General features: G+C 70.8%; 48 protein-coding genes and 1 pseudogene (1 of these 49 cut by a window edge). 25 read left to right on the forward strand and 24 right to left on the reverse strand.

Annotation, left to right across the window (positions count from 1 at the left end):
- Positions 1 to 54: 54 nt before the first annotated feature.
- Both ABUW04_RS29885 and ABUW04_RS29890 read right to left on the reverse strand, forming a co-directional pair.
- Entirely contained in the window at positions 55 to 1,449 is a 1,395-nt protein-coding gene (locus ABUW04_RS29885; RefSeq protein ID WP_380567634.1) for a class II fumarate hydratase, read from the reverse strand.
- Between the two features lie 245 nt (positions 1,450 to 1,694).
- Positions 1,695 to 3,347 carry a fumarate hydratase gene (locus ABUW04_RS29890; protein WP_380567563.1) on the reverse strand — a complete coding sequence of 551 codons (1,653 nt, stop codon included), beginning with the start codon at positions 3,345 to 3,347 and terminating at the stop codon, positions 1,695 to 1,697.
- A gap of 138 nt (positions 3,348 to 3,485) precedes the next feature.
- Here ABUW04_RS29890 and ABUW04_RS29895 point away from each other — a divergent pair, with 138 nt between their 5' ends.
- Together ABUW04_RS29895 and ABUW04_RS29900 are read left to right on the forward strand one after the other, a co-directional pair.
- On the forward strand, positions 3,486 to 4,220 hold the full coding sequence (locus tag ABUW04_RS29895) for a DUF1707 SHOCT-like domain-containing protein (RefSeq protein WP_380567564.1): 735 nt from the start codon (positions 3,486 to 3,488) through the stop codon (positions 4,218 to 4,220).
- Between the two features lie 127 nt (positions 4,221 to 4,347).
- On the forward strand, positions 4,348 to 4,704 hold the full coding sequence (locus ABUW04_RS29900) for a WhiB family transcriptional regulator (RefSeq protein ID WP_030257810.1): 357 nt from the start codon (positions 4,348 to 4,350) through the stop codon (positions 4,702 to 4,704).
- A 25-nt stretch (positions 4,705 to 4,729) separates the two neighbouring features.
- Here the strand turns inward: ABUW04_RS29900 and glpX are convergent, their stop codons facing one another.
- Positions 4,730 to 5,776 carry a class II fructose-bisphosphatase gene (gene glpX / locus ABUW04_RS29905; RefSeq protein WP_030257808.1) on the reverse strand — a complete coding sequence of 349 codons (1,047 nt, stop codon included), beginning with the start codon at positions 5,774 to 5,776 and terminating at the stop codon, positions 4,730 to 4,732.
- Between the two features lie 194 nt (positions 5,777 to 5,970).
- Here glpX and ABUW04_RS29910 point away from each other — a divergent pair, with 194 nt between their 5' ends.
- A complete protein-coding gene (locus ABUW04_RS29910; protein WP_232242343.1) occupies positions 5,971 to 6,540 on the forward strand; it encodes a DUF4245 domain-containing protein in 570 nt (189 codons plus the stop codon).
- A gap of 56 nt (positions 6,541 to 6,596) precedes the next feature.
- On the opposite strand, the gene ABUW04_RS29915 is transcribed toward ABUW04_RS29910, so the two are convergent.
- From ABUW04_RS29915 to xseA, 3 genes are all read right to left on the reverse strand, one after another.
- The gene (locus ABUW04_RS29915; protein WP_380567565.1) at positions 6,597 to 7,196 is read right to left on the reverse strand and encodes a malonic semialdehyde reductase; all 600 of its coding nucleotides are present in this window, start codon (positions 7,194 to 7,196) and stop codon (positions 6,597 to 6,599) included.
- Between the two features lie 137 nt (positions 7,197 to 7,333).
- On the reverse strand, positions 7,334 to 7,576 hold the full coding sequence (locus ABUW04_RS29920) for an exodeoxyribonuclease VII small subunit (RefSeq protein WP_030257802.1): 243 nt from the start codon (positions 7,574 to 7,576) through the stop codon (positions 7,334 to 7,336).
- 63 nt (positions 7,577 to 7,639) lie between these two features.
- Positions 7,640 to 8,851: an exodeoxyribonuclease VII large subunit gene (gene xseA / locus ABUW04_RS29925; RefSeq protein ID WP_030257799.1), complete on the reverse strand. Its 1,212-nt coding sequence runs from the start codon at positions 8,849 to 8,851 to the stop codon at positions 7,640 to 7,642.
- 104 nt (positions 8,852 to 8,955) lie between these two features.
- Here xseA and ABUW04_RS29930 point away from each other — a divergent pair, with 104 nt between their 5' ends.
- Positions 8,956 to 9,927 carry a 4-hydroxy-3-methylbut-2-enyl diphosphate reductase gene (locus tag ABUW04_RS29930; RefSeq protein WP_030257798.1) on the forward strand — a complete coding sequence of 324 codons (972 nt, stop codon included), beginning with the start codon at positions 8,956 to 8,958 and terminating at the stop codon, positions 9,925 to 9,927.
- A gap of 92 nt (positions 9,928 to 10,019) precedes the next feature.
- On the forward strand, positions 10,020 to 10,760 hold the full coding sequence (gene ppgK, locus ABUW04_RS29935; RefSeq protein WP_030257795.1) for a polyphosphate--glucose phosphotransferase: 741 nt from the start codon (positions 10,020 to 10,022) through the stop codon (positions 10,758 to 10,760).
- A gap of 79 nt (positions 10,761 to 10,839) precedes the next feature.
- Here the strand turns inward: ppgK and ABUW04_RS29940 are convergent, their stop codons facing one another.
- Positions 10,840 to 11,403: a DUF6542 domain-containing protein gene (locus tag ABUW04_RS29940; RefSeq protein ID WP_084714761.1), complete on the reverse strand. Its 564-nt coding sequence runs from the start codon at positions 11,401 to 11,403 to the stop codon at positions 10,840 to 10,842.
- A gap of 183 nt (positions 11,404 to 11,586) precedes the next feature.
- Here ABUW04_RS29940 and ychF point away from each other — a divergent pair, with 183 nt between their 5' ends.
- Positions 11,587 to 12,660 carry a redox-regulated ATPase YchF gene (gene ychF / locus ABUW04_RS29945; RefSeq protein WP_380567567.1) on the forward strand — a complete coding sequence of 358 codons (1,074 nt, stop codon included), beginning with the start codon at positions 11,587 to 11,589 and terminating at the stop codon, positions 12,658 to 12,660.
- A gap of 138 nt (positions 12,661 to 12,798) precedes the next feature.
- Here ychF and ABUW04_RS29950 read toward each other — a convergent pair whose 3' ends face one another.
- Entirely contained in the window at positions 12,799 to 13,818 is a 1,020-nt protein-coding gene (locus ABUW04_RS29950) for a GNAT family N-acetyltransferase (RefSeq protein ID WP_380567569.1), read from the reverse strand.
- Positions 13,819 to 14,048: 230 nt separating this feature from the next.
- Between ABUW04_RS29950 and ABUW04_RS29955 the strand changes: the two genes are divergently transcribed.
- Both ABUW04_RS29955 and ABUW04_RS29960 read left to right on the forward strand, forming a co-directional pair.
- Positions 14,049 to 14,321, forward strand: a complete 273-nt coding sequence (locus ABUW04_RS29955; protein ID WP_030257780.1) for a type II toxin-antitoxin system Phd/YefM family antitoxin — start codon at positions 14,049 to 14,051, stop codon at positions 14,319 to 14,321.
- The gene (locus ABUW04_RS29960) at positions 14,318 to 14,581 is read left to right on the forward strand and encodes a Txe/YoeB family addiction module toxin (RefSeq protein ID WP_030257777.1); all 264 of its coding nucleotides are present in this window, start codon (positions 14,318 to 14,320) and stop codon (positions 14,579 to 14,581) included. The genes ABUW04_RS29955 and ABUW04_RS29960 overlap by 4 nt, the downstream gene beginning before the upstream one ends.
- Here ABUW04_RS29960 and ABUW04_RS29965 read toward each other — a convergent pair.
- Positions 14,553 to 14,690 (reverse strand): annotated as a pseudogene (locus ABUW04_RS29965) (Txe/YoeB family addiction module toxin); the annotation flags it as partial. The gene ABUW04_RS29960 and the pseudogene ABUW04_RS29965 sit on opposite strands and share 29 nt — an antisense overlap.
- Before the next feature lie 19 nt (positions 14,691 to 14,709).
- Complete coding sequence (locus tag ABUW04_RS29970; RefSeq protein WP_380567570.1) at positions 14,710 to 15,153, reverse strand: MarR family winged helix-turn-helix transcriptional regulator; 444 nt, start codon at positions 15,151 to 15,153, stop codon at positions 14,710 to 14,712.
- Positions 15,154 to 15,235: 82 nt separating this feature from the next.
- Between ABUW04_RS29970 and ABUW04_RS29975 the strand changes: the two genes are divergently transcribed.
- Entirely contained in the window at positions 15,236 to 16,057 is an 822-nt protein-coding gene (locus ABUW04_RS29975) for an SDR family NAD(P)-dependent oxidoreductase (RefSeq protein ID WP_380567572.1), read from the forward strand.
- Between the two features lie 102 nt (positions 16,058 to 16,159).
- Here the strand turns inward: ABUW04_RS29975 and ABUW04_RS29980 are convergent, their stop codons facing one another.
- Positions 16,160 to 16,345, reverse strand: coding sequence for an antitoxin (locus ABUW04_RS29980; protein WP_030257769.1), 186 nt, complete (start codon positions 16,343 to 16,345; stop codon positions 16,160 to 16,162).
- A 182-nt stretch (positions 16,346 to 16,527) separates the two neighbouring features.
- Here ABUW04_RS29980 and ABUW04_RS29985 point away from each other — a divergent pair, with 182 nt between their 5' ends.
- Positions 16,528 to 16,896, forward strand: a complete 369-nt coding sequence (locus tag ABUW04_RS29985) for a VOC family protein (RefSeq protein WP_030257766.1) — start codon at positions 16,528 to 16,530, stop codon at positions 16,894 to 16,896.
- 21 nt (positions 16,897 to 16,917) lie between these two features.
- On the opposite strand, the gene ABUW04_RS29990 is transcribed toward ABUW04_RS29985, so the two are convergent.
- On the reverse strand, positions 16,918 to 18,054 hold the full coding sequence (locus ABUW04_RS29990) for a hypothetical protein (RefSeq protein ID WP_380567574.1): 1,137 nt from the start codon (positions 18,052 to 18,054) through the stop codon (positions 16,918 to 16,920).
- A gap of 235 nt (positions 18,055 to 18,289) precedes the next feature.
- Between ABUW04_RS29990 and ABUW04_RS29995 the strand changes: the two genes are divergently transcribed.
- The 4 genes from ABUW04_RS29995 (at position 18,290) to ABUW04_RS30010 (ending at position 26,196) form a co-directional block, all read left to right on the forward strand.
- A complete protein-coding gene (locus ABUW04_RS29995; protein WP_380567575.1) occupies positions 18,290 to 19,984 on the forward strand; it encodes a purine-cytosine permease family protein in 1,695 nt (564 codons plus the stop codon).
- A gap of 63 nt (positions 19,985 to 20,047) precedes the next feature.
- Positions 20,048 to 20,455 carry a (deoxy)nucleoside triphosphate pyrophosphohydrolase gene (locus ABUW04_RS30000; RefSeq protein ID WP_380567576.1) on the forward strand — a complete coding sequence of 136 codons (408 nt, stop codon included), beginning with the start codon at positions 20,048 to 20,050 and terminating at the stop codon, positions 20,453 to 20,455.
- Between the two features lie 163 nt (positions 20,456 to 20,618).
- Complete coding sequence (locus ABUW04_RS30005; protein WP_380567578.1) at positions 20,619 to 23,276, forward strand: SpoIIE family protein phosphatase; 2,658 nt, start codon at positions 20,619 to 20,621, stop codon at positions 23,274 to 23,276.
- A 391-nt stretch (positions 23,277 to 23,667) separates the two neighbouring features.
- Positions 23,668 to 26,196 carry a SpoIIE family protein phosphatase gene (locus ABUW04_RS30010; protein WP_380567580.1) on the forward strand — a complete coding sequence of 843 codons (2,529 nt, stop codon included), beginning with the start codon at positions 23,668 to 23,670 and terminating at the stop codon, positions 26,194 to 26,196.
- A 74-nt stretch (positions 26,197 to 26,270) separates the two neighbouring features.
- On the opposite strand, the gene ABUW04_RS30015 is transcribed toward ABUW04_RS30010, so the two are convergent.
- Genes ABUW04_RS30015 through ABUW04_RS30030 form a run of 4 tightly spaced genes read right to left on the reverse strand, consistent with a single transcriptional unit; the run spans position 26,271 to position 30,257 of the window.
- Positions 26,271 to 27,038: a succinate dehydrogenase/fumarate reductase iron-sulfur subunit gene (locus tag ABUW04_RS30015; protein ID WP_380567582.1), complete on the reverse strand. Its 768-nt coding sequence runs from the start codon at positions 27,036 to 27,038 to the stop codon at positions 26,271 to 26,273.
- On the reverse strand, positions 27,035 to 29,011 hold the full coding sequence (locus ABUW04_RS30020) for a fumarate reductase/succinate dehydrogenase flavoprotein subunit (RefSeq protein WP_380567584.1): 1,977 nt from the start codon (positions 29,009 to 29,011) through the stop codon (positions 27,035 to 27,037). Before ABUW04_RS30020 ends, ABUW04_RS30015 begins: the two co-directional genes overlap by 4 nt.
- A 16-nt stretch (positions 29,012 to 29,027) precedes the next feature.
- Positions 29,028 to 29,897 carry a hypothetical protein gene (locus tag ABUW04_RS30025; protein WP_380521451.1) on the reverse strand — a complete coding sequence of 290 codons (870 nt, stop codon included), beginning with the start codon at positions 29,895 to 29,897 and terminating at the stop codon, positions 29,028 to 29,030.
- A gap of 42 nt (positions 29,898 to 29,939) precedes the next feature.
- Positions 29,940 to 30,257, reverse strand: a complete 318-nt coding sequence (locus ABUW04_RS30030; protein ID WP_051725660.1) for a hypothetical protein — start codon at positions 30,255 to 30,257, stop codon at positions 29,940 to 29,942.
- Between the two features lie 335 nt (positions 30,258 to 30,592).
- Between ABUW04_RS30030 and ABUW04_RS30035 the strand changes: the two genes are divergently transcribed.
- From ABUW04_RS30035 to ABUW04_RS30065, 7 genes are all read left to right on the forward strand, one after another.
- Positions 30,593 to 32,335: an ABC transporter family substrate-binding protein gene (locus ABUW04_RS30035; protein ID WP_380567585.1), complete on the forward strand. Its 1,743-nt coding sequence runs from the start codon at positions 30,593 to 30,595 to the stop codon at positions 32,333 to 32,335.
- Positions 32,336 to 32,547: 212 nt separating this feature from the next.
- Positions 32,548 to 34,413 carry a translational GTPase TypA gene (typA, locus tag ABUW04_RS30040; RefSeq protein WP_030257747.1) on the forward strand — a complete coding sequence of 622 codons (1,866 nt, stop codon included), beginning with the start codon at positions 32,548 to 32,550 and terminating at the stop codon, positions 34,411 to 34,413.
- Positions 34,414 to 34,867: 454 nt separating this feature from the next.
- Positions 34,868 to 36,502 carry a peptide ABC transporter substrate-binding protein gene (locus tag ABUW04_RS30045; RefSeq protein WP_380567587.1) on the forward strand — a complete coding sequence of 545 codons (1,635 nt, stop codon included), beginning with the start codon at positions 34,868 to 34,870 and terminating at the stop codon, positions 36,500 to 36,502.
- 97 nt (positions 36,503 to 36,599) lie between these two features.
- Positions 36,600 to 37,523 (forward strand): ABC transporter permease, encoded by a 924-nt coding sequence (locus tag ABUW04_RS30050; RefSeq protein ID WP_030257744.1) that lies wholly within the window; start codon positions 36,600 to 36,602, stop codon positions 37,521 to 37,523.
- Positions 37,516 to 38,544, forward strand: coding sequence for an ABC transporter permease (locus tag ABUW04_RS30055; protein ID WP_084714755.1), 1,029 nt, complete (start codon positions 37,516 to 37,518; stop codon positions 38,542 to 38,544). Before ABUW04_RS30050 ends, ABUW04_RS30055 begins: the two co-directional genes overlap by 8 nt.
- Before the next feature lie 13 nt (positions 38,545 to 38,557).
- On the forward strand, positions 38,558 to 39,604 hold the full coding sequence (locus ABUW04_RS30060; protein WP_380567589.1) for an ABC transporter ATP-binding protein: 1,047 nt from the start codon (positions 38,558 to 38,560) through the stop codon (positions 39,602 to 39,604).
- Positions 39,597 to 40,694, forward strand: a complete 1,098-nt coding sequence (locus ABUW04_RS30065; RefSeq protein WP_030257736.1) for an ABC transporter ATP-binding protein — start codon at positions 39,597 to 39,599, stop codon at positions 40,692 to 40,694. Before ABUW04_RS30060 ends, ABUW04_RS30065 begins: the two co-directional genes overlap by 8 nt.
- 81 nt (positions 40,695 to 40,775) lie before the next feature.
- Here ABUW04_RS30065 and ABUW04_RS30070 read toward each other — a convergent pair whose 3' ends face one another.
- The 8 genes from ABUW04_RS30070 to ABUW04_RS30105 form a co-directional block, all read right to left on the reverse strand.
- Positions 40,776 to 42,488, reverse strand: coding sequence for an ABC transporter family substrate-binding protein (locus tag ABUW04_RS30070; RefSeq protein ID WP_380567590.1), 1,713 nt, complete (start codon positions 42,486 to 42,488; stop codon positions 40,776 to 40,778).
- 118 nt (positions 42,489 to 42,606) lie between these two features.
- Entirely contained in the window at positions 42,607 to 44,799 is a 2,193-nt protein-coding gene (locus tag ABUW04_RS30075) for an ABC transporter ATP-binding protein (RefSeq protein WP_380567591.1), read from the reverse strand.
- Positions 44,796 to 45,818 (reverse strand): ABC transporter permease, encoded by a 1,023-nt coding sequence (locus ABUW04_RS30080; protein ID WP_084714751.1) that lies wholly within the window; start codon positions 45,816 to 45,818, stop codon positions 44,796 to 44,798. The genes ABUW04_RS30075 and ABUW04_RS30080 overlap by 4 nt, the downstream gene beginning before the upstream one ends.
- A 71-nt stretch (positions 45,819 to 45,889) precedes the next feature.
- Entirely contained in the window at positions 45,890 to 46,870 is a 981-nt protein-coding gene (locus tag ABUW04_RS30085; protein ID WP_157623866.1) for an ABC transporter permease, read from the reverse strand.
- Positions 46,871 to 47,465: 595 nt separating this feature from the next.
- Positions 47,466 to 49,820: a hypothetical protein gene (locus tag ABUW04_RS30090; protein ID WP_380567593.1), complete on the reverse strand. Its 2,355-nt coding sequence runs from the start codon at positions 49,818 to 49,820 to the stop codon at positions 47,466 to 47,468.
- Between the two features lie 270 nt (positions 49,821 to 50,090).
- Entirely contained in the window at positions 50,091 to 50,549 is a 459-nt protein-coding gene (locus ABUW04_RS30095; RefSeq protein ID WP_380567595.1) for a DUF6113 family protein, read from the reverse strand.
- A complete protein-coding gene (gene mshB, locus ABUW04_RS30100) occupies positions 50,546 to 51,529 on the reverse strand; it encodes an N-acetyl-1-D-myo-inositol-2-amino-2-deoxy-alpha-D-glucopyranoside deacetylase (RefSeq protein ID WP_380567597.1) in 984 nt (327 codons plus the stop codon). Before mshB ends, ABUW04_RS30095 begins: the two co-directional genes overlap by 4 nt.
- Positions 51,530 to 51,611: 82 nt before the next feature.
- Entirely contained in the window at positions 51,612 to 51,806 is a 195-nt protein-coding gene (locus ABUW04_RS30105; protein ID WP_030257722.1) for a hypothetical protein, read from the reverse strand.
- A 284-nt stretch (positions 51,807 to 52,090) separates the two neighbouring features.
- On the opposite strand from ABUW04_RS30105, the gene ABUW04_RS30110 reads away from it, so the two are divergent.
- The 4 genes from ABUW04_RS30110 to ABUW04_RS30125 form a co-directional block, all read left to right on the forward strand.
- Positions 52,091 to 54,289, forward strand: a complete 2,199-nt coding sequence (locus ABUW04_RS30110; protein WP_380567599.1) for a S9 family peptidase — start codon at positions 52,091 to 52,093, stop codon at positions 54,287 to 54,289.
- Between the two features lie 154 nt (positions 54,290 to 54,443).
- Positions 54,444 to 55,436 (forward strand): ABC transporter ATP-binding protein, encoded by a 993-nt coding sequence (locus tag ABUW04_RS30115; RefSeq protein ID WP_380567601.1) that lies wholly within the window; start codon positions 54,444 to 54,446, stop codon positions 55,434 to 55,436.
- Positions 55,433 to 56,155, forward strand: coding sequence for an ABC transporter permease (locus ABUW04_RS30120; RefSeq protein WP_380567603.1), 723 nt, complete (start codon positions 55,433 to 55,435; stop codon positions 56,153 to 56,155). Before ABUW04_RS30115 ends, ABUW04_RS30120 begins: the two co-directional genes overlap by 4 nt.
- Before the next feature lie 73 nt (positions 56,156 to 56,228).
- Positions 56,229 to 56,829, forward strand: the 5' portion of a protein-coding gene (locus ABUW04_RS30125; protein WP_380567605.1) for a sensor histidine kinase. It continues 620 nt past the right edge of the window; only the first 601 of its 1,221 coding nucleotides appear in the window; its start codon is at positions 56,229 to 56,231; the stop codon falls past the right edge of the window.

Consider the following 56,829-nt stretch of genomic DNA (forward strand, 5'->3'; position numbering starts at 1 on the left):
CCCCCCCCCGCCGCCCCCCCACGGCCCGGCCCTGACCGCTTCCCCCACGCGCGGTCAGGGCCGGGTCATGCCCAGCACGTCCAGGGCCGTGTCCAGCTGCTGCTCCGTCAGCTCGCCGCGTTCGACGTAGCCGCGCTCCAGCACCACCTGACGGATCGTCTTCCGCTCGGTCAGCGACTGCTTGGCGACCTTCGCCGCCTCCTCGTAGCCGATGTAGCGGTTCAGCGGGGTGACCACCGAGGGCGAGGACTCGGCCAGCTCGCGCATCCGCCCCACGTTGGCGGTGATGCCGTCCACCGTGCGGTCGGCCAGCAGCCGGGCGACGTTGGCCAGCAGCCGGACCGACTCCAGCAGGTTCCTGGCGATCACCGGCAGCATCACATTGAGCTCGAAGTTGCCCGCGGCGCCGGCCGTGGCCACCGTCGCGTCATTGCCGACCACCTGCGCGGCGACCATCACCACGGCCTCGGGGATCACCGGGTTGACCTTGCCCGGCATGATCGACGAGCCGGGCTGGAGGTCGGGCAGGTTGATCTCGCCCAGCCCGGTGCGCGGTCCCGAGCCCATCCAGCGCAGATCGTTGGCGATCTTCGTGAAGCCGACCGCGACGGTGCGCAGCTGGCCGCTCAGCTCCACCAGGCCGTCCCGTGCGCCCTGTGCCTCGAAGTGGTTCCGCGCCTCGGTCAGCGGCAGCCCGGTGGCCCGGGCGACCTCGGCGATCACCGCGGCCGAGAAGCCGGGCGGGGTGTTGATCCCGGTGCCCACGGCCGTCCCGCCCAGCGGCAGCTCGGCCACCCGGGGCAGCGTCGCCCGCAGCCGCTCGACGCCGTACCTGACCTGGGCGGCGTACCCGCCGAACTCCTGCCCCAGGGTCACCGGGGTGGCGTCCATCAGATGGGTCCGTCCGGACTTCACCGCGGCCGCGAACTCCACCGCCTTGCGCTCCAGCGCCTCGGCCAGGTGCTCCAGGGCGGGGACCAGGTCATGGGTGACGGCGGCGGTGGCCGCGATGTGGATCGAGCTGGGGAAGACGTCGTTGGACGACTGGCTGGCGTTGACGTGGTCGTTGGGGTGCACCGGCGCCCCCAGCCGCTCGGCGGCCAGCGCGGCGATCACCTCGTTGGCGTTCATGTTGGACGAGGTCCCGGAACCGGTCTGGAACACGTCGATGGGGAACTCCCCGTCCCAGCGCCCCGACGCCACCTCCTCGGCCGCTGCGGCGACGGCCTCGGCCACGTCGCCGTCCAGCACCCCGAGCTCACCGTTGACCCGGGCCGCCGCCGCCTTGATCCGCGCCAGCGCCTCGATGTGCGCCCGCTCCAGCCGCTGCCCGGAGACGGGGAAGTTCTCCACCGCCCGCTGGGTCTGCGCCCCCCACTTGGCGTCCTTGGGAACCCGCACCTCGCCCATCGAGTCGTGCTCGATCCGGTAGCCGTCGGTTGCATCCATGTTCATGGTCATGACCTCCGTCTACCCACAGCGACGGGGGCGGAGCTGGTGTTCCCCGGCCCCACCCCCGTCCGGAGGAACCAGGTCCTGTCTGGAGTTCCGGCGCGGCGTCCCGACGCCCGGCACGCGCCCTCGCCGCACCGGCCAAAGGCCCAGGTAGCTCCGCTACAAGGGCCTTCGTCCGGCACGCCGAGGACACGCACCGAACGCCGCTCCTTCCTCCACGCCGGAACTCCAGACAGGACCTAGCGCACCGGAATGCTGGTGATCAGCGGCTGCGCCGCCGCCCCCGGGTCGGTGAAGAAGTCGTTGCCCTTGTCGTCGACGACCACGAAGGCCGGGAAGTCGACGACCTCGATCCGCCAGACCGCCTCCATGCCGAGCTCGGCGTACTCCAGCACCTCGACCTTCTTGATGCAGTCCAGGGCGAGCCGGGCGGCAGGGCCGCCGATGGAGCCGAGGTAGAAGCCGCCGTGCTTGGCGCAGGCGTCGGTGACCTGCTGGGAGCGGTTGCCCTTGGCCAGCATGACCATGGAGCCGCCGGCCGCCTGGAACTGGTCGACGTAGGAGTCCATCCGGCCCGCCGTGGTCGGGCCGAAGGAGCCGGAGGCGTAGCCCTCGGGGGTCTTGGCCGGGCCGGCGTAGTAGACCGGGTGGTCCTTGAGGTACTGCGGCATGCCCTCGCCCGCGTCCAGCCGCTCCTTGATCTTGGCGTGGGCGATGTCGCGCGCGACGACCAGCGTGCCGGTCAGCGACAGCCGGGTCTTCACCGGGTGCCTGCTCAGCTCGCTGCGGATCTCGCTCATCGGCTGGTTGAGGTCGATCCGCACCACCGCGTCGTCCAGGTGCTCGTCGGTGGTCTCCGGGAGGTACTTGGCCGGGTCGGTCTCCAACTGCTCCAGGAAGACGCCCTCGGCGGTGATCTTGCCCAGCGCCTGGCGGTCGGCCGAGCAGGAGACGGCCATCGCGACCGGCAGCGAGGCCCCGTGCCGGGGCAGCCGGATCACCCGGACGTCGTGGCAGAAGTACTTGCCGCCGAACTGGGCGCCGATGCCGATCTTCTGGGTCAGCTCCTGCACCCGCGCCTCCAGCTCCAGGTCGCGGAAACCGTGGCCGGTGGGGGAGCCCTCGGTGGGGAGGGTGTCCAGGTAGTGGGCCGAGGCGTACTTGGCCGTCTTCAGGGCGAACTCGGCGCTGGTGCCGCCGACCACGATCGCCAGGTGGTACGGCGGGCAGGCGGCCGTCCCCAGCGAGCGGATCTTCTGCTCCAGGAAAGCCATCATCGACGACTCGTTGAGGATCGCCTTGGTCTCCTGGTAGAGGTACGACTTGTTGGCGCTGCCGCCGCCCTTGGCCATGAAGAGGAACTTGTAGGCGTCGCCGTCGGTCGCGTACAGCTCGACCTGCGCCGGGAGGTTGCTGCCGGTGTTCTTCTCGTCCCACATGGTCAGCGGGGCCATCTGCGAGTAGCGCAGGTTGAGCTTGGTGTAGGCGTCGTAGATGCCGCGGGAGAGCGCCGCCTCGTCGCCGCCCTCGGTGAGGACGTTCTGGCCGCGCTTGCCCATCACGATCGCGGTGCCGGTGTCCTGGCACATCGGCAGCACGCCGCCGGCCGCGATGTTGGCGTTCTTCAGCAGGTCCAGGGCGACGAAGCGGTCGTTGGGGCTGGCCTCGGGGTCGTCCAGGATGCGGCGCAGCTGGGCCAGGTGCGCCGGGCGCAGCAGGTGCGAGATGTCGTGCATCGCCTCGGTCGCGAGCAGCCGCAGCGCCTCGGGCTCGACCTGCAGGAAGCGCCGCCCGTTCGCCTCGAAGGTGGAGACACCCTCGCTGGTGAGCAGCCGGTACGGGGTGGGGTCCGTGCCGAGCGGCAGCAGGTCGGTGTAGGCGAAGTCCGGCATCGTGGGTCCTCATTCTTCGGCGATCGGAGCTCGGCGGCGGGCTCCGAGCTCCGGCAGCCGTGGCGGAGCCCTCCCCAGGGTACTGATCGGGGCTGCCGGGGCTGTCATGGAGGGTGGCAGGGTGACTATCCTCACCCTGTGGACAACTCACCCGTGCCGAAGCCCGTTCCGGATCCGTTGAAGAAGCCCTACGCCGACCCGGCGGCGGCCGAACTGCGTGCTTCCGACGCCGACCGCGAACGTGTCGCCGAGGCGCTGCGCGAGGCGTACGCGGAGGGCCGGTTGACCGCGGAGGAGCACGGCGAGCGGGTGGACGCCGTGTACGCGGCGAAGACCCTGGGCGAGCTGGTGCCGCTGACCCGGGACCTGCCCTCGCACCACGCCACCCAGCAGGGGATGCCGACGGCCGGCGCGGCCTCCACCGCCGCGCGGCCGGCGCCGCAGTCCGGCCGGCCCCCGCTGCCGTCCCGCTCCGAGCCTGAGTCCATGGTGGCGATCTTCGGCGGGGCCGAGCGCAAGGGCCGCTTCCGGGCCGGGCGGATGCTCAAGGCCGTGGCGATCTTCGGCGGGGTGGAGATCGACCTGACCGAGGCGGTGTTCGACGCACCGGAGCTGGAGATCCACTGCACGGCGGTCTTCGGCGGCGTGGAGATCAAGGTCCCGGAGCATGTGACCCTGCGCGGCGGCGGTGCCGGGATCTTCGGCGGCTTCGACGTGAAGCAGCAGGAGAGCCCCGATCCGCACGGCCCGGTGGTGACCATCAAGGGTGCCGCGGTGTTCGGCGGGGTCGAGGCGAAGCGCCGCAAGCCGAACAAGCTCGCGGCGAAAGCACGGGAGAAGGCGCGCAAGTTCCTGGACGCCGGCGAGGGCTGACGAACCGGGCGTCGGATTGTGTGCGCAATGCATGAATCGGTCGGCGGCGGGGTAGTTCTGGCCTCACACACCGAGCATTCGCCGCTGTCGTCAGGAGTGCGTCGTGCTTCATCCGATACAGGCCCGTATGGACGACCCCCGTGCGCATGTTGCACACGTCCCGGCACAACGCGGACCGGCGGATGACAGCCCATGGCATTCCAACGCGGCCTGCCGCCGCGACGAGGCGGGCCTGTTCTTCGCCCCCTCGAAGGAGCCGACGGCGGCCCGGCTGGCGCGCGAGGAGCAGGCGAAGCGGGTCTGCGCCCGCTGCCCGGTGCTGCTGGAGTGCCGGGAGCACGCGCTGCTGCAGCCCGAGCCCTACGGCGTCTGGGGCGGCCTGACCGCCGCCGAGCGCCGGGTGGTGCTCGCCCGGCGCCGCCGCCGGGAGCAGGAGCTCCGGGAGGCGGCGCGGGTCGGCAGCCAGATCGCCGCCGCGGGCTGAGCGCCCGTCAGTTCTGGGCTACCGCCTAGCGGGCACGGTCGAAGTCGATCGCGCTGTAGGCACGCAGCTTGGACAGCTTGTGGGTGCTGTCGATCTGTCGGATGGTCCCGCTCTTGGACCGCATCACCAGTGAACTGGTGGTCGCCGTCTCCGACTTGTAGTGCACGCCGCGCAGCAGCTCGCCGTCGGTGATCCCGGTGGCGACGAAGAACACGTTGTCGCCGCTGACCAGGTCGTCGGTGTGCAGCACCCGGTCCAGGTCGTGTCCGGCGTCCAGCGCCTTGCGGCGCTCCGCCTCGTCCTTGGGCCACAGCCGGCCCTGGATCACACCGCCCAGACACTTTATGGCGCAGGCCGCGATGATGCCCTCGGGCGTCCCGCCGATGCCCAGCAGCAGGTCGACGCCGGTGCCCTCGCGGACGGCCATGACGGCGCCGGCCACGTCGCCGTCCGAGATGAACTTGATCCGGGCGCCGGTGGCCCGGATCTCGGCCGCCAGCTGTTCGTGCCGCGGGCGGTCCAGCAGCACCACCGTGACGTCCTCGGGCGCGGAGCCCTTGGCCCTGGCCACCGCGCGGACGTTGTGCTCGACCGGGGCGGTGATGTCGACCAGTCCGGCCGCGTCCGGGCCGGCGACCAGCTTGTCCATGTAGAAGACCGCACTGGGGTCGTACATGGTGCCCCGGTCGGCGACGGCGAGCACCGCGACCGCGTTGGGCATGCCCTTGGCGGTGAGGGTGGTGCCGTCCACCGGGTCCACGGCGACGTCGCACTCGGCACCGGTGCCGTCGCCGATCCGCTCGCCATTGAAGAGCATGGGCGCGTCGTCCTTCTCGCCCTCGCCGATCACGACGACGCCGTTCATGGAGACGGTCTGGACCAGGGTGCGCATGGCGCGAACGGCGGCGCCGTCGGCGCCGTTCTTGTCGCCACGTCCTACCCAGCGGCCGGCCGCCATGGCGGCGGCCTCGGTCACGCGGACGAGTTCGAGGGCGAGGTTGCGATCGGGCGCCTCGGGGGCGACCTCCAGGGATGAGGGAAGAGCGTGGTTGTGGTGCTGGTTTTCGGTCATCGGTTGCGTACCTCTCTTGTACGACGACGGCCGGATGAGGGTGCTGCGAGCCTATCCGTGACCTGCGCGGATGTCTGTGGCCTGGGGCACCCCGACCAGGCGGCACACGGCATCGGCCCCGGTCGGGGCCCGGAATGCGGCGGTTCGGCACCCCGGTGCGGACACCCCCGCGGGGCATGGGCCACCATGGAGGCGTGGCAACTGAGAGCGCGCCGGCGCAGACCGGGACAGCACCCACCAAGACCCAGAAGCGGCCGGGCATGGCCGGGAAGTCCGTGCGCGACATGATCCTGTCGCTGCTCGCGGTGATGGCGGCGGGCTTCGTGATCTACTACTTCGTCCCGCACAGCGGCGGCGACGGGGTGCACCCGGTGCAGTACCAGGCCGCACTGGACTCGGCCGAGCGCGCGGCCCCGTACCAGGTGCTGGCGCCGACCGGGCTGCCCTCCGGCTGGAACGCCACGGCCGTCGAGTACGACGGCGCCGACCCGCAGAACGCCGAGTGGACGCTCGGCTTCATCGACCCGGCCAAGCAGTACGTCGCGGTGCGCCAGAGCAACGGCCCGGCGGCCGCATTCCTCGCGGACGCGACGACCAACGGCGTGAAGCAGACCGCCACCAGCACGGTCGACGGCCAGGTCTGGAGCCACTACCAGGGTGACCGCTACCGGGCCCTGGTGCTGCAGACCGACAAGGTGACCACGGTGGTGACCGGCACCGAGTCCTTCGCCGGCCTGGAGAAGTTCGCCGCGACGCTGAAGTAGCACGACGCACGAATGCCCCGGCCGTGAACACGGCCGGGGCATTCGCACACCCGGTGTCAGACGGTGGTGACGGCCTCGTCGAAGGTCAGGCGCGGGTTGCGCGGGTACCAGGCGTCGGCACCGGGCTTACCAATGTTGATGACGGCCAGCACGGAGTGGTCGCCGTCCGGGAAGAAGTCCTTGTTGATCCCCGCGGCGTCGAAGCCGGTCATCGGGCCGGCGGCCAGGCCCGCGGCGCGGATGCCGACGACGAAGTAGCCGACCTGGAGGGCGGCGTTGAAGGAGCTGGAGGCCTCGCGGACCGGACGCTCGGTGAAGAAGAGGTCCTTGGCCTGCGGGAAGGCCGGGAACTGGGCCGGCAGCTCCTCGTGGAACTCGTGGTCGGCGGCGACGACGGCGACCAGCGGCGCGGTGGCGGTCTTGGCCTTGTTGCCGTCGGCCATGTGGCCGACCAGGCGCTCACGGGCCTCGGCGGAGCGGACCAGGACGATGCGCAGCGGCTGCTGGTTGAACGCGGTCGGGCCGAACTTCACCAGGTCGTAGATCGCCTGGATCTGCTCGTCGCTGACCGGCTCGTCAGTGAAGGTGTTGGCGGTGCGGGCCTCGCGGAACAGCAGATCCTGGGCGGCGGCGTCGAGTACCAGAGCGTCAGACATGATTCACCTTTGCGATGTGTACCTGTGGAGGGACGGCAGGTGCGCCGCCGTCACGGGTACCAACATAGGTGAACTTTCAACTATTTCCCAAGGGGACCCCAGCCCGCGTGACGTGGATCACCCCAGGTCGGCAGCGCTCAGTCCGTCTCGGACTGCTCCTCGCCCTCGGCCAGTGCGGCGTCCAGCCGGGCCTTTGCGCCGTCCAGCCAGCGCTCGCAGGTCTTCGCCAACTGCTCCCCGCGCTCCCACAGGGCCAGCGACTCCTCCAGCGACGTCCCCCCGGTCTCCAGCGTCCGGACGACCTCCAGCAGGGCGTCCCGCGCCTGCTCGTAGCCCAGGGTGTCGTCCACCGCTGCCTCACCCGCCGACTTCTTTGCCATGCCCCCAGCGTAGGGGCCGCCACCGACATTTCGGCCCGACGCCCGCAGCAGTCCGGCGCGGGCTCAGCCCTGATCCACCGTCACCGCGAACTCGCCCTCGGCGACCCGGGCCCGCAGCCGCTCGCCGGAGGCGACCTGTGCCGGGTCGCGCACCACCGCGCCGCCCTCCCGCTGCAGCACCGCGTACCCGCGCTGCAGCGTCGCCGCGGGGGAGAGGGCGACCACCCGGGCCAGGGTGTGCTCCAGCTCGGAGACGGCCCGGTCCAGCCGGTGGCCCAGGGTCCGCCGGGAACGGTCCAGCAGGGTGCTCAGCTCGGCGGCCCGCTCGTCCACCATCCGGTGGGGCGCAGCCAGCACCGGCCGGCTGCGCACCGAGGCCAGCCCGCTGCGCTCCCGCTCCAGCCGGGCCTGGATGCCGTACCTGGCCCGGTCGCGCAGCCCGTGCACCCGGGACAGCTCCTCCCGCACGTCGGGGACGACCCGCTTGGCGGCGTCGGTGGGGGTGGAGGCCCGCAGGTCGGCGACGAAGTCCAGCAGCGGCTGGTCCGGCTCGTGGCCGATGGCGCTGACCACCGGGGTCCGGGCCGCCGCGACGGCGCGGACCAGCTGCTCGTCGGAGAACGGCAGCAGGTCCTCCACGCTGCCGCCGCCCCGGGCGACGATGATCACGTCCACGTCCGGATGCTCGTCCAGCTCCTTGACGGCCGCGATCACCTCGGGGACCGCGTGCACGCCCTGCACCGGGACGTTGCGGACCTCGAAGCGGACCGCGGGCCAGCGCCGCCGCGCGTTCTGCAGCACGTCGCGCTCGGCGGCGGACGCGCGCCCGGTCACCAGGCCGATGCACTGCGGCAGGAACGGCAGCGGCTTCTTGCGCTCGGCGGCGAACAGCCCCTCCGCGCCCAGCGTGCGCTTCAGCAGTTCCAGCCGCGCCAGCAGGTCGCCCAGACCGACCAGGCGGATCTCGGCGGCGCGCAGCGAAAGCGTGCCGCGCGGCCCGTACCACTCGGGCTTGGCGTGCACGACCACCCGCGAACCCTCGGTCACCAGTTCCGCCACCGGGTCGAAGACGGCCCGGTAGCAGGTCACCGAGAGCGAGACGTCCTCGGAGGGGTCACGCAGCGTCAGGAAGACCACCCCGGCGCCGGGACGCCGGCTCAGCTGGGTGATCTGACCCTCCACCCAGACCGCGCCGAGACGGTTGATCCAGCCGCCGATGAGCTGGGACACCTTCGCCACCGGGATGGGGGTGTCCGCCGAAGTGTCCAAGGCCATGAGTCGAGACTATCGGCAGGGTCCGACAGTGCCGAGAGCCACGACCGGCCCCGGCCGTCCGGTCGCCCAGGGGGCCGGCGCCCCCTGCCGGTAGGCTGGGCACCATGCCTGCTACCGCATCCCGCCGTGTCCTGCTCGCCGCCCCGCGGGGCTACTGCGCCGGTGTCGACCGTGCCGTCATCGCCGTGGAGAAGGCTCTGGAGCAGTACGGGGCCCCCATCTACGTCCGCAACGAGATCGTCCACAACAAGTACGTCGTGCAGACGCTGGAGAAGAAGGGCGTCATCTTCGTCGGCGCCACCGAGGAGGTCCCCGAGGGCAACATCGTGGTCTTCTCGGCCCACGGCGTGGCCCCCTCGGTCCACGACGAGGCCCAGCGCGGCAAGCTGGCCACCATCGACGCCACCTGCCCGCTGGTCACCAAGGTGCACAAGGAGGCCCTCCGCTACGCGGAGGAGGACTACGACATCCTGCTGATCGGCCACGAGGGCCACGAGGAGGTCATCGGGACGATGGGCGAGGCGCCCGAGCGGACCCACCTGGTGGACGGTCCCGGCGACGTCGACAAGGTGCAGGTCAGGGACGAGTCCAAGGTGGTGTGGCTGTCGCAGACCACGCTCTCGGTGGACGAGGCGATGGCCACCGTCGGCGCGCTGAAGACCCGCTTCCCGCTGCTGACCAGCCCGCCCAGCGACGACATCTGCTACGCCACGCAGAACCGGCAGGTCGTGATCAAGCAGATCGCGGCCGAGTCCGACCTGGTCGTCGTGGTCGGTTCGCGCAACTCCTCCAACTCGGTGCGGCTGGTCGAGGTCTCCCTGGAGGCCGGCGCCAAGGCCGCCCACCTGGTCGACTTCGCCGACGAGATCGACGAGGCCTGGCTGGAGGGCGTCAGCACCATCGGCGTCACCAGCGGCGCCTCGGTCCCGGAGATCCTGGTCGACGGCGTGCTGGAGTGGCTGGCCGCGCGGGGCTTCGGCGACGTCGAGGTGGTCCGCACCGCGGACGAGCACATTCAGTTCTCCCTGCCCAAGGAGCTCCGCCGGGACCTCCGCGCGGAGGCCGCAGGCAAGTAGGGCCCGCACTGATTCACGTACGTGAGGCGGCTTGGCGGGGTAGGTCCTACGTTGGCGTTATCGGGTTCAACGACGAACAGGGGATTCTCGACGTGAACGTCTTCGGTGTGGACATCGGCGGCTCGGGCATCAAGGGGGCGCCCGCCGACCTGGATCGGGGCGCCCTCGCCCAGGAACGGCACAAAGTGCTCACCCCGCACCCGTCCGAGCCGAAAGCGGTGGTCGGTGCGGTTCAGGAAGTGGTCCGCCACTTCGACTGGCAGGGCCCGGTCGGTCTGACCTTCCCCGGCGTGGTGGTGGACGGGCACACCCGTACCGCCGCCAATGTCGACAAGGGCTGGATCGACCTGGACGCCAGGGCGCTGTTCTCGGAGGCCCTCGGCCTGCCGGTGGCCGTGGTCAACGACGCCGACGCGGCCGGCATGGCCGAGGTCGCCTACGGCGCGGGCAAGGACCGCAAGGGCGTGGTGCTGCTGCTCACCCTGGGCACCGGCATCGGCAGCGCGCTGTTCATCGACGGCGCGCTGGTGCCCAACACCGAGCTGGGCCACCTGGAGCTGCACGGCAAGGACGCGGAGAAGCACGCCTCCTCGGCGGCCAAGGAGGAGCACGACTGGAGCTGGGCGCACTGGGCGGAGCGGCTCGACGACTACTTCGCCATGGTGGAGCAGCTGTTCTCACCGCAGCTGATCATCATCGGCGGTGGGGTGAGCCGCAAGGCCGACAAGTTCCTGCCCCTGCTCAAGCCGCTGCGCGCGGAGATCGTGCCGGCGCAGCTGCAGAACGATGCGGGGATCGTCGGGGCAGCGATGGCCGCCTCGAAGCTGGGCTGACCGGTCCGTTCCCCGTGCCCCCAGGGGCGCGGGGAACTGCGCGATCAGCCACTTACGGTCCGCAGCCGAGAACAGTACGTCAGCCCCGGCGGCGGGCCCGGCCGAGGGCGATATGGCGGGCCAACGCGATCACCGCAGAGATCGCGGTGCCGGTGAACAGCCACCCCGCCTGCAGGGCCAGCCCGGTGGCCAGGCTGACGATCCGTCCGACGAACCCGCCGGGCCCACCGCCCAGCACCAACAGCGTGATCGCGAACGCGATCGGCCCGCTGATCGGGGCGACCGCCAGATCCGCAGGACGCACCCGCACCGCGACCTGGAAGCAGGCGGCGACATAGGCGAGCCCCATCACGATGCCGGAGCCGCCGAACAGCCAGAAGTCCAGCGCCCCGCCCAGGAAGGTCGCACCGAGGGTGACCACGGCGCCGCCCACCGCGGTCAGCCGGTGCGGCGTCCGCGGTCCGGCACCCGCCCGCTGCGCGGGCCGCGCGGCGGGCCGGCGGGCGCCGCCGCCCCGCTGTTCCGGGGTACGCGGCCCGGGGCCGGCCTCGGGGTCGTGGGAGCGTGCCGGTCCGGGCACGGCGGCGGCCCGCCCGGGGACTGCTGCGCTCCCGGGGCGGTCGGTGGTGCGTGCGTCAGACATGCGTCGGTACTCCACGAGTCCAACGTACGGTCGGATGAACGCCACTCCCTGTGACGGACACGCCGGTGCCGCGTCACCGTCACCCACTGTGCCTAACGTCCCCGCGAACCTCCGTAGACTGGGGCACCGACCCCTTGTCCTCTCGTCGCCTCCGGGCTGCCTCCTCCACCAGGATCTCGCCACATGTCGCTTTCGATCGGAATCGTGGGCCTGCCGAACGTCGGCAAGTCCACGCTCTTCAACGCCCTGACCAAGAACGACGTGCTGGCGGCCAACTACCCGTTCGCGACGATCGAGCCCAATGTCGGCGTCGTCGGCGTCCCGGACCCGCGCCTCGCGGTGCTGGCGAAGATCTTCGGATCGCAGCGGATCCTCCCGGCGACGGTGGACTTCGTGGACATCGCCGGCATCGTCCGCGGCGCCAGCGTCGGCGAGGGCCTGGGCAACAAGTTCCTGGCGAACATCCGCGAGTCCGACGCGATCTGCCAGGTCATCCGGGCCTTCGAGGACCCGGACGTGGTCCACGTCGACGGCAAGGTCTCGCCCAAGGACGACATCGAGACCATCAACACCGAGCTGATCCTGGCGGACCTGCAGTCCATTGAGAAGGTGCTGCCGCGGCTGCAGAAGGAGTCCCGCCTCAAGAAGGAGTCGGCGACCCTGTTCAAGGCCGCCGAGGCGGCCCAGGCGGTGCTGAACTCCGGGAAGACCCTCTTCGAGTCCGGCTTCGACCGCGACTCGGTCCGCGAGCTGCACCTGCTGACCGTCAAGCCCTTCCTCTACGTCTTCAACGTGGACGAGGACGAGCTGACCGACGAGGACTTCAAGGAGGCCCAGCGCGCCCTGGTGGCCCCCGCCGAGGCCATCTTCCTCAACGCCAAGATCGAGTCCGAGCTGATCGGCATGGACGAGGACGAGGCCCTGGAACTGCTCCAGTCCATGGGCCAGGAGGAGGCCGGCATGGCCACCCTCGGCCGGGTCGGCTTCGAGACCCTGGGCCTGCAGACCTACCTCACCGCGGGTCCCAAGGAGGTCCGCGCCTGGACCATCAAGAAGGGCGCCACCGCCCCGGAGGCCGCGGGCGTCATCCACACCGACTTCCAGAAGGGCTTCATCAAGGCCGAGATCGTCTCCTACGACGACCTGGTCGAGTGCGGCTCCATCCCCGAGGCCCGCGCCAAGGGCAAGTCCCGCATCGAGGGCAAGGACTACGTCATGCAAGACGGCGACGTCGTCGAGTTCCGCTTCAACGTGTAGCGCCCGCTCTGTCACGGGTTGGTGCAGTTCGCCGATCTGCAGGTGGGGCGGGGTTTGCGCATATGCCAACGGCCCCGTTCCACCACCCATGCTGGATATGTGCTGGATAAGATGACGCCCGGTCGGACCCGGGCATCATCATCGTGGGGTACGGTCCTGCCGCAGTCGGGTCTCCAGGGCGTCCAGCCCGGCCTCGACCACGACCACGGTGCGGACGGTGGTGTAGCCGAGCCGGAGGTTCACCTCGATCATGTGGGTGTTCTCGGCCCCGGTCGAGGTGCTGATCCACACCATCTGCGGGCGTTCCGCCACGAGCCGGCGCATCATCGCTGCCTTGGCGAACCGCCCGAGCCCCCTGCCTCGGTGCTCCGGCAAGACGGCGGTGTACTGCTGCCATCCGTCGCCCGGCTGGTTCGGATGGCGCACCAACTCCGTCAGCCCGACGACCTGTCCGCCTTCGTCGCAGGCGGCCGCGACGAAGTACTCGAAGCCTCGCGCGGCCCAGTCCCGCTCCTCCTCGCGCACCAGCTTGGCGTCCCACCGGGGAGTGGAGTAGCTCGATGTGCCCACGGGTGCGTCGTGGATGGCGCCGCGCGCCCGGGCGAAGGAGTCCACCAGCGATGCCGGCGCCGCTGCGAGCCACTGCTCCAAGTGGTAGCCGCTCGGCGCCTGGACCTCCCACAGCCCGGGATCGACGTCGGCGATCATCAGCCGCTGCAGCACCCGGCGGTGCACCTGGCGGAATCCCAGCGCGTAGGCCCACTTCTCCCCGTCGCCGCCCTCGGTCACCCCGTGGCAGACCACCAGGGTCCGCCCGCGACGGCGGAGCTCGGGCAGGGCTTCGCGCAACAGCGCCGTGCCGATGCCCCGGCGGCGCGACGCCGGATCGACCGTGATGCGCACGGAGGCGATGTGACCGTTCTCGGCCTCGGGCAGGTGCACGTCCGCCACCCCGGCCAGGCGGCCGCTCCGGTGCGCGGTCCAGAACAGTGACGGCCCCGGACCCGTGACCGGCTCCAGCAGGTCCGCGACGACCGCCTCGCGGGACGGCACGGGGGCGTCGGGGCGGTCGACCGCTATGGACGCCAGAGTCAGCTCGTGAAAGCCGGCGAACTCGGCTTCGGACGCCTCAACCGGAACGAACCGCCTGATTTCCATTGCGGACCTGCTTCCTCATGCTGGTGGGTACTCGACGTTTCGAGCTGGGCCGGTCAAGCCGGGCCTCCCGCAAGGGCAGCGGCTGCAGAGGCAATAGCGACCATTCGATCATGATGGCCACTGCGCCGATCGCTGAGGTCGGCCGGGGTGTGGTGCGTGATCTACATTCGGTACGAGATTTAGGTACGAGAGTGGTACCGTAAACAAGTACAATACTGGAGGTGGCGTGCATGACGATCAGTGCCAGCGAGGCCCGTTCTCGGCTGTTCCCCCTCATACAGCAGGTCAATGACGACCATGCGCCGGTGCGGATTTCATCCAAGGCGGGCGACGTCGTGCTCATGTCTGCCGAGGATTTCGACTCGTGGCAGGAGACGATCTATCTCCTGCGGTCGCCAGCCAACGCCCGGCGCCTCATGGAGGCCGTCGCCCGGGACAAGGCGGGGTACACGGTCGTCACCAAGACGATGGCTGAGTTGGAAGCTCTGGCTGGTGATGCGTGAGGAGCGTCCACTTCGACCCGGGCGCCTGGGAGGACTTCCTCTTCTGGCTCGGTGCGGACAGAAAGAAGGCCAAGCGGATCACACGCCTGATCGGGGAGATCCAGCGGGATCCGTTCACCGGCGCGGGTAAGCCTGAACCGCTCAAGGGGGATCTGTCCGGCTACTGGTCGCGCCGAATCGACGATGAACACCGGCTTGTATACCGGGCTGACGACAAAGAAGTGAAGATCCTCAAGGCCCGCTACCACTACAGCGACTGATTTCCCGGTCCGTGACGAGGTGGACGAGTCGGTGCTCGTCGTCGATCCGGCGTGACCACGCGCCGGGCAAGTGCTACTTCAGCGGTTCGGGCTTACCGATCCCGACGAACACGCGGCAGTGCCGGGGCTCAGTGCTCCGGGGTGGCGTTGGCTGCGAGGCGGGCGAGGGTGTGCTCGAACCGGGTCAGGTCCTCGTCGGTGAGGCCGTCGCGGAGGCGGTGGTTGAAGCCGAAGGCGACCTCGCGGAGCCGGAGGAAGAGCTCCTCGCCGGCCGGGGTGAGTTCGACCGCGTGGACGCGGCGGTTCTCCGGGTTGCGGGCGCGGGTGACCAGGCCGGACTTCTCCATGCCGTTGAGGTGGTGGGTGAGGGTGGCCCCCTGGATGCCCATGGACGCGGCGAGTTCGCGCTGGTTGCCGGTCTGCCGGCTCTTGACCGCGATCAGCACCTGCCAGATCGCCATCGAGCCCCCGGCGGCGGCCATCTCCTCGTCGAAGGCGCGGCTGACCGCCTTCGCGGTCGCTGCCAGCCGGAGGCCGACGGGTGTGCGGAAGGGGATCGGCGGGGTGCTCATGGGCCGACTTTAGCATTGACTTCTAACCGTTAGATATCTAATGATGAGGTATCTAACGGACCGCGAGGAGCGGAGTACTGCCATGACCGGTACCAGTACCAGCAGCAGCACCGGAACCAGTTCGACCGGTCGCCCTCTCGACGGCGCGGTCGCGTTGGTCGCCGGGGCCAGCAAGGGCATCGGCGCGGCCACCGCGCTGGCGTTCGCGCGGGCCGGGGCCGCCGTCGTGCTCGGGGCGCGGGACGGCGACGCGATCGAGGCGCTGGCCAAGGAGATCCGCGCCGAGGGCGGCCGGGCGCTCGCCGTGCGCACGGATGTCGGCGACGCCGAGTCGAGCGCCGACCTGGTGCGGCAGGCGGTGGACGCCTACGGGAGGCTCGACGCCGCCTTCAACAACGCCACCGACGGACCGCGCCCGGCCCCGCTGGCCGAGATCGACCCGGACGACTTCGACCGCGGCATCCGGACCAACATCCGCGGCACCTTCCTGGGCATGAAGTACCAGATCCCGGCCATGCTCGCGGCCGGCGGCGGCGCGGTGGTCAACATGGCGTCGACGGCCGGCACCCACGGCGTCTCCGGGCTGGCCGCCTACAGCGCGGCCAAGGCCGGGATCATCGGGCTGACCAAGGTCGCCGCGCTCGACTACGCCGACCAGGGCGTACGCGTCAATGCGGTGGCGCCGGGCCCGATCCTGACCCACCACCTGGAGGCGGCCGGCCCCGAGGCCCGGCGCGGAGCCGCGATGGCGGTGCCGATGGGCCGCATCGGCCGCGTCGACGAGGTGGCCGCGACCGTGGTCTGGCTCTGTTCCGAGCAGGCCTCGTTCATCACCGGCACCCTGATCCCGATCGACGGCGGCCAGCTGGCGGGCAACCGGATCCGGCGCCCGATGGGCAGCTGAGCCGGGAACCGATCGGAGCGCGCGCCACCGCCCGTCCGGCTGGGATGCCGGGCGGGCGGTGGGGCGGACGGGATCAGCAGTGGCCAGGGGTGGCCAACGCGGTCAGGAGCCGTCGGTCGGGGGTGTCTCGCCGATCTGCTTCTTGGCCTGGTCCTGGACCATGTCGACCTGGCTCTGGAACTTGTTGCCGGTCTTCTGGTCGATCATGTCGCCGGCCTTGTCGACGGCCTGATTCGCCTGGGCTTCGTGACCCTTGAGCGCACCCTTGATCTTGTCGAGCACGGACATGACGGTCCTCCTCACGGATTACTGACCCCACCAGCATCAGCGCCCGGCGCGCAGTCCGCATCTCCAGCGCCCGGCGCCCCTGGCTGCCGGAAAATCGCGGTGCCGTCCGGCCGGTCCGTCGCTAGCCTCGACGGGACTGCGCCCCGGCGGGGCGGGTCGGCCCTCGGACCCGGAGGTAAGCGATGCCCACAGCACGTTTCAAGGACCTGTGCCTGGACGCCAACGACGCCCCCGCGCTGGCCGACTGGTGGTGCACGGCGATGGGGTACCGGCGCCGTTGGGACGGGCCCGACGACGGCGGCTCCATCCCGATCGAAGACCCGTCCGGCGCGGGTCCGCTGATCTGGGTCAATCCGGTGCCCGAGGCCAAGTCGCTGAAGAACCGGATGCACCTGGACGTCGTCGGCAGCACCGACGAGCTGGTCGCCCTCGGCGCCACCCTGGTCCGCCCGATCGGCGGCGACATCGAGTGGGACGTCCTGGCCGACCCGGAGGGCAACGAGTTCTGCTGCTTCGCCAAGGACACCGCGCCGGAGCCGGAAGGCGCCTAGAGGGGCGTCGGCGTCCGACGTTCAGAGATCCGCGCCGTAGGAGTCGTAGCGGCGTCCCTCCGCGGCGGCGAGCTTCATCCCGGAGCCGCGCTGGAAGGGGGAGATGCCGCCGGGGCTCCAGGGGCCGACCGAGCCGGCCCGGACCGCCAGCGGGTCCTTCTCCGGCAGGCCCAGGTCGCGCCGGACCCGTTCGACCGGCAGGTCCGCCAGGTCGAACCAGTCGATGCCGAGCAGATCGGTCCCGGTGACCGCGCCCCGGCGCATCGCGTCGCCGAGGCGCAGGGCCACCCCCTCGCGGGAGAGGTGGCCCGCGTCGGCCTCGAACAGCCCGGCGGCGCGTGCCAGCAGCCCGGTCTCGAACAGGCCGAGCACCATCGCCAGCAGCGAGAAGCCGCGCGGGTCCGGGATACCCCGGCCGATCAGGCCGAAGACCTCCAACTCGGACTCCAGGGTGGTGCCGTAGTCGGCCACCACGTGCACCCAGTCGTGCTGGGCCAGGTACGGGGGTGCGCTGTCCGGCAGGCCCGGGTGGACGAACCCCCTGGCCCGGTAGAAGCGGTGCACCCCCAGCCCCAGCGAGCCCTCGGGGCAGTGGGCCAGCGCGGCCCAGCGGGCGGCGAGCTCCGGGTCGTCCGCCACCTGCTGCCAGGGCTCGGTGAGGGCGCTGCGGGCGTGCAGTTGGGTGGAGCGGTCGGCGTCCCAGCCGGCGGTGTAGCCGTTGCGCTCGAAGTCGGTCAGGGCCAGGCCCAGTGCGCCCTCGGCGTAGTCCTTGGCGACCTCGCGCATCCCGTCGTCCACCCCCATCGCCTGGGCGTACCCGCCGATCGCCACGCACACGTCCTCCGGCGGCGGGTTCAGCACCAGCTCGCCGAGCAGCATCAGCTGCAGCACCCGGGTGCGGAAGATCTCGTTGCGCGCGGCCAGGGCCTCGGCCAGGCCGCGGGCGTCGAGCGGTTCGACCGTGTCGGGGTCGACCTCGAAGCCGGTCATCGACCGGGACACCGCCCGCAGCAGCAGTTTCTGAAGCTCGGTCAGTCCGCCCGCGCCCGACAGGGCGCCCTTGAGGCCGCGGATGATGCGCACCGTCTCGGCGCGGTCGGGCGGGCGCAGGTCGACCTGGTCGGCGCGGGGGAGCGGGACGGGCTGGGGCTCGGACATCGGTGGCTCCTTCCTGTGCTTCCATTGCGCCATCTCCGGGGCGGCGCCCGCAGGTGTGTACGCGCACAGCTCAATCCGGTTCCGCGCCGGGAGCCCTTTCCCGGACGTTCATGACCGGTTCCTGTCACGTACTGGAAACGCCTTGTGCACTCCCCGCTTTACACGCGTTACCTAGCGTGTCGGCCACAGCAGTACCCGAGCGACACCACGACGCCGACACTCACCAGGAGCCGTGATGACCGACACCGCAGCAACCGCCACCGAGCCTGACGCTCCCCGCAGGTCCTACGCCAAGTCCGCCGCCGACGAGTCGCTGGAGGACTACTCGCTCCGCTACGCGCCGCACTCCTTCCGCCGCTGGTCGCCGCTGGCGGTGGCGACCACCGCCCTCGGCGGCATCGCCTACCTCGCGGACTACGCCATCGGCGCCGGCATCGTCATGTCGTACGGGTTCACCAACGCCCTGGCCGCGATCCTGGCCGCGGCCGCCGTCATCTTCCTCACCGGGATCCCCATCGCCCGCGCCTGCGCCGCCAACGGCGTGGACATGGACCTGCTGACCCGGGGCTCCGGTTTCGGCTACTTCGGCTCCACGCTGACCTCGCTCGTCTACGCCAGCTTCACCTTCATCTTCTTCGCCCTTGAGGGCTCCATCATGGCGCAGGCCTTCCACCAGGTGCTGCACATCCCGATGCCCATCGGCTACCTGCTGACCACGCTGATCGTCATCCCGATCGTGTTCAAGGGGATGGCCTGGATCGCCAGGATGCAGGCCTGGACCCAGCCGCTGTGGATCGTCGGCCTGATCCTGCCGTTCGTGATCCTGGCCGTCCACAGCCCGCACACCTTCTCGGCGTTCACCCACTTCGGCGGGGTCCACGGGGTCGGTTCCGGGTTCACGGTCATGGGCTTCGGCCTGGGCACCGGTATCGCCCTGTCGCTGATCGCGCAGATCGGCGAACAGGCCGACTACCTGCGCTTCATGCCGCAGAAGACCGCCGCCAACTCGCGCCGCTGGAACTTCGCCGTGCTCGCGGCCGGCCCGGGCTGGGTGGTCATCGGCGCGGCCAAACAGCTCGGCGGCGCGCTGCTGGCCTTCAGCGCGCTGGGCGTGGTCGGCAACACCAAGGCGCTGGAGCCCATCGCGCCGTACGTGGAGGCGTTGCGGCCCTGGTTCGGTGCGGCCGCCCTGCCGCTCGCCGGGCTGTTCGTGATCGTCTCCCAGGTGAAGATCAACTCGACCAACGCCTACTCGGGGTCGCTGTCCTGGTCCAACTTCTTCTCCCGGCTGACCCACCGTCACCCGGGCCGGGTCTGGTACATCTTCCTCAACTGCGGCATCTCGCTGCTGCTGATGGAGCTGAACATGTTCAGCGCCCTGAACACCCTGCTCGGCTTCTACTCCAACGTCGCCATCGCCTGGATCGGCGCGGTCACCGCCGACCTGGTGATCAACAAGCCGCTCGGCCTGAGCCCCAAGTACATCGAGTTCAAGCGCGCCTACCTGTACGCGGTGAACCCGGTCGGCTTCGGCGCCATGTGCATCGCCGCCGCCGTCTCCATCGTCGCCTTCTACGGCCAACTCGGCAGCTATGCCAAGGCGTTCTCGCCGTTCATCGCGCTGGTCCTGGCGATGGCCTGCAGTCCGCTGATCGCCTGGGCCACCGGGGGCCGCTACTACCTGGCCCGGGCCAACCCGGACGCGCTGGCGGCGGAGCGGAGCGTGGAGCCGGGGGCGGTCGTCGAGACCCGTACCTGCGTGGTCTGCGAGGGCGCCTACGAGCTGCCGGACACCGCGGACTGCCCGCACCACGAGGGCACCATCTGCTCGCTCTGCTGCAGTCTGGACGCCGACTGCCACGACAGCTGCACCAGGGCGGCCCGGGCCGAGGGACCGGTGCTGCTGGGGATGCCGACCGTGCAGTCCTGATCGTGCAGTCCTGACGGTGCCGTCCCGACCCTGCTGTCCTGGGCGGCCGTAGAGTTCTGCCCCATGACCACCAGGGAGACGCGGATCGTCGTCGGCGGGGCGCTGCTGCACCGGGGCCGGGTGCTCGCGGCCAGGCGCAGCGCGCCCGCCGAGACCGCCGGGCGCTGGGAGTTCCCCGGCGGCAAGACCGAGCCGGGGGAGACCCCGGCCCAGGCGCTGGTGCGCGAGCTGCGCGAGGAGCTCGGGATCGAGGCCAGGGCGCTGGAGCGGATCCCCGGCGCCTGGCCGGTCCGGGCCGGCCTGGAGCTGCACATCTGGACCGCCGAGCTGCTGGCCGGCACCCCCGCCCCGCTGCAGGACCACTCCGAGCTCCGCTGGCTCTCCGCCGCCGAGCTGGACCAGGTGGACTGGCTGGACCAGGACCGCTTCGCCCTCCCCGAGGTGTCCCTGAGGCTGACCGGCGCCGCCTGACCGGCGCCGCCTGACCGCGGCCGGCTGACCGCGACGGCGCCAGGGCGGCGCCACGACGGCGCCATGTGACCCGAACGGCGGGGTACGCAGAGGTTTGAAAGGGTATGCCCGTATTCGGTCACCATCGAGGAGTGGCCCGCGACCCTACCCGGACGGGGACCACGTGAGGGAGCCACGGCGCAGGCCCAGCAGCGCAGCAGCCCATGCCCGACTGCGCCGCCGGGCCGTCGCCGCACGGTCGGAGGCCCCGTACGCGTCCCCCCGGTCCACCCGGACGGACCAGCCGGAGACCCCCACCCAGCTGCGCGCCCGCCCGGCGGCCCCCTACCCGACGGCCGCCGACCCCGCGGTCCCGAACGGCCCGCGCGGTGGCAGCGTGCTGGACATGGTCCGGGTGGCCATCGTGATGATGGACACCTCCGGCCGGTTCGTGCTGTGGAGCCCTGCGGCCGAGGAACTCCTCGGCTGGCCCAGCGAGACCCTGGTCGGACGCGGTCTGGAGGCACTGCTGGGGGGCGATCCGGAACTGCTGCGGCGCGGCCGCGAGGTGATCGCGGCGGTGGTCCGCGACGGCGGCTGGCGCGGCCCCGCGATGGTCCGCAACAGCGACAACGAGAAGGTGGCCCTGGATGCGCGGCTCTCGCTGCTGGTGGACGGGGAGGGCGTCCCCTTCGTGCTGGCGCGGCTCGCCGACGCGGGCAAGCTCGGTTCGGTCGAGCGCGACCTCGCGCTCCAGGACGCCCTGTTCGAACAGTCGCCGCTGGGCATCGCGGTGTTCGACCGGCAGTTGCGCTACGTCCGGGTCAACTCCACCCTGGCCCGGATGAACGGCCTGCCGATCGCCGACCACCTGGGCCGGACCACCGGGGAGACCCTGCCGGAGCGGGCCGCGGACGAGGTCAGCGCGATCCAGCGGCAGGTGCTGGCCACCGGCGAACCGGTGATCGACCTGACCGTGGCCGGGCCCGACCCGCGCAAGCCCGGGTTCCGCTCCATCTCCTACTCCCGGCTGCACGACCGCACCGGACGGGTGCTCGGCGTCACCGGGATGATCATGGATGTCACCGACCGCTACCGCGCGGTCGCCAAGGTCGAGCACGCCCGGCGCCGGCTCGCCCTGCTCAACGAGCTGGGCTCCAGGATCGGGGACCTGCTGGACCCGGTCCGGATCGCCCAGGAACTGGCGTCCGCCCTGGTCCCGGCGCTGGCCGACTTCGCCGGGGTGGTGCTGCTCCGGGCCGTCGCCGACGGCGACGACCTGCCGCACCCCCCGCACACCCGGCTCACCCCGCTGGTGATGAGCGGCACCGCGGCCGCCGAGCCCGGCCCGCTCGCCGACGCGATGATGACCCCCGGGGAGCCCGTCACCATGGGTGAGGGGTCGATGTTCGCCCGGGTGCTGCGCAGCGGCATCGCCGAACAGCTGGAATCCCCGGTGCTGCTGGAGGACACCACGGTCCCGGACGACCCCCGGCTGCGGGCCGCCTACGAGCTCGGGGTGCACTCGATGCTGGTGGTGCCGCTGCGGGCGCGCGGCATCGTGCTCGGGCTGCTGGTGCTCAGCCGGGCCGGCCGGCGCGAGGGCTTCGACCGCGACGAGCTGGCCTTCGCCGGCGAGCTGGCCGACCGCGCGGGTTCCTCCATCGACAACGCCAGGCTCTACGCCCGCGAGCGCGCCGCGGCGCTGATGCTGCAGCGCAGCCTGCTGCCGCAGTCCGTGCCGCAGCTGCCCGGGGTGGAGATCGCGCACCGCTACGTCCCCGGCAGCAGCGGCACCGAGGTGGGCGGCGACTGGTTCGACGTGATCCCGCTGCCGGCCGGCCGGGTCGCCCTGGTGGTCGGGGACGTGATGGGCCACGGTCTGCGCGCGGCGGCGACGATGGGGCGGCTGCGCACCGCCGTGCGCACCCTGGCCGGCCTCGACCTGCCGCCGGCGACGCTGCTCCAGCACGTCCACGACCTGGCCGACGACCTGGCCCAGGGGCCGGAGGAGGCGCTCATCGCGACCTGCGTCTACGCGGTGTACGACCCGGCGAGCCGGCGGCTGGTGCTGGCCAAGGCCGGGCACACCCCACCGCTGCTGATCCCGGCGGGCGAGCCGGCGCAGGTCCTGGACCTGCCGTCGGGCACCCCGCTGGGGGTGGGCGGGGTGCCCTTCGCCTCGGTGGAGCTGACCGTGGCCGAGGGGACCCTGCTGGTGCTCTACACCGACGGCCTGGTCGAGTCGCGCACCGAGGACATCGACGTCGGCACCGCGCGGTTGAGCACGGTCCTGGAGGGCCCGCACGCCTCGGTCGAGGAGCTGTGCGACCGGGTCGTCGGCACCCTGCAGCGCGGGCAGGAACCGGACGACGTGGCCCTGCTGCTGGCAAGGCTCGGCAGCAGCGGCTCCGCGGGCGGCGACCGGGCCGGCGGCCCCGACCCGTCGCCGCTCACGGTGGCCTGGACCCTGGCTGCCGAGCCCACCGCCGTCTCGCGGGCCCGCCGGCTGGTCCGGTCCACGCTGCTGGACTGGGGCCTGCTGCCGCTGCTCGACACCGCCCAGCTGCTGGTCAGCGAGCTGGTCACCAACTCGGTCCGCTACGCGGAGGCGCCGATCGGGCTGCGGCTCAGCCGCGGCCGGACGCTGCTGGTGGAGGTCTCCGACCCGTTGGCCGACCCGCCGCTGGAGCGCGACTCGGCCGGCACCGACGAGGGCGGCCGCGGGCTGCAGCTGGTGCACCGGCTCGCGGACCGCTGGGGCACCAGGGCGGAGGGGACCGGCAAGGTGGTCTGGTTCGAGCAGGCGCTGCCCGCAGACCCTCCCGTTCCGGGTGGCTGAGGCGTAGGGTTCCGTTCCTCTGCCGGGTCAGGGTCGGATCCTGTGACGGAGGTGAGCCGGCTGGGACAGATTTGGCAATTCCTTACCTCGATTTGATGTTGTGTAGTCCTGGGACGTGTGCCGCCGCCCCGGGATGATGAATACTCGGACCAGCGACATCCAGGTGCCGAAGGCTGGAGGAGTCGGGCAGTTGAGCGATTCGCCGACACGTGGTGCACCTCTGGGCAGCGGAACGGGCCCGAGGTCCGCCGAACACGACCGGAGGGGCGGCATTCCGCGCCCGGCTGCCGGCGACCGTCCGTCCGGACCCTCCCGGCATCCGGTCCAGGCGCTGGACCCGTACCCGGACCCCCACCCGTACCCGGACCCCGACGGCATCGGCTCTGGAGCCATGGACCCCGCACCCCGCACGCCCCCCGCCACCACCCCGGCCACCCCCTCCGTCGCCTTCGACCCCGAGGCGATCGAGAACTGGGGCCACGGCGAACCGGGCTCGATCTACGACTACATACGGGTCGCCGCCTTCGCGATCGGTCCTGACGGCCTGATCAGCCAGTGGAGCGACCGCGCCGCCGAGTTCTTCGGCATTCCGGCCGAGGAGGCCGTCGGCCGGGACCCGATCACCAGCTTCGCCCCGCGCGAGCTGTGGCGGCGCGGCCGGGAGCGGATGGCCGAGATCCTGGCCGGCCAGGAGTGGGTCGGCACCGCCCCCTACCGGGACCGTGACGGCAACGAGAGCATCGCCGAGCTGTACCTGATGCCCGCGCAGGGCGAGGACGGCCGCAACGGCGTCGTGTGCATGGCCGTCGACCTGCGCAAACTGCGCCGGATCGAGACCGATCTGGCCGCCTCCGAGGCGGTCTTCGGGCAGGCGCCGATCGGCTTCGTGCTGTTCGACCGGGACTTCACCGTCCAGCGGGTCAACGACAGCTTCGCCGAGGGCCTCGGCGCGACCCCGGTGGACCTGCACGGACTCTCCGTCAAGGACCTGCTGCCGCGCCCCGAGGCGGAGCGGCTGGAGCAGGCGCTGCGCACGGTGATGGAGTCCGGCGAGCCGGTGGTCGACCTGCGCTTCAACGGCGCCGTGCCGACCCGTCCCGGCCGCCGCCGCTGGTCCATCTCGCTCTACCGGCTGCTCAGCGCGGGCAACAAGCCGATGGGCGTGGCCGGGCAGATCGTCGACGTCACCGGCCGTCAGCGGGCCGAGCGCGAGGCAGCCAGCGTCCGCCGCAGCCTGGCCCTGCTCAACGAGGCCGGGGCGCACATCGGCTCCACCCTGGACCTGGAGACCACCGCCCGCGAACTGCTGGACGTCACCGTCCCCGGCTTCTGCGACGTCGCCGCCGTCGACCTCTACCAGGGCGTCCTCGCCGCCGACACCGACCTGGCCCTCGGCCACCTGGGCCGGCCGGACGGCGGCGGCGAACTGCGCCGGGTCGCCTCCGCCAGCACCGTCTCGCACTTCTCGGTGCTGCATCCCGAGCCCGAGCACCGCGGACCGCGGGCCGAGATCAACGGCACCTTCGGCTACCCGGCCGGCTCCGCCTACGCCAAGGCGCTGCGCACCGGACGCAGCGTCACCCTGAACGGCCCCGCCAACCCGGACCCCGACCCGATGATCGCCAGCACCGTGATCGTCCCCATGGTCGCCCGGGACATCGTGCTGGGCCTGGTCCAGCTGTCCCGCGCCAAGGGCAGCGAACCCTTCGACCCCCGCGACGTCGCCATCGCCAACGAGCTGGTGGCCCGCGCCGCGGTCTGCATCGACAACGCCAGGCTCTACCGCCGCGAGCACGAACGCGCCCTGATCCTGCAGCGCAGCCTGCTGCCCCCGGGCAGCCCGGCCGCCTCCGGGCTGGAGATCGCCTGCCGCTACCGCCCCGGCAGCAGCGGCACCGAGGTCGGCGGCGACTGGTTCGACGTCATCCAGCTGCCCGGCAACCGCACCGCACTGGTGATCGGCGACGTCATGGGCCGCGGTCTGCGCGCCGCCGTCGCCATGGGCCAACTCCGCACCGCGGTACGCACCCTGGCCATGCTGGACCTGGACCCGGCCGAGGTGCTCACCGCCCTGGACGAGATCGCCCGCGGCCTCGGCGACGGCAACGAGCCGGAGCCCGACGACTCCGACCGGGTCGAGCTCTACCTGGCCACCTGCGTCTACGCCGTCTACGACGCGGTCACCCGCCGATGTACCTTCGCCAACGCCGGGCACCTGCCGCCGGTGCTGCGGGTCCCCGGCGAGGAGGCGCTGATGCTGGACGTGCCGCCCGGGCTGCCGCTGGGCGTCGGCGGCGAACCGTTCGAGGAGGTCACCGTCGAGCTGCCGGACGGCGCCCTGCTCGGCCTCTACACCGACGGCCTGGTCGAGTCCCGCAAGCACCAGCTGGAGGAGGGCCTGTCCGCGCTGCGGGACACCCTCTCCGGGCCGCCGCGCGAGCTGGAGAACCTCTGCGACCACCTGCTCACCGCACTGGACCCGCACCACGGCGAGGACGACATCGCCCTGCTGATGGCCCGGGTGCACGCCATGCCGGACGACGCGGTCGGCGACTGGACCCTCCCCTCCGAGCCCACCTCGGTCGCCCGGGCCCGCGAGCTGGCCTGCGCCTGGCTGCTGGCCCGCGGCCTGGACGACCTGATCGACACGGTGGAGCTGCTGGTCAGCGAGCTAGCCACCAATGCGCTGCGGCACGGTCGCGGTGACATCCGGCTCCGGCTGCTCCGCGACCGCACCCTGGTCTGCGAGGTCTGGGACAACGGCTACGCCCAGCCCCGCCAGCGCCGCGCCCGCGACACCGACGAGGGCGGCCGGGGCCTCCAGCTGGTCAGCCTGCTGGCCGACCGCTGGGGCTCCCGCCGCACCCCCATGGGCAAAACCGTCTGGTTCGAACTCAGCCTGCCCACCCCCCGGGGCTAGGGGCGCGGGGCTGTGCTTGATCAACTGCGTGCGCGAACCCCAGCCCCGCGCCCCGGTAGAGCCCCTCGCCGACCCTAGTTGGCGCGACGGAGGATCTTCGACCCCAGCCAGACCAAGGGATCGTACTTCCGGTCAACCGCCCGTTCCTTCAACGGAATGAGCGCATTGTCGGTGATCTTGATGTGCTCCGGGCACACCTCCGTGCAGCACTTGGTGATGTTGCACATCCCCAACCCGTGCTCCTCCTGGGCCGACCGCTTCCGGTCCAGCCCGCCCTCCGCCGCGGCGTCCAGCGGGTGCATGTCCAGCTCCGCCACTCGCATGAGGAACCGCGGTCCGGAGAAGGCCGGCTTGTTCTCCTCGTGGTCGCGGACCACATGGCAGGTGTTCTGGCAGAGGAAGCACTCGATGCACTTGCGGAACTCCTGCGACCGGTTCACATCCTCCTGCTGCATCCGGTACTGACCCGGCTTCAGGTCCGGCGGCGGGACGAAGGAGGGCACCTCCCGCGCCTTGGTGTAGTTGAAGGAGACGTCCGTCACCAGGTCCCGCAGCACCGGGAAGGTCCGCATCGGGGTGATGGTCACCGGTTCGTCCGCCGGCAGCGTGGACATCCGGGTCATGCACAGCAGCCGGGGCCGCCCGTTGACCTCGGCGCTGCAGGACCCGCACTTGCCGGCCTTGCAGTTCCAGCGGACCGCGAGGTCGGGGGCCTGGGTGGCCTGCAGCCGGTGCACGATGTCCAGCACCACCTCGCCCTCGTTGACCTCCACCTGGTACGGCTCCAGGCTGCCGCCCGAGGAGTCGCCGCGCCACACGCGGAAGTTGGCCTGGTAGCTCACTGCTCGGCTCCGTCCGGTACGTCGGCGTCCTGTCCAGCACTGCGTTGTTCGGGGATGGCGGCCGACGGCAGCTCGCCCTCGGTCAGGTACTTCTTCAGTTCCGAGGTCTCGAACAGCGCCAGCAGGTCCGGCCTGATCGGCGGGTTGTCCTTGTGCACCAGGGCGATCTGCCCGTCCGAGCCGTCCTTCTCCGCCAGCGAGCAGATCAGGTTGACCTTGCGCCAGGCGCTGTCCATCTCCGGGTGGTCCTCGCGGGTGTGGCCGCCCCGGCTCTCGGTGCGCTCCAGCGCGGCCCGGGCGACGCACTCGGAGACCAGCAGCATGTTGCGCAGGTCCAGCGCGAGGTGCCAGCCCGGGTTGAACTGCCGGTGGCCCTCGACCACGGCGCGCTCGGCCCGTTCCCGCAGCCCGACCAGCCGCTGCAGCGCCTCGGCCACCTCCGCCTCCCGGCGGATGATGCCGACCAGGTCGTTCATGGTCTGCTGGAGCTCCTGGTGCACGGTGTACGGGTTCTCCGGCGGGCCGTCGACCTCCGCGCCCTCGAAGGGGTTGAGCGCCTCGGCCGCCGCCGCGGTGATCTGCTCCTGGTCCAGCTCGGGCCGCTCGGCCAGCGCGGCCGCGTAGAGCGAGGCGTGCAGCCCGGCCCGGCGGCCGAAGACCAGCAGGTCGGAGAGCGAGTTGCCGCCGAGCCGGTTGGAGCCGTGCATCCCCCCGGCCACCTCGCCGGCCGCGTAGAGCCCGGGCACCGACGCGGCCGCGGTGTCCGGGTCGACCTCGACCCCGCCCATGACGTAGTGGCAGGTCGGTCCGACCTCCATCGGCTCGGCGGTGATGTCGACGTCCGCCAGCTCCTTGAACTGGTGGTGCATCGACGGCAGCCGGCGCCGGATCTCCTCGGCCGGGAGCCGGGTGGAGACGTCCAGGTAGACCCCGCCGTGCGGGGTGCCGCGGCCGGCCTTGACCTCGGAGTTGATGGCGCGGGCCACCTCGTCCCTGGGCAGCAGCTCCGGCGGGCGCCGGTTGTTGGCCTGGTCGGCGTACCAGCGGTCGCCCTCGGCCTCGGTCTCGGCGTACTTCTCCCGGAAGACGTCCGGGATGTAGTCGAACATGAAGCGCTTGCCCTCGCTGTTGCGCAGCACCCCGCCGTCGCCCCGGACCGACTCGGTGACCAGGATGCCCTTCACCGACGGCGGCCAGACCATCCCGGTGGGATGGAACTGGACGAACTCCATGTTCACCAGGGTCGCCCCGGCCAGCAGCGCCAGCGCATGGCCGTCCCCGGTGTACTCCCAGGAGTTGGAGGTCACCTTGAAGGACTTGCCGATGCCGCCGGTGGCCAGCACCACCGCCGGCGCCTCGACGGTGAAGAAGCGGCCGGACTCGCGCTGGTAGCCGAAGATCCCACTGACCCGGTCCTCGCCGCGGGCGCTGCGGCCCTTGAGCACCCTGGTCACGGTGTACTCCTGGAAGACCCGGATCCGGGCCTCGTAGTCGCCGTACTCCTTGAAGTCCTCCTGCTGCAGCGAGACCACCTTCTGCTGCAGGGTGCGGATCAGTTCGAGCCCGGTCCGGTCGCCGACGTGCGCCAGCCGGGGGTACTCGTGGCCGCCGAAGTTGCGCTGGGAGATCCGGCCGTCCTTGGTGCGGTCGAACAGCGCGCCCCAGGTCTCCAGCTCCCAGACCCGGTCCGGGGCCTCCTGGGCGTGCAGCTCGGCCATCCGCCAGTGGTTCAGGAACTTCCCGCCGCGCATGGTGTCGCGGAAGTGCGTCTGCCAGTTGTCGTCGGAGTTGACGTTGCCCATGCTGGCGGCGATGCCGCCCTCGGCCATCACGGTGTGGGCCTTGCCGAACAGCGACTTGCAGATGATCGCGGTCCGCATCCCCTGCTCGCGGGCCTCGATCGCAGCACGCAGCCCGGCGCCCCCGGCTCCGACCACGACCACGTCGTACGTGTGGCGCTCCACCTCGGTCATGTCTCTGGGTATCCCTCTAGAAGATGCGCGGGTCGGTGAAGGCACCGCTGGCGAGCAGGTAGACGTACAGGTCGGCGACCCCGACGCTGATCAGCGAGGCCCAGGCGAGCTGCATGTGTCGGGCGTTCAGCTTCCCGACCAGGTTCCACATCCGGTAGCGGACCGGGTGCTTGGAGAAGTGCCGCAGCCGGCCGCCGACGATGTGCCGGCAGGAGTGGCAGGAGAGGGTGTACGCCCAGATCAGCACGATGTTGGCGAGCAGCACCAGGGTGCCGACGCCGGCGTGCCCCCACTGCCCGGCCGGGTTGCGCCAGGCCAGCACCGCGTCGTAGGTCAGGATCCCGGCGACCACGATCGCGAAGTAGAAGAAGTAGCGGTGGATGTTCTGCAGGATCAGCGGGAACCGGGTCTCGCCGCTGTAGGAGGCGTGCGGTTCGGCGACCGCGCAGGCAGGCGGTGAGGACCAGAACGCGCGGTAGTAGGCCTTGCGGTAGTAGTAGCAGGTCAGCCGGAAGCCCAGCGGGAAGATCAGCACGATCAGCGCCGGGGAGAGCTGCCACCAGCTGCCGAACAGCGCCCAGTCGGCGCCGGACTTCATGGCCGGGCAGTTGGCGGCCAGGCAGGGCGAGTAGAAGGGCGAAACGTAGGGGGCCGCATAGGCGGTGTGCAGCCCGAAGAAGGCCCGCCAGGTGGAGTAGCCGATGAAGGCCAGCAGGCCGAACCCGGTGAGGGCCGGGGAGGCCCACCAGCGGTCGGTGCGCAGATGGCGGGCGGCGATGGCGGCTCGTCCGGGGGAGTGGACCCCCCGTCCCGGCGCCGGGCCCGACGGTGCTGCTGCGCTCTGCGGTTCTCCCGGCTGCTGCGGGGGCCGGATCTCGGTGGTCACGCGGGTTTCTTCCTCCAGTATGTCGGGCCGCAGGGGCCCGGTTCAGCGGTGGCGGCAGCCGATGCCCTCGTCGTCGGCGTCGCGCCACATCGCCGGGTCGTACGGCGTGTCGGGAATCTCGACCACACCGGGGCGCGGGATGCGCGCCGACCCGGGCGGGGCCTCGGCGCCCTCGGCGACGGCCGCGGACAGCAGCGCCAGGCTCTCCCGCAGGTGGACCAGGTCGGTGCGGACCCGGCGGACGTCGAGTCCGCCGCCGAGCCGCAGCCGGGAGTCGCTGAGCGCCCGGTCGAGTTCCTCCAGGCAGCGGCTGGCCTCGGCCAGCTGCCCGACTGTGGTCGAGGGCGTGGCTGGGGGCATGGCAGAGCCACCTCCGCACTTCACTGTCTGATCAAGCTCCGGCCTGATCAAGGTTTCTGATGTTTCGTCAGCCAGTCGTGCGCAAGCGAGTGTGGCTCCGATCACCGGCCGCTGGGAAGACCTTGAACGGGATTGGCGGCGGATTGGCGGGAATTCCTGGTCGCGGCCCCCGTCTGCACGCCCGGCGCGCACTGCGACCGCTGCCCCGAACGGGTGACCGTTCGGCTCCGCGCAGCCGTGTCGAAGGGGTCAGCGGCGGCGTTTGTTCTTCAGTAGGGGGCGGAAGGTCAGAAAAGCCATCAGATGTGCCTATATGCACACGCGCGGAGGTCCCTGTGCCCCAGTCCCACCCCCGCCCGTACGGGACCCTCGCCGTCGTCGGCGCCGCCGCCCTGGGCGTCGTGCTGGCCGCCTGCTCCGGCGGCGGCCCCGCGCCCAAGGCCTCGGACCTCTCCTCCGCGGACCGGGCCAAGGTCAGCACCGGGGGCACCCTGCGCTGGGCCCTGGACGCCGAGCCGACCACGCTGAACACCTTCCAGGCCGACGCCACCCCGGACACCGCGCTGCTGGCCGAGGCCGTGCTGCCGACCCTGTTCACCCTGGACCAGCACGCCGACGCCACCCCGGACCCGGACTACCTCACCGGCGTCGAGCAGACCTCCCAGCAGCCGCAGACGATCGTCTACCACCTCAACCCCAAGGCGGTCTGGAGCGACGGCAAGCCGCTCTCGGCGGCCGACTTCGCCGCCCAGTGGCAGGCCCTGAACGGCCGGAGCTCGGCGTACTGGACCGCCCGCACCGACGGCTACGACAGCATCTCCTCGGTGAGCCAGGGAGCGGGACCGCACGACGTCAAGGTGGTCTTCGCCAAGCCGTACGCGGCCTGGAAGGGCCTGTTCACCCCGCTCTACCCGGCCGCGGCGACCGGCACCGCCGACGCCTTCAACGACGGCTCGCGGACCCGTCTGGCCGCCGACTCCGGCCCCTTCACGCTCAGCGGCCTCAAGGATCTGAAGGCGCTGGACGGCGCCGCGGTCACCGCGGTCCGCAACCCGCGCTGGTGGGGCGCCCCGGCCAAGCTCGACGCCATCGCCTTCACCCCGGCGGCCCCGGACACCCGCCTGGCCGCGCTGCGGGCCGGAAAGCTGGACGTCGCCGACCTCAGCCGCGCGGTCGAGGACGGCACCCCGGTCGCCCAGGCCGCCTCGGTGCCCGGCACCGTCCTGCACCGGGCCTCGGCCCCCGCCTTCCTGCAGCTCACCCTCAACGGCGGCAGCGGCCCGCTGGCCGACCCGGACCTGCGCCGGGCCGTCGCCCAGGCGGTGGACCGCACCGCGATCGCCGAGGCCGTGCTCAAGCCGCTGGGCCTGCCGGTGCTGCCGCTCGGCAACCACCTGGTCATGGCCGACCAGCACGGCTACGAGGACGACAGCTCCGCGCTGGCCCCCGGCGCCGACAACGCCACCCGCCACCTGGACGCGGCCGGCTGGCACCTGGCCGCGGCACCGGCCGGCGACGCGGCGCACCGGGCGCCCGGCGCCGCACCGGTCCGCACCAAGGACGGCCGTCCGCTCGGCCTCACCCTGCTCATCCGCACCGGTTCCGCCGAGGACGTCCAGGTGGCGAAGCTGCTCACGGACCAGCTGGGCAGGATCGGGGTGCCGCTGCGCACGGTGACCGTCGCCGGTGACTCCTTCTTCGCCGACCACGTCGCGGCCGGCTCCTTCGACCTGGCCCTGTTCTCCTGGCCGGCCGCCGCCTTCCCGGTCGCCGACGAGCTCCCGCTCTACGCCAAGCCGGCGGTGCAGCCGGACGGCTCGCTGAACAACGGTCAGAACCTCTCCGCCACCGGGACGGACGAGGTGGACCAGCTGCTGGCGAAGGCCGCCGCCGCCCTGGACCCGTCCGAGGCGGCCCGGCTGACCACCGAGGCGGACACCCGGATCTGGCAGGAGGCCCCCTCGCTGCCGCTGTTCCAGCGCCCGCAGCTGGTCGCCGTACGCACCGGCGTCGCCAACGCCGGCGCCTTCGGCTTCACCGCCCCGCACTTCCAGGACCTCGGCTTCACCGGGCACTGAGGGCGCGGCCGGCTGCGGGGCGATCCGGAGTTGTGACCCGCGTCGCGGGGGCGCGGGCGGTGCGACCGCGCGCGGCCCCGTACCATGGAGGTAAGCCGTGGCATGTGGTGCCCGGCAGGTGGCCCGGCGGCAGGTGGCGCGAACGACTCGGGAGGGTCGGCGCATTTGCGCATCGGTTACCACGCCCCACGACCCGGGAGATTCACCCCCGTATGCCCACGCGTAATGACATCCGAAACGTCGCCATCGTCGCCCACGTCGACCACGGCAAGACCACGCTGGTCGATGCCATGCTGAAGCAGGCGGGTGCGTTCGCCGCTCACCAGCACCTCGACGACCGCATGATGGACTCCAACGACCTGGAGCGCGAGAAGGGCATCACCATTCTCGCCAAGAACACCGCGGTCAAGTACCACCCCAAGGGTGGCGGCGACGTGGTGACCATCAACATCATCGACACCCCCGGCCACGCCGACTTCGGTGGCGAGGTCGAGCGCGGCCTGTCCATGGTCGACGCCGTCGTGCTGCTGGTCGACGCCTCCGAGGGTCCGCTGCCGCAGACCCGCTTCGTGCTGCGCAAGGCGCTGACCGCGAACCTGCCGGTCATCCTGTGCATCAACAAGACGGACCGTCCGGACTCGCGGATCGACGAGGTCATCAACGAGACCTACGACCTGTTCCTGGACCTGGACGCGACCGAGGAGCAGATCGAGTTCCCGATCGTCTACGCCTGCGCCCGTGACGGCGTCGCCTCGCTGACCAAGCCGGAGAACGGCACCGTCCCGGCGGACAGCGAGAACCTGGAGCCGTTCTTCTCCACCATCCTGGCGTCGGTCCCGGCCCCCACCTACACCGAGGGCGCCCCGCTCCAGGCGCACGTCACCAACCTGGACGCGGACAACTTCCTCGGCCGCATCGCGCTCTGCCGGGTCGAGGAGGGCGAGCTCCGCAAGGGCCAGCAGGTCGCCTGGATCCAGCGGGACGGCACCATCAAGCAGGTCAAGGTCACCGAGCTGCTGATGACCGAGGCGCTCACCCGCAAGCCGGCCGACCTGGCCGGCCCCGGCGACATCTGCGCCATCGCCGGCATCCCGGACATCATGATCGGCGAGACCCTGGCCGACCTGGAGAACCCGATCGCGCTGCCGCTGATCACGGTCGACGAGCCGGCCATCTCGATGACCATCGGCACCAACACCTCGCCGCTGGTCGGCAAGGGCGGCAAGGGCCACAAGGTCACCGCCCGGATGGTGAAGGACCGGCTGGACCGCGAGCTGATCGGCAACGTCTCGCTCCGGGTGCTGCCGACCGAGCGCCCGGACGCCTGGGAGGTCCAGGGCCGCGGCGAGCTGGCGCTGGCGATCCTGGTGGAGACCATGCGCCGGGAGCTCTTCGAGCTGACCGTCGGCAAGCCGCAGGTGGTCACCAAGACCATCAACGGCAAGCTGCACGAGCCGGTCGAGCGGATGACCATCGACTCCCCCGAGGAGTACCTGGGCGCGATCACGCAGCTCATGGCGACCCGCAAGGGCCGGATGGAGACCATGACCAACCACGGCTCGGGCTGGGTCCGGATGGAGTTCATCGTCCCCTCCCGCGGCCTGATCGGCTTCCGCACCCAGTTCCTCACCGACACCCGCGGCACCGGTATCGCGCACAGCATCTTCGAGGGCCACGAGCCGTGGTTCGGCGAGATCCGGATGCGCAACAACGGCTCGCTGGTCGCCGACCGGGCCGGCGTGGTGACGCCGTTCGCGATGATGGGCCTGCAGGAGCGCGGCGTGATCTTCGTCGAGCCCACCACCGAGGTGTACGAGGGCATGATCATCGGCGAGAACTCCCGCGCCGACGACATGGACGTCAACATCACCAAGGAGAAGAAGCTCACCAACATGCGCGCCGCCTCCTCCGACACCACGGAGAACCTGGTGCCGCCGCGCAAGCTCTCGCTGGAGCAGTCGCTGGAGTTCTGCCGCGAGGACGAGTGCATCGAGGTCACCCCGGAGACCGTGCGCATCCGCAAGGTGGTCCTGGACGCGCAGACCCGTGGCCGCCAGCGCGGCCGCGCCAAGGCCTGACGCACCCGCAGCACCCCGCAGCACCGCTTAGGACCCGGTACGACCCGAGCGGCACCCGGCCGCCGCCCCGCCCCCTCCAGGGCGGGGCGGCGGCTTTTTCACGCCGTCCGTTCATCACACTGAGTAGTTGCCCTCAGGCCGAGTGTCAGTCCCGGATGGTACGGATATCGGTGACAGGATGCGTATGGGCGGATAAAGGTGTCCGTTTGATGGCTCCTTGCACCCACCTGGACACGCCCGGGTTGCGAGATATGAGTCACAGGCGTGTGATCAAACCGAAATCTAATTTGGTCACAGGCATCTCTGACGGTGACAGATAGTAGGAATCACGACGCTCGGGTCACCGGGTCTCGCGTCCCACGGCGCGGGCCCGCGAGCGACAGAGCGCAGGGCTCCCAGGGGTGGGCGCCGGGCGCACGGTACGACTGCACAGCACGTCTGAGGAGGCACGTCCATGCGTGGAGCCACGCGAGTCAAGTTCGCCGCCGGAGCGATCGCCATCGCCCTTGCGGCCACCGCCTGCAGCAGCAGTAGCAGCTCCGGCAGCTCCGGTGGAACGAACGCCAACGGCGTCGTGAACGCATGGTGGGGTGACCCGCAGAACCCGCTGGAGCCCGCGAACACCAACGAGGTCAACGGCGGCGCCGTCCTCGACATGATCATGACGGGCCTGGTCCAGTACGACCCCAAGACCAGCAAGGCGGAGAACGCGGTCGCGGACTCGATCACCTCCACGGACCAGCAGAACTGGACCGTCAAGCTGAAGTCCGGCTGGAAGTTCAGCGACGGCACCCCGGTCACCGCGAAGTCCTTCGTGGACGCCTGGAACTACGGCGCGCTGTCCACCAACAAGCAGGTCAACAGCAGCTTCTTCTCCTACATCGACGGCTACAACGCCGTCGCCCCGGCGAGCGGCAACCCGACCGCCAAGACCATGTCCGGGCTGAAGGTCGTGGACGACAGCACCTTCACGGTGAAGCTGTCGCAGAAGTTCTCCACCTGGCCGCAGACCCTGGGCTACACGGCGTACTACCCGCTGCCGGCCTCGTTCTACACGGACCACGCCGCGTTCCTGAACAAGCCGATCGGTGACGGTCCCTACAAGATCGACTCCTGGACCAAGAGCCAGCAGATGAAGCTGGTCCCCAACGCCGACTACAGCGGCACCAACAAGCCGAAGAACGGCGGGGTGACCCTCAAGGTCTACACCGACACCAACGCGGCCTACGCGGACCTGCAGTCCGGCAACCTCGACGTCGACAACGGCGTGCCGAACGCCGCGCTGAAGACCATCAAGACCGACCTGAACGGCCGCTTCCTGAACGAGCCGGCCGGCATCATCCAGACCATCTCGTTCCCGATGTACCAGGCCAACTGGAACACCGCGGGCGCCAAGCTGGTCCGCCAGGGCATCTCGATGGCGATCGACCGCGACACCATCACCAAGACGATCTTCGACAACACCCGCACCCCGGCCACCGACTGGACCTCCCCGGTGCTCGGCGAGGCCGGTGGCTACAAGTCCGGCCTGTGCGGCGACGTCTGCACCTACAACCCCACCAAGGCCAAGGAGCTCGTCGCCCAGGGCGGCGGCATCCCCGGCGGCCAGCTGACCATCAGCTACAACGCCGACGGTCCGCACAAGGAGTGGGTGGACGCGGTCTGCAACAGCATCAACAACGCCCTGGGCAACACCAAGGCCTGCGTCGGCAAGCCGGTCGGCACCTTCGCCGACTTCCGCAACCAGGTCACCAACAAGCAGATGACCAGCGCCTTCCGCACCGGATGGCAGATGGACTACCCGCTGATCCAGGACTTCCTGCAGCCGCTGTACACCACCACCGGCGGCTCCAACGACGCGCACTACAGCAACGCGCAGTTCGACGCGCTGGTCAACCAGGCCAACGCGGAGAGCGACACCACCAAGGCCGTCCAGGACTTCCAGTCCGCCGAGAAGCTGCTCATCACCGACCTGCCGGCGATCCCGCTGTGGTACCAGAACGGCACGGTGGGCTGGTCCTCGAAGGTCGACAATGTGACGCTGGACCCCTTCAGCGTCCCGGTCTACACCGACATCACCGTCAAGTAGTCGTCCGCACACCCTGACAGCTGCTTAGACGACGCCGGGCGGCGGCCGGACCCCACAGGGTTCCGACCTGCCGCCCGGCCGACTCCCTGGAGGTTTCATGGGGCGCTACGTCATCAGACGACTGCTCCAGATGATCCCGGTCTTCATCGGGACCACTTTCATCATCTTCGCGATGGTGCACGCCCTCGGCGACCCCGTGAACGCGCTGTTCGGAGACAAGGCACCGTCTCCGGCGGTGGCGGCGCAGATCCGTGACTCCCTCGGCCTGAACGACCCCCTGTGGGTGCAGTACCTGCACTACATGAAGGGCATCTTCACCGGGGACCTCGGAACCACCTTCAGCGGGCAGCAAGTCACCGCGCTCCTGGCCTCCGCCTACCCCACCACGCTCAAGCTCACCGCCGTGGCCTTCACCATCGAGGTGGTGCTCGGCATCGGGCTCGGGCTGCTCAGCGGCCTGCGCCGGGGCAAGTCCGTGGACACCCTGGTGATGGTGATGACCCTGATCGTCATCTCGATCCCGGTCTTCGTCATCGGTTACGTGCTGCAGTACCTGTTCGGCGTGAAGTGGGGCATCACCAACGCCACGGTGGGCTACGGCGCCCCGATCGGCGACCTGATCCTGCCCGGCTTCGTGCTCGCCTCGGTCTCGCTGGCCTACGTGGCCCGGCTGACCCGGACCACCGTCGCCGAGAACAGCAAGGCCGACTACGTCCGCACCGCGACGGCCAAGGGCCTGCCGCGGTGGCGGGTGGTCACCCACCACCTGCTGCGCAACTCGCTGATCCCGGTGATCACCTTCCTCGGTACCGACCTCGGCGCCCTGATGGGCGGCGCGCTGGTCACCGAGCGCATCTTCAACATCCAGGGTGTCGGCTACTGGCTCTACCAGGGCATCCTCCGCCAGAACACCCCGACCGTGGTGGGCTTCGTGACCATCCTGGTCGTGGTCTACCTCCTGGCCAACCTGCTCGTCGACCTGCTCTACGCGGTCCTGGACCCGAGGATCCGTTATGCCTGACCAGCAGCCGAACAAGCCCGCCGGCGTCCCCGAGGACTCCAGCACCGAGCTCTCCAGCGCCTTCCCGGAGACCCCCACCCTGGGGGCGATGGGAGCCCAGCCGCTGCTGGAGAAGGAGGACCTCTCGCACACCCCGCCGCAGTCGGCCGAGGCCGTCTCGGTGGTGGACCGCGAGGTGGCCCGCAGCCTGTGGCAGGACGCCTGGCGCGAACTGCGCCGCAACCCGGTCTTCCTGATCTCCGGTGTGCTGATCGTCTTCCTGGTACTGGTGGCGATCTGGCCCGGACTGTTCACCTCCACCAGCCCGCTGACCTGCGACCTCTCCAAGTCGCAGCTGGGGCCCACCTCCGGGCACCCGTTCGGCTTCGACACCCAGGGCTGCGACGTCTACGCCCGCACCATCCACGGCGCCCGGGCCTCCATCACCGTCGGCGTGTTCGCCACCGCGGGCTCGGCGCTGCTGGGCACCCTGATGGGCGGCCTGGCCGGCTTCTTCGGGGGCTGGATCGACGCGATCATCTCCCGGATCGCCGACATCTTCTTCGGCATCCCGATCCTGCTCGGTGGACTGGTCTTCCTGTCCGTCATCCCGAGCCAGTCGATCTGGGTCGTGGTCGGGTTCATCGTGGTGCTCGGCTGGCCGCAGATCGCGCGCATCGCCCGAGGCGCGGTGATCACCGCCAAGCAGCAGGACTACGTCACCGCGGCGCAGGCGCTGGGGGCCAGCAACAGCAGGATGCTGCTCCGGCACATCATGCCGAACGCCCTCGCCCCGATCATCGTGGTGTCGACCATCGCCCTGGGTACCTACATCTCCCTGGAGGCGACGCTGTCCTACCTCGGCGTCGGCCTGAAGCCGCCGACCGTCTCCTGGGGCATCGACATCTCGGCGGCGGCGGACACCTTCCGCAACGCGCCGCACATGCTGCTGTTCCCGGCCGGCGCGCTGTGCATCACCATCCTGGCGTTCATCATGCTCGGCGACGCCGTCCGTGACGCCCTCGACCCCAAGCTTCGCTGAGAGAGGCGGAAACGTGAGCACTGCAGTCTCCGCACGCGCGAAGACCGGCGACACCGAAGAGGCCCCGCTGCTGCAGGTCCGCGACCTGCACGTGGAGTTCCGCACCAGGGACGGCGTGGCCAAGGCCGTCAACGGCGTCAACTACAGCGTCCGGGCCGGCGAGACCCTCGCCATCCTGGGCGAGTCCGGTTCCGGCAAGTCCGTGTCCTCGCAGGCCGTCATGGGCATCCTGGACAGCCCGCCCGGGTTCGTCACCGGCGGCGAGATCATGTTCAAGGGCCGCGACCTGCTGAAGGTCTCCAACGAGGAGCGGCGCAAGGTCCGTGGCGCGCAGATGGCCATGGTCTTCCAGGACGCCCTGTCCTCGCTGAACCCGGTGCACACCGTCGGCACCCAGCTCGGCGAGATGTACCGGGTGCACAAGGGCAGCTCCCGCAAGGACGCCAAGCTCAAGGCCATCGAGCTGATGGAGCGGGTCGGCATCCCCGGGGCGAAGGAGCGGGTCAACCAGTACCCGCACCAGTTCTCCGGCGGTATGCGCCAGCGCGTCATGATCGCCATGGCGCTGGCCCTGGAGCCCGACCTGATCATCGCCGACGAGCCCACCACCGCCCTGGACGTCACCGTCCAGGCCCAGGTGATGGAGCTGCTGGGCGACCTCCAGCGCGAGTACAACATGGGCCTGATCCTGATCACCCACGACCTCGGCGTGGTCGCCGACGTCGCGGACAAGATCGCGGTGATGTACGCGGGCCGGATCGTCGAGACCGCGCCGGTGCACGAGCTCTACGCGCGCCCGGCCCATCCCTACACCCGCGGCCTGCTGGACTCGATCCCGCGGCTGGACCAGAAGGGCCAGGAGCTCTACGCGATCAAGGGCCTGCCGCCGAACCTGCTGCGTATCCCGTCCGGCTGCGCCTTCAACCCGCGCTGCCCGATGGCGCAGGACATCTGCCGCTCCGAGGTGCCGCCGCTGCACGCGGTGACCGAGCAGGACGGGCGGGCCCTGCCCGGCCGCGGCAGCGCCTGCCACTTCTGGAAGGAGACTCTCCATGGCTAGCCCCGTGTCCTCAGTGCCCGCCGAGGAAGCGATCGAGGCCGCCGTCGAGAAGCCGGTCGAGCGCGGCGAGCCGATCCTCCAGGTCCGCGACCTGGAGAAGCACTTCCCGCTGACCCAGGGCATCCTGATCAAGAAGCAGGTCGGCGCGGTCAAGGCCGTCGACGGCGTCTCCTTCGACCTGTACCAGGGCGAGACCCTGGGCATCGTCGGCGAGTCCGGCTGCGGCAAGTCGACCCTCGCCAAGGTGCTGATGAACCTGGAGCGGGCCACCGCAGGCCAGGTGCTCTACAAGGGCGAGGACATCTCCAGGGCGTCCGGCCGGGCGCTCAAGGCGATCCGCCGCAACATCCAGATGGTCTTCCAGGACCCGTACACCTCGCTGAACCCCCGGATGACCGTGGGCGACATCATCGGCGAGCCGTTCGAGATCCACCCCGAGGTGGCCCCCAAGGGCGACCGCCGCAAGGCGGTGCAGGACCTGCTGGACGTGGTCGGGCTCAACCCCGAGTACATCAACCGGTACCCGCACCAGTTCTCCGGCGGCCAGCGCCAGCGCATCGGCATCGCCCGCGGCCTGGCCCTGAAGCCCGAGGTGATCATCGCGGACGAGCCGGTGTCGGCGCTGGACGTCTCGGTGCAGGCCCAGGTGATCAACCTGCTGGAGCAGCTGCAGGACGAGTTCAACCTCTCCTACATGTTCATCGCCCACGACCTCTCGATCGTGCGTCACATCTCCGACCGGGTCGGCGTGATGTACCTCGGCAAGATGGTGGAGATCGGCAGCGACGAGGAGATCTACGAGCACCCGACGCACCCGTACACCCAGGCGCTGCTGTCGGCGGTGCCGGTGCCGGACCCGTCCGGGCGCGAGGGCCGCGAGCGGATCCTGCTCTCCGGCGACATCCCCTCGCCGGCCAACCCGCCGTCGGGCTGCCGCTTCCGCACCCGCTGCTGGAAGGCGCAGGAGAAGTGCTCGATCGACGTGCCGCTGCTGGCCGTCCCCGAGGTCTTCCGCGGCCAGAGCACCCCGGCTGCGCACGCGTCCGCGTGCCACTTCGCCGAGGACGTGGACGTGGTCGGCGCGGGCTGACCCGGCCCCGTTCCAGCAAGGCTGAGGCCCCCACCCCGTAACCCGGGGTGGGGGCCTCAGCCGTTGGCTACGCGAAGCGGATCAGCTGGTGAAGCCGATGTTCTCGTAGACGACCTCGTCCTGGTCCTGGGGCGCGCCCAGGTTGGCGAGGGTCTTCTTGGCACCGTAGATGTCGGCGCGCTGGTAGAGCGGGAAGACGCCCGCGTCCTGCCAGATGGCCTTGTCGGCGGCGTTGGCGTCGGCGATGGCCTGGGTGTGGTCCAGGTCGGCGATGCTCTTGTTCATCAGGGAGTCGACGTTGGGGTCGCTGGTCCAGGCGAAGTTCTGGAAGTTGTTGCTGCCCACCGGCGACTGGTAGATCGAGTAGTTGGACGAGACCGGCCAGGCGTTGCCCAGCCAGGAGAACGCGGTCAGGTCGAACTTGCCGGGCTGGACGTACTTGTCGAAGAAGTCGTCCGAGGGCACGGCGCTGATGTCCAGCTTGACGCCGACGGCGGCGAACATGGCCTGCAGCAGCACGCTCTCGTTCTTGGAGACCGCGGTGCCGTCCGGGTAGACGAAGGTCAGCTCAAGGGTCTTGCCGTCCTTCTGGCGGTACTGGCCGTTCAGCTTCCAGCCGGCCGCGTCCAGTGCGGCCTTGGCGGCGGTGGGGTCGTACTTGCCGAGAACGCCGGCGTTGTCCTGGTACCCCTCCTGGTTGTTCATGAAGAAGTGGTTGTTGAGCAGCAGCGCCGGCCAGCCGAGACCCTTGAGGTCCGAGTTGGCGATGGCGGTGCGGTCGATCGCCTGGAACAGCGCCTGGCGGACCTTGACGTCCGACAGCAGCGGCGACTTGGCGTTGAAGGTGACGTGGCGGAACTGGGGGCCTGCGGCCTCCCGGATCTCGCCGTCGGAGCGGCCCTGGGCCTGCTTCACACCGGCCGCGCTCGGGCCGATGTTGAGGTAGTCGACCTCGCCGTTGGCGAAGGCGCCGTCGGCCGCGTCGGTGGTCATCGCGCGGAAGACGATCTTGTCCAGGATGGCCGGGTCGCCCCACCAGTTGGGGTCACGGGCGACCGTGACGGTGCTGGTGGTCGCGTTCATGGACTCGATCTTGAACGGGCCGGCGGTGACCGGGATCTTGTTCAGGAAGCCCTTGTTGAACTCGTCCGGGGTGCTCTGCGCGCTGGCCGGGTACAGCGGCGCGAACAGCGAGGTCCAGTCGCCGAAGTTCTGGTCGAAGGTGACCACGACCTGCTGCGGCGAGGTGCCCGCGACCACGGAGGTGATGTTGGAGTAGCCGGTCGAGCTGCCGATCTGGTACTTGGTGTTCTTGCCGTTCAGGGCCTGCCACTGGGCGGCGAAGTCCTTGTAGCTGATCGCCGTGCCGTCGGACCACTTGGCCTTGGGGTTGATGTTGTAGGTGACCGTCTGCTTGCCGTTCACCGTGGTCACCGTGGGCATGCCGGTGAGGTAGTTGGTGTTGGGCGTGACCTTCTGGGTGGCCGGGTCGACCCGGAAGATGATCGGCTCGACGGCCTCGATCACCGCGTCGGTGGAGTACTCGGCGCCGTTGATCTGGTTGTAGTTCCACTGGGTGGAGTACTGGTCGATGGCCCAGGTGAGGGTGCCACCCTGCTTCAGGGCTGAACGCGGCTGGGCATTGATCTTGATGGTGTTGGCGGCCAGCGAGGTCGCGGAAGGCTTGGCCGACGAACCGGCCTTGCTGCCACCGCTGCTGCTGCAGGCGGAGAGGCCGAGGCTGGCCACGGCCATGGTCGCCACCAGCGCGACCGGAATCCTGGTGTGCTTCAAGGAGGTCTCCTCACGAGAGCCGACATTGTCAGTAGGTGGTGCCTATGCAGTTGTGCGTATGCGGTGGTGCTTCTGCGGTGGTGCGCCTTGCTTCCACCGGCAGGGTCCGGACGATCCGTCAGACCACTGCCAGGGCCTCCGCGAAGTGGCAGGCTGCGGTGTGGTCCGGGGCCAGCGTGTGCAGCTGGGGGTCCTCGGACTCGCAGCGCTGCTGCTCGCCGGGGTTGAGCTGGAGGTACTTGGGGCAGCGGTTGCGGAAGCGGCAGCCGCTGGGCACATTGGCCGGGCTCGGCAGGTCGCCGGTCAGCAGGATGCGCTCGCGGGCGCGCTCCTTCTGCGGGTCCGGCAGCGGCACCGCCGAGAGCAGGGCCTGGGTGTAGGGGTGCGAGGGCTCGTGGAAGACGCTCCTGGTCTCGCCCAACTCCACGATCCGGCCCAGGTACATCACCGCGATCCGGTCCGCGATGTGGCGCACCACCGAGAGGTCGTGGGCGACGAAGAGGTAGCTGAGCCCCATCCGCGACTTGAGCTCGTCCAGCAGGTTGAGCACACCCGCCTGGATGGACACGTCCAGGGCGGAGACCGGCTCGTCCAGCACCACCAGCTTGGGTTCCAGGGCGAGCGCCCTGGCGATGCTGATGCGCTGGCGCTGGCCGCCGGAGAACTCCTGCGGGAAGCGGTCGGAGTGGTCGGGGTTGAGGCCGACCAGCTCCAGCAGTTCCGGGATGCGGGCGTCGGTCCTGGCGCGGTCCCAGCCGTGGGTCTTCAGCGGCTCGGCCAGGATGTCGCCGATCGGCATCCGGGCGTCCAGTGAGGCCATCGGGTCCTGGAAGACGATCTGCATGTCCCGGCGCAGGGCCTTGCGGGCCTTGGCGCCCTTGACCTCGCGGACGTCCTTGCCGAAGACCGTCACGCTGCCGGCCTGACCGCCGGTCAGGTCCATGATCTCCAGCAGGGTGGTGGTCTTGCCGCAGCCGGACTCGCCGACCAGGCCCAGGGTCTCACCCTCCTTGATCTCCAGGGTGATCCCGTCCACCGCCTTGACCGTGCCGATCTTGCGCTTGAAGACCGCGCCCTTGAGCAGTGGGAAGTGCTTGACCAGGTTGTCGACCTCGAGCACCGCGGTGCGCTCCTCGCGCGGCAGCCGCTCGATCTCGTGGGCCTCGGGCAGCGGCGGGATCGGGTAGATGGTCGCCGGGTCGAGCAGGCCCTCGCCGCCGCCCTCCGCGAGTTCCCTGGAGCGGTGGCAGGCGGAGGGGTGGTTGGCCCCGGGCGCGGTCAGCAGCTCGGGTTCGCGCTCGCGGCAGACGTCGATCGCGATCGGGCAGCGGGCCTCGAAGGGGCAGCCCTTGGGCAGCGCGACCATGGACGGGGGAGTGCCGTCGATGGGGGTCAGCGCCCGGCGCTCGTCGGCGTCGACGCGCGGGATGGAGCCCAGCAGGCCGATGGTGTAGGGCATCCGGGGGCGGTAGTAGACCTCGTCCACCGGCCCGTTCTCCACCGGTCGGCCCGCGTACATCACCATCACCCGGTCGGCGAAGCCGGCGATCACGCCCAGGTCGTGAGTGATCATCACAATGGCGGCGCCGGTGACGTCCTGGGCCTTCTTCAGCACCTCCAGCACCTGCGCCTGGATGGTGACGTCCAGGGCGGTGGTGGGCTCGTCGGCGATGATGATCTTCGGGTCGTTGGCGATGGCCATGGCGATCATCGCGCGCTGGCGCATACCGCCGGAGAACTCGTGCGGGAAGGCGTCCACCCGCTGGTGCGGGTCCGGGATGCCGACCAGGTCGAGCAGTTCGACGGCCCGGGTGCGGGCCTTCACCTTGTCCAGGTCCTGGTGGACCTGGATGGCCTCGATGATCTGGGTGCCGATGGAGTACACCGGGGTCAGCGCCGACAGCGGGTCCTGGAACACCATGGCGATGTCCTTGCCGCGGATCTTCGACATCTTGGCGTCGTTGAGACCCAGCAGCTCGCGCCCGTCCATCCGGATCGAGCCGCGCACATCGGCGCTGTCGGGCAGCAGTCCGAGGACGGCCATCGAGCTGACGGACTTCCCGGAGCCGGACTCGCCGACGATGCCGAGCACCTCGCCCGGGCGGACGGAGTAGGAGACCCCGCGCACAGCCTTGACCGGACCGGCCTCGCTGGGGAAGGAGACATGCAGGTCGGAGACCTCCAGCAGCGGCGGGACGCCGCCGTGGCGGTCGGCCGCCGGCTCCTTGCTCGTCTCGATCACGGGGGTGAGTCCTTCCTCGGTGGTGCTGTCTTGAGGGGTGCCGCCGGCGCGGCTGCTCGCGGTGCTCATGCCTGGCTCAGCACCTCGGTCGATCCGACGCGCTGTCCGGGGACCTCGTCCGACTCGTCGCCCTTGCTCTTGCCCTTCTCCTTGATCGCCTTGGCCTGGGCCTTGGCGTTCGAGGAGTTGGGGTCGTAGGCGTCGCGCAGACCGTCGCCGATGAAGGCGATGGCGAGCCCGAAGAGGACCAGGAAGCCGGCCGGGAACCAGAACAGCCACTGGTAGGTGGTGGCGTAGGAGGTGCCGTCGGCGATGACCGTGCCCAGCGAGACGTCCGGGGGCTGGATGCCGAAGCCGAAGTAGGAGAGCGAGCTCTCGCCGATGACCGCCAGGCTGACCTGGATGGTGCCGTCGATGATCAGCAGCGAGGCCATGCTGGGCAGGATGTGCCGGAAGATGATCCTGATGTCGGACACGCCCATGTACTTGGCGGCCTTGACGAATTCACGGTCCTTCAGCGTCAGCGTCATGCTGCGGACGATCCGCGCTGTGATCATCCAGCTGAACAGGGCCAGCAGGACGACCAGGATCAGCCAGGTGGACTTGGCGAAGCTCGGGGAGAGCACCGCGATGATCAGGAAGCTGGGCAGGACCAGCAGCATGTCGACGAACCACATGGTGACCCGGTCGACCCAGCCGCCGAAGTAGCCGGCGGCGGCGCCCAGGGTGGCGGCGAGGGTCGTCGTGATGAGGCCCACCAGGATGCCGATGATCAGCGACTTCTGCAGGCCCCGGGTGGTCAGCGCGAAGATGTCGGTGCCGGCCTGGTCGGTGCCGAACCAGTGGCTGGCCGACGGTCCGTCGAGGAAGGCCTCGAAGTCGTGGTCGTCGAAGCCCCACTTGTCCACCAGCGGGCCCAGGTAGGCGAAGAGGAACAGCAGCACCAGGATGCCGATGCCCACCAGTGCCAGTTTGTTGCGGGCGAAGCGGCGCAGGGTCAGTCGGCCGCGTCCGACGCGGCGTGGGGGCAGCAGCGCCGGGGTGGCGTCCGCTTCCGGCTCGTGCTGGACGTTCTGCTGGGTGCTCATCTCTCTTCACTCTCCTGATCGGGCGGTCGCACTGCTGCGGTTCGGGTGGGCCCCTGGGGGGTGTTCGGGGCTCAGCTGAAGCGCACCCGCGGATCGAGCGCGGAGTAGATCAGATCGGACAGGAGGCCGGCGACCAGGACGACCGCGGCGGTGAACAGGCTGACCGCGGCGACGGAGTTGACGTCGTTGGTGGTGATGGACAGCACCAGCCACTCACCCATGCCGTGCCAGCCGAAGATGGTCTCGGTGAAGGTGGCGCCGGTGAAGAGCAGCACGATGTTGTAGACCAGCAGCGGCACGATCGGCAGGATCGCGGTGCGCAGGCCGTGCTTCATCAGCGCGGTGCGCCGGCGCAGGCCCTTGGCCCGTGCCGTGCGCAGGAAGTCGCTGCCCAGCACGTCCAGCATGGTGTTGCGCTGGTAGCGGCTGTACTGGGCGATCTGGAACAGCGTCAGGGTGATGGTCGGCAGGATCAGGTGCTGGAGCCGACTGATCAACACCGGCCAGAAGCCGCTCAGGGTCGGGTTGTACTCGCCGATGTACTGGATGACCGTGGAGCCCGCCGCGTCGTTGATGTTCACGGCGAACATCTGTAGTGCGATCGCCACCACGAACACCGGCATGGCCAGCAGGAAGAAGGAGGCGAGGGTGGTCCATCGGTCGAAGAACCGGTACTGCTTGATCGCCCCGTAGGCCCCCACCAGCACACCGCCGATGGAGCCGATGATGGTGGCGATGACGAGCAGCCGGATGCTGACGCCGACCTTGCGGCCGAAGTCGTCGGCGACCGAGCCGCCCTTGATGTCCAGCCCCAGATTTCCGTGCGCGATCCCGTCGACCCAACGCGCGTAGCGGACCACCACGGGCGTTTCCGGGTCGAGGTTGTAGGTCTTCAGGGTCGCGTCGATCTGCGCCGTCGTCGGGCGCGGTTTCTGCGCCTCGAAATTCGCACGCGGGTTGAGGCTCAGGGCCGCAAGGAAGTAGGCCAGTGATGTGGCCACGATGACCAGAATCAGGTAGTTGGCCAATCGGCGCAGCATGTAGCGACCCAACGCTGTTCATCTCCTTCGTGCGTTTCCCGCGCTCGACCCCCGACGACCGGCGCACCTGTGCGGATGGCAGGTCGCGCACGGGCAGGAAATCTTTCGGGATCACTGAGCCTGGGACTAACATCCGCCGCTGTTCAACGGCTTGAGGACTCATCCTGATGGGACGAGATGGTCATGTCGACAGAGCGCTGATCAAAGATTGGTAACGCTCTAAACGTCGGTAATAGATGCTCTGGCCTACAGGTATTACAGTGCCACCACTGGGGCGGGTGGCATGCAGTTTTGCTGAGAGCGACAGTTGGAGCAGAGTTGTCCGGAATGCGGACGGGAAATGCCCCCCAAGCTAACTATCGCCTCGATAGGCACAATATATGTATCTAAGCCTCAAAGCGGACATGCAGGACAAAGTTAAGCGGTAGTTGAACCCTGGATTTCATTGTCGAAGACCAATTCGACCGGCCCGGTCGCGAGAGTTCTTCCACCCCACGGGCTCCGTGTAACCCACTTGTCACAAAGGAATAGCGTGGCCGACATAGCACCGCAGTGGCCGGTGCCTGGGGTCAGGTACCGGCCACTGCGGGGGAGCGGGAAATGTCGGTTACAGAGAGATTGTCCGGTCGCCGCCCGGCTTGCTGAGCAGCTGGGTCAGCGCGGTGGCGATGTCCTTGGTGGTGACCGTGGAGCCCTGCTTGGTGGTCAGCCCGTTGAAGGTGCTGCCGATCGCGTCCTGCAGCTTGGTCAGGTCGAAGACCGGCACCACCTTGCCGCTCGCGTCCGGCTGCAGGGTGAGCGAGGAGCTGAAGGTCTTGTTGCCGAACAGCTGGGAGACCCCGTGCACGGTCACCGTGAACTTGTGCTGCCCGGCCCAGGCGCCGATCGAGGCGGCCGCGGACTTCAACTGGGCCGCCGAAGCCTTCGGCTGAGTGTTCGTCACCGGGACGGTCACCGGCTTGTCCGGGATCCCGGCGGCACGGTTCCGGTAGGCCTGCTGCACCAGCGCCATCGCGGCGTCGACGTTCAGGGTCTGGCCGGACTGCGGTGCGGTGATCTGGGTGTTCCCGTCGGCGTCGAAGCGGATGCTGCCCTCCTTGGCTCCGGCCCCGCCGGTGGAGGCCAGCTGCTGGAGCGCCGACCGCAGCTTGTCGTCGTCGATCTTCACCACCGGTGCGACCGGGTGCTCCCCGCCGAACAGCGAGGGCAGCACCGAGGCCGGGTTGTAGCTGTGGTGGGCGACCGCCTGCACTGTGGCCGTGGTGTCGATGGTCAGCCCCGCCACCGAGGGGCTGAGCTGGACCTGCTTGGAGCCGATCACCAGCGTCAGCGGCTTGGCCGCGAGGACGCCGACGGTCCCGTCCAGGGTGTGCACGGCGACGTCCCGGGTGTCGCCGCCGATGTTCTGGCCGAGGACCGTGGTGCCCTTGGGGACGTCGGTCTGATCGAGCATCAGGCCGGCGCCGTAGGCCACCCCGACGATCATCACCAGCAGACCTATGCCGGTGACCAGGAGCTTGCGGCTGCGTCCGGAGCGGGCGGGCTTGCGGGCCGAGGAGGCCGTCGCTGTCGCCGCCGCCGGCGCGTCGCCCTCGGTGGCCTTGCGGGGCGGGGCACCCGCGCCGCCGGTGCCCCCGGCGAAGCCGTCGCCGATCGGCGCGGTCGCGGTCCGGCGCTGCGCCTGCGACTCCTGCTGCTGGGGCCGGCTCTGCTGCTGGGGCGGAGTCTGCTGCGACTGCTGCCGTCCGGCGGGAGCCGCGGCGGGGGTCCCCGCCGATGCGGGCCGGGGCGCGCGCTGCGGGAGCGGTGCGGCGGGGGCCGCCGGTGGCGCCTGGGTGGCGGCTGAGGCCGCCACCGCGCCCGGGGCCTGGTCCCGGAACAGCGGGATGGCCGCGGTGGCGTCGGGGTCCGGTCCCTGGGGTTCCTGGGGCGGCCGGTTGCGCTGTTGGGTGTCGGGTCCGCCGACGGCCAACCCGCCGTTCAGCCCGGCCGGCCGGCCGGACGGCTGCGGGCCGGAGCCCAGCGGGCCGGAGCCCAGCGGGCCGGCCGGCTGCTGGTACGGGCTGCCCTGGTAGGGCTGCTCGTATCCGGGCTGTTCGAGGCCGGGTTGCGGGTAGGCCGTGCCCGGCTGCTCGAAGCGGGGCTGCTGCTGTCCGTAGGGGTCCTGCTGGTAGCCGCCCTGCGGCTGGAAGCCGGACTGCTCGTACGGCGTCTGCTCGTACGGCGCCTGCTGGTAGGGGGTCTGCGGCTGGTAGCCGGGCTGCTCGTAGCCGAGCTGCGGGACGGCCTGCGTCTCCTCCTCCGGGGCCGCCGCGTAGCCGGGCTGCTGGTACGCGGGCGGCTCGTAGACCGGCTGTTCGAACGGCGGGACAGCCGGAGCCGGGGCTGGTGCCGGTGCCGGGGTCGGCGGGGCCACCGGGGGAGCGGCCTGCGGCGCGGCCGCCGCGGGCTCGGTCGCCGACGGGGTCTTCTTGCGCGGAGCGAACCAGGTGCTCGGGGGCTCGGGCTGGTCGCCCGCCGCCGGGGTCGCCCCGGGCTCCTGGGTGCGCCACTCCGGCGGAAGGTCGGGCATCGGTGCGGCGGCGGCGCCGCGGTCCTCCATCACGCCCAGCACCGGCGAACTGGCGCTCACGGACCGGTGCCGCGGGCCGCCCGCCGCGGCGGCATCCGCCTCGGCGTCCGTAGCCGGGTCCTTGCCCGCGCCGGGTACCGGGCTGCGCACGACCACCGGCGGGATGGGCCGGGAGCCGGGGATGTTGATCCGGATGCGGGTGGTGAGGGTCGTCTCGGTGAGGGGCTCCTCGGGCGGCGCCCCGTCCGCGTCCGCGCCCGGGGCGCCGCCGGGCTGCCCGGCCCGGGAGAAGGCGGGATCGTTGGAGACCCCGTACGGGGGAGTGCCCGACGGATAGGCATCCGGACCAGGACGGGGCGGGGTCGACGGACTGTCAGATTCTCGGCTCACTGCGTCTGCTCCGGTTCGCTCCGCCGCCTGTGGGGACGGTGGTGCGGTTGTGGATCGTCGGTCTTGCGCCGTGTGCGCGCCGGCGGACAGGGCGTCAGGAGTCCAGTGCTGGATCGACCGTCGGCTACCGCCTTGAGGGTCTGCCGCCGTCGGGCGCCTTCGCCCCGGCGGCAACACCCCCCGTGTGTTGGTCCACCACCTTACTGGGCCGCAGGTGACTCTGACACGCCGACCGAATTTCGGGTTTTGCGGTGTCCTGGCCGGAAGTGATCAGCGGCCGACGGCGTCCCGGACGGCCCGCATCGCCGCTCGGGAGGGGAGCGTGGCGCAGATCACAGCCAGGGCCATCCCTCCGAGCAGGAAGACGTACGACCCGGTGTTCGCAGCCAGCAGGAAGTCACCCTCGGGGCGCTGGGTGTTCGCCAGCAGCAGCATCGCGAACCAGCCGACGGCCGGCAGCGCGGCGCCGAGCCGGGTGCCGGTCAGCGTCCGTCCGCCGTGGAAGAGGGCGAAGGCGGCGCCCAGTGCCAGCAGCAGGCCGCCGGGGAACCACAGCGCCTGGACGAAGCAGCCGGCCAGGCCGACGGCCACCCCCGCCACGGTGAGCAGCACATAGGCGGTGATCCGGGCACCCTGTCCCAGCGTCACATCGGAGTCCGGGACTGGGCGGGGCGAGGAGGAGCGCGGCGCGGGAACGGTCGCGCGGGCTCGGTCCTGGGGGCGGCTCATCGGGTCGGGTTCCTCACGGCGTCGGACAGGGCGGACGGAGCGGAAGAGGCGGGCTGGGCGGCCGTGACGATCCCGGCGAAGAGGTCGTCCTCGCGGCCGTCCGCGCCGGGCGGTCCGGCCTGGCCGCGGACCAGCCGGTAGGCCTCCATGGTCGGCACCGGCTGGCCGAGGTCGTTGGAGAGCGAGAAGAAGGGGCCGTCCACCGCGATCTGGGTGGCGTGGGCCCGCATCGCCGCGATCTTGCGGTCGGCGTAGGCGCTGCCGTCCACCACTGCGGTGACCTGCTCGTCCGGGACCACGCCGGGGACGTCGGCGGGGCCGGCGACACCGGGGAACGGGAAGTCGCGGCCCTGGGAGCGCAGCGACTCGAAGAAGTCCTCGATCACCGACAGCGGCACGCAGTTCCAGTAGACCTTGTCGATGCCGTGGGCCGGGCCCAGCTCGGGGCGGAACCCAGGATCGGCGGCCAGCTCCTGGGCCCGCATCGCGGTGCGGTGCGCCTGGATGTGGTCGGGGTGGCCGTAGCCGCCGTTCTCGTCGTAGGTGACCAGCACCTGCGGCCTGGTCTCGCGGATCACCGCGACCAGGTGGCCCGCCGCCTCGTCCAGGTCGGCCTGCCAGAAGCAGTCGGGGCGCTCGTTGCCGGCGACGCCCATCATTCCCGAGTCCCGGTAGCGGCCGGCGCCGCCCAGGAACCGGTGGTCGGTGACCCCGAGCGCCCGCATCGCGGCGGCCAGCTCGCCGATGCGGTGCTGTCCCAGGGTGTCGTCCCGGTCAGCCGCGAGATGCCGCAGCTCGTCGCCGATCACCTCGCCCTCCTCGCCGAGGGTGCAGGTGACCAGGGTCACCAGGGCGCCCTCGGCGGCACAGCGGGCCATGGTGGCCCCGTTGCCGATGCTCTCGTCGTCCGGATGGGCGTGGACGAGCAGCAGCCGGCGCGCCGCCGAGGGGGAGGCAGGAGGGACGGTCGGGTCGGTCATGCGCCCAGCGTAAGGGCAGTGGCCGACAGCGGTCCCGAGGGAGCCTCGGCTCCCGGAGGGCGATCCCTCGGAGGCCGGTACCTCAGAGGCGGATCCCGGAGATCATCCCGGCGACGTTGGTGCTCAGGGTGTGGATCGGCTGCGCGATGGACGTGGAGGCGAGGTAGAACCCCAGCAGGGCGCAGACCACGGCGTGCACGAGCTTCAGTCCGGAGCGCCGGACCAGCAGGATGACAATGACCAGCATCAGGACGGCGGCGGAAATCGGCAGAACCATCGCGACTCACCTCTCAGCAGCGGCACGGCGGGGACTGCCGTACCGGTCGGGGGCGGGTGTGCAGTGCAGCTTCTGTGCAGCGCAGCTTGTTGATACCCAGAGAGTGACCGAGAGGTCACTTTCCGTCATCATGCATATGCCGGAGCATCGGTGCACGACCGGGGCGCACGCGTCGCGGGCGTGCCGCCCCGCCCCGGCGTCCGAACGGGCGAGCGAACGGCGGGTCGGGTTTGACCCACCCGGGGGACGATCCGCGCGCCCGCCTGCGGCTCTAAGGTCGGCCTATGACCACTCAGGACACGACGCCGGAGAACTCCTTCCCCCGCCAGTACTCGCGGACCCTGCGCTTCACCCTGGGCGCGCCACGGTCGTTCACCGTCTCCCCGGACGGCCGCAGGGTCGTCTTCCTGCGCTCCGCCGGTGCGTCCGAACGGGCGAACCTGCTCCAAGTTGTGGATCTTCCCGACGGCAGTACTCCGTTCGAGCGCATCGTCGCCGACCCGTCCGCCCTGCTCGGCAGCGGTGAGGAGGAGCTGAGCCCGGAGGAGCGGGCCCGGCGCGAGCGCAGCCGCGAGGGCTCGGCCGGGGTCGTCGGCTACGCCACCGACGCCGAGGCCACCCTGGCCGCCTTCGCCCTGTCCGGACGGCTGTTCGCAGCCGATCTGCTGGCAGGGGAGGGGCGGCGCGAAGCGCCTCAGACAAGGGTGGTGGCGGGCGACGGGTGGGCCGAGTTGCGGGCGCACGGTTCGGTGCTCGACCCGCGCCCCTCGCCGGACGGCGCCCAGATCGCCTATGCCACCGTCGCCGGCGAGCTGCGGGCGATCGGGTCCGACGGCAGCGGGGACCGGGCGCTGGCCGGGCCGTCCGGCGCCGAGGACGGCGAGGTGACCTGGGGCCAGGCCGAGTTCATCGCGCAGGAGGAGATGGACCGCAGCCGCGGCTTCTGGTGGTCCCCGGACAGCGACCGGCTGCTGGCGGCCCGGGTCGACTCCGGCCCGGTCCAGCGCTGGTGGATCGCCGACCCGGCCAACCCGGACCGCCCGGCGAGCGAGATCGCCTACCCCCGGGCCGGCAGCCCGAACGCCGAGGTCACCCTGGCCGTGCTGAGCCTGGACGGCGGCCGGGTCGAGGTGGTCTGGGACCGCGGGACCCACCCCTACCTGGCCCGGGTGCACTGGTCGGCGGGCGGTCCGCCGCTGCTGCTGGTCCAGTCCCGGGACCAGCGCAGCCAGCTCACGCTGGCCGTCGACCCGGAGACCGGTGCGACGACGGTGCTGCTGCGGGAGGAGGATCCGGCCTGGCTGGAGCTCTTCCCCGGGGTCCCGGCCTGGACCCCGGACCGGCGGCTGGTGCGGATCTCGGACGAGGGCGGGGCCCGCGCCCTGGTCGTCGGCGACACCCGGCTCACCGGCCCGGAACTGCAGGTCCGGGAGGTCCTGGAGATCGGCGCCGACGACGTGCTGTTCACCGCCTCGGCGGGGGAGGCGGCCACCGACCCGGAGATCGGCGAGGAACACCTGTACACCGTCGGCCACGCCGCGGGCGGCAGCGGCGTCACCCGGGTCGGCACGGAACCCGGCCGCTACTCGGCGGTCCGCGCCGGAGCCGTCACCGTGGTCCAGTCCGCCGCCCTGGACCGCCCCGGGACCCTGGTGCGGGTGCACCGCGACGGCGTCCCGGTGCACACGGTCGGGTCCCTGGCCGACACCCCCGTGATCACCGCCCGGCCGCTGCTCACCCTGGCCGGCAAGAGCCGCATCCCGGCCGCGGTACTGCTGCCCACCGGCTACGACCGCGAGCGGGACGGGCTGCTCCCGGTGCTGATGAACCCCTACGGCGGGCCGCACGGACAGATGGTGGCAGCCGCGCAGAACCTGCATCTGACCTCGCAGTGGTTCGCCGACCAGGGCTTCGCGGTGGTGGTCGCCGACGGCCGGGGCACCCCGGGGCGCAGCCCGGCCTGGGAGAAGGCCGTCGCCTTCGACTTCGCCGGCGCCACCCTGGACGACCAGGTGGAGGCCCTGCAGGCGCTCGCCGAGGAGCATCCGCTGGACCTCACCAGGGTCGGCATCCGCGGCTGGTCCTACGGCGGCTACCTGGCCGCACTGGCCGTGCTGCGCCGCCCCGACGTGTTCCACGCCGCCGTCGCCGGGGCCCCGGTCACCGAGTGGGGCCTCTACGACACCCACTACACCGAGCGCTACCTCGGCCACCCCGCCGAGCGCCCGGAGGTGTACGCGGCCAACTCGCTCACCGCCGACGCGCCGAGGCTGACCCGCCCGCTGCAGCTGATCCACGGCCTCGCCGACGACAACGTGGTGGTCGCGCACACCCTGCGGCTCTCCTCGGCGCTGCTGGCCGCCGGGCGCCCGCACGAGCTGCTGCCGCTGTCCGGGGTCACCCACATGACCCCGCAGGAGGAGGTGGCGGAGAACCTGCTGCTGCTCCAGGTGGCCTTCCTGAAGCGCTCGCTGGGCCTGTAGCCACTGGTCGTGCGGGATCCGCAGACCCGGCATGACATCCGTCATGCCGGGTTCGGGACCGGCTGCACTGCCGTCGCGCCGACCGCTCCGCCAGTCTTGTGGATGTCCGCAGGAAGAGCTGAAGCCGCAGGTCGACGAGGGAGCAGGCGAAGCGATGAGCACGTCCGTAGAGCAGGTCACGGGGGAGGCCCGAAGGGGTCGCGGCTCCGGGGAGGTCGCGGCCTTCCGCGGGGTCAGCAAGCACTTCGGCACGGTGAGGGCGGTCAACGACATCAGCCTCACCCTGCACCCGGGGGAGACGGTCGCCTTCCTCGGCCCCAACGGGGCCGGCAAGTCCACCAGCATCGACATGCTGCTGGGGCTGCGCGAACCCACCTCCGGCAGCGTCACCCTGTTCGGCGGCAGCCCGCGCCAGGCGATCCTGGACGGCCGGGTCGGCGTGATGCTGCAGAGCGGCGGTCTGATGCCGGACGTGAAGGTCCGCGAGCTGATCAAGTTCGCCAGCGACATCCACCCCCGCGGCTACGACGTGGACGACGTGCTGAAGACCGCCGGGATCACCGAGCTGGCCGACCGCATGGTCGACAAGCTCTCCGGCGGCCAGGAGCAGCGGGTCCGCTTCGCCCTGGCCACGGCCGGCGACAGCGACCTGATCGTCCTGGACGAGCCCACCACCGGAATGGACGTCTCGGCCCGGCAGGCCTTCTGGGCCGTGATGCGGGCCCAGGCCGACGCCGGACGCACGGTGCTGTTCGCCACCCACTACCTGGAGGAGGCGGACTCCATCGCCGACCGGGTGCTGGTGGTGCACAAGGGCCGGCTGATCGCCGACGGCACCGCCGCCGAGATCAAGGCCAGGGCCGGGCTGCGCAAGATCTCCTTCGACCTCCGTCCGGAGGACGGCGCGGACCTGTCGCTGCTCAATGCCGTCCCCGGGGTGAACTCACTGGACGTCAGCGGGCACACGGTCCGGATCAACAGCAGCGACGCCGACGCGGCCGTCGCCGCGATCTACCGGGCCGGCTTCTACCCGCGCGGCCTGGAGGTCACCGGCGTGGGCCTGGAGCAGGCCTTCATCACCATCACCGGCGAGCAGGACGCCGCCGACCGGAACACTGCGGACCTGACCGAGGAGAACGCGCGATGATCACGCTCACCAGGCTGGAGATCCTCCGGGTGCTCCGCAACCGCCGGTACCTGGTCTTCACCATCGTCATGCCGGTCGGCCTGTACCTGCTGATGGTCAGCGCCTACAGCGGCGTGGACACCCTCGGCGGCGTCTCGGTCAAGGCGTACTTCATGGTCACCATGGCGACCCTGGGCACCGTCTCCGCCTCGATGAACACCAACGCCACCCGGATCGCCCTGGAGCGCAAGAGCGGCTGGGCCCGCCAGCTGCGGCTGACCGCGCTGCCCGGCTACGGCTACGTGGTCGCGAAGATCGCCGCCACCGCCGCCTCCACCCTGCCGGCGATCGTGATCACCTTCGCGGTCGGCTACTCCGAGGGGGTCCGGCTCGCCGCGGGCAACTGGTTGCTGCTCGGCCTGGTGCTCTGGGTCGGCGGCTTCGTCTTCGCTGCCCTGGGCGTGGCCCTCGGCTACTCGGCCGGCCCCGACTCGCTGCAGCCGATCGTGATGATCGTCTACATGGCGCTGCTGATGCTCGGCGGCACCTACTTCCAGTTCACCGGGTCGATGGCGAACTTCGCCAAGTGGACCCCGCTGGCGCTGTACAACCAGCTCGGCCGGGTGGCCCAGACCGGGGGCTCGCTGAGCGGCGGCGAACTCACCGCGATCCTCGCCTACGCCGCCGCCTTCGCGGCGCTGGCATCCTTCCTTTACCGCAGGGACCGCAGGGAGGCCTGACGGCCGGTCAGCGTTCCGAACCGCCGGGGAGCCCTCCGCTCCCCGGCGGCCCTCCCGTCCGGAAGGGACGACCATGAGCGACTTGGTAGCGCCACGCATCGGGCAGCCGCCCGAGAACCGGCGCCAGCAGTTCGTCAAGCTCTGCTGGATGAGCCTGTGGATGATCTACCTGGCCTACCCGGTCAGCGATCTGGTCGCGGGTCCGCACCAGGCCGGCGCACGGATCGCCGGCTGGATCCTGCTGGTGCTCTTCCTCGGCTGCTACGCCCTGCTGGTGCTGCGCCGCTCGGTCAGCGGCGGGGCCGGCCGGTGGAGCCCGCTCTACGGGTGGCTGCTCGGGGCGATGCTGGTGATCGCGATGGTCACCTGCTTCACCCTGGGTGACAACTGGCTGGCGCTGTACAGCTACACCGCCGTCAGCGGCGGGCTGATCCTCCCGCAGCGGTACGCCATCTACGGGGTGGGCGTGGTCACCGGGCTGGTCGTGGTCACCGGCCTGACGCTGCACAGCGACGCCGGGTCGCTGATCCCGATCACCCTCTCCGCCTTCCTCGGCGGCGCCGCGATGACCGGGCTGCAGCGGCTGGTCCGCACCATGCAGGAACTGCGCGAGGCCCGGCAGGCCGTCGCCGCCCTGGCCGCCTCCGACGAGCGGCTGCGGATGGCCCGGGACC

Source organism: Streptacidiphilus jeojiensis (assembly GCF_042510965.1).
GTDB lineage: Bacteria > Actinomycetota > Actinomycetes > Streptomycetales > Streptomycetaceae > Streptacidiphilus > Streptacidiphilus jeojiensis.

Excerpts from the sequence above, each read along its gene's own strand:
- ABUW04_RS30045 (WP_380567587.1), top strand. The coding sequence starts at position 34,868 with ATGCGTGGAGCCACGCGAGTCAAGTTCGCCGCCGGAGCGATCGCCATC.
- ABUW04_RS29985 (WP_030257766.1), top strand. The coding sequence starts at position 16,528 with ATGCCCACAGCACGTTTCAAGGACCTGTGCCTGGACGCCAACGACGCC.
- ABUW04_RS30055 (WP_084714755.1), top strand. The coding sequence starts at position 37,516 with ATGCCTGACCAGCAGCCGAACAAGCCCGCCGGCGTCCCCGAGGACTCC.
- ABUW04_RS29955 (WP_030257780.1), top strand. The coding sequence starts at position 14,049 with ATGACGATCAGTGCCAGCGAGGCCCGTTCTCGGCTGTTCCCCCTCATA.
- ABUW04_RS29980 (WP_030257769.1), bottom strand. The coding sequence starts at position 16,345 with ATGTCCGTGCTCGACAAGATCAAGGGTGCGCTCAAGGGTCACGAAGCC.
- ABUW04_RS30105 (WP_030257722.1), bottom strand. The coding sequence starts at position 51,806 with ATGGTTCTGCCGATTTCCGCCGCCGTCCTGATGCTGGTCATTGTCATC.
- ABUW04_RS30000 (WP_380567576.1), top strand. The coding sequence starts at position 20,048 with ATGACCACCAGGGAGACGCGGATCGTCGTCGGCGGGGCGCTGCTGCAC.
- ABUW04_RS29900 (WP_030257810.1), top strand. The coding sequence starts at position 4,348 with ATGGACGACCCCCGTGCGCATGTTGCACACGTCCCGGCACAACGCGGA.
- ABUW04_RS30080 (WP_084714751.1), bottom strand. The coding sequence starts at position 45,818 with ATGAGCACCCAGCAGAACGTCCAGCACGAGCCGGAAGCGGACGCCACC.
- ABUW04_RS30030 (WP_051725660.1), bottom strand. The coding sequence starts at position 30,257 with ATGCCCCCAGCCACGCCCTCGACCACAGTCGGGCAGCTGGCCGAGGCC.
- typA (WP_030257747.1), top strand. The coding sequence starts at position 32,548 with ATGCCCACGCGTAATGACATCCGAAACGTCGCCATCGTCGCCCACGTC.
- ABUW04_RS29975 (WP_380567572.1), top strand. The coding sequence starts at position 15,236 with ATGACCGGTACCAGTACCAGCAGCAGCACCGGAACCAGTTCGACCGGT.
- ABUW04_RS29995 (WP_380567575.1), top strand. The coding sequence starts at position 18,290 with ATGACCGACACCGCAGCAACCGCCACCGAGCCTGACGCTCCCCGCAGG.
- xseA (WP_030257799.1), bottom strand. The coding sequence starts at position 8,851 with ATGGCCTTGGACACTTCGGCGGACACCCCCATCCCGGTGGCGAAGGTG.
- ABUW04_RS30020 (WP_380567584.1), bottom strand. The coding sequence starts at position 29,011 with ATGACCGAGGTGGAGCGCCACACGTACGACGTGGTCGTGGTCGGAGCC.
- ABUW04_RS30075 (WP_380567591.1), bottom strand. The coding sequence starts at position 44,799 with ATGAGCACCGCGAGCAGCCGCGCCGGCGGCACCCCTCAAGACAGCACC.
- ychF (WP_380567567.1), top strand. The coding sequence starts at position 11,587 with ATGTCGCTTTCGATCGGAATCGTGGGCCTGCCGAACGTCGGCAAGTCC.
- ABUW04_RS30110 (WP_380567599.1), top strand. The coding sequence starts at position 52,091 with ATGACCACTCAGGACACGACGCCGGAGAACTCCTTCCCCCGCCAGTAC.
- ABUW04_RS29915 (WP_380567565.1), bottom strand. The coding sequence starts at position 7,196 with ATGTCTGACGCTCTGGTACTCGACGCCGCCGCCCAGGATCTGCTGTTC.
- ABUW04_RS30050 (WP_030257744.1), top strand. The coding sequence starts at position 36,600 with ATGGGGCGCTACGTCATCAGACGACTGCTCCAGATGATCCCGGTCTTC.
- ABUW04_RS29950 (WP_380567569.1), bottom strand. The coding sequence starts at position 13,818 with ATGGAAATCAGGCGGTTCGTTCCGGTTGAGGCGTCCGAAGCCGAGTTC.
- ABUW04_RS29990 (WP_380567574.1), bottom strand. The coding sequence starts at position 18,054 with ATGTCCGAGCCCCAGCCCGTCCCGCTCCCCCGCGCCGACCAGGTCGAC.
- ABUW04_RS29940 (WP_084714761.1), bottom strand. The coding sequence starts at position 11,403 with ATGTCTGACGCACGCACCACCGACCGCCCCGGGAGCGCAGCAGTCCCC.
- ABUW04_RS29920 (WP_030257802.1), bottom strand. The coding sequence starts at position 7,576 with ATGGCAAAGAAGTCGGCGGGTGAGGCAGCGGTGGACGACACCCTGGGC.
- mshB (WP_380567597.1), bottom strand. The coding sequence starts at position 51,529 with ATGACCGACCCGACCGTCCCTCCTGCCTCCCCCTCGGCGGCGCGCCGG.
- ABUW04_RS30120 (WP_380567603.1), top strand. The coding sequence starts at position 55,433 with ATGATCACGCTCACCAGGCTGGAGATCCTCCGGGTGCTCCGCAACCGC.
- ABUW04_RS30115 (WP_380567601.1), top strand. The coding sequence starts at position 54,444 with ATGAGCACGTCCGTAGAGCAGGTCACGGGGGAGGCCCGAAGGGGTCGC.
- ABUW04_RS29970 (WP_380567570.1), bottom strand. The coding sequence starts at position 15,153 with ATGAGCACCCCGCCGATCCCCTTCCGCACACCCGTCGGCCTCCGGCTG.
- ABUW04_RS30065 (WP_030257736.1), top strand. The coding sequence starts at position 39,597 with ATGGCTAGCCCCGTGTCCTCAGTGCCCGCCGAGGAAGCGATCGAGGCC.
- ABUW04_RS29930 (WP_030257798.1), top strand. The coding sequence starts at position 8,956 with ATGCCTGCTACCGCATCCCGCCGTGTCCTGCTCGCCGCCCCGCGGGGC.
- ABUW04_RS29885 (WP_380567634.1), bottom strand. The coding sequence starts at position 1,449 with ATGGATGCAACCGACGGCTACCGGATCGAGCACGACTCGATGGGCGAG.
- glpX (WP_030257808.1), bottom strand. The coding sequence starts at position 5,776 with ATGACCGAAAACCAGCACCACAACCACGCTCTTCCCTCATCCCTGGAG.
- ABUW04_RS30095 (WP_380567595.1), bottom strand. The coding sequence starts at position 50,549 with ATGAGCCGCCCCCAGGACCGAGCCCGCGCGACCGTTCCCGCGCCGCGC.
- ABUW04_RS29890 (WP_380567563.1), bottom strand. The coding sequence starts at position 3,347 with ATGCCGGACTTCGCCTACACCGACCTGCTGCCGCTCGGCACGGACCCC.
- ABUW04_RS30010 (WP_380567580.1), top strand. The coding sequence starts at position 23,668 with ATGGACCCCGCACCCCGCACGCCCCCCGCCACCACCCCGGCCACCCCC.